The sequence below is a fragment of the Natrialba hulunbeirensis JCM 10989 genome (assembly GCF_000337575.1).
GTDB lineage: Archaea > Halobacteriota > Halobacteria > Halobacteriales > Natrialbaceae > Natrialba > Natrialba hulunbeirensis.
This window is the reverse complement of sequence record NZ_AOIM01000014.1, coordinates 1-57,671: the sequence shown is the minus strand read 5'-3', so window position 1 is coordinate 57,671 and position 57,671 is coordinate 1. Positions and strand designations below refer to the sequence as shown.

General features: G+C 60.7%; 49 protein-coding genes and 2 pseudogenes (1 of these 51 running past the window's edge). 28 read left to right on the top strand and 23 right to left on the bottom strand.

What is annotated here, in order from left to right; translation table 11 throughout:
• Together C483_RS05080 and C483_RS05075 are read left to right on the top strand one after the other, a co-directional pair.
• Window positions 1-629, top strand: partial view of a hypothetical protein gene (locus tag C483_RS05080; RefSeq protein WP_006652285.1) — the 3' portion only. 82 nt of this gene lie to the left of the window's left edge; the window shows 629 of its 711 coding nt (coding positions 83-711); its start codon lies off the left edge, out of view; it ends in the stop codon at window positions 627-629.
• 153 nt (window positions 630-782) lie between these two features.
• A complete protein-coding gene (locus tag C483_RS05075; RefSeq protein WP_006652284.1) occupies window positions 783-1,211 on the top strand; it encodes a hypothetical protein in 429 nt (142 codons plus the stop codon).
• Between the two features lie 520 nt (window positions 1,212-1,731).
• On the opposite strand, the gene C483_RS05065 is transcribed toward C483_RS05075, so the two are convergent.
• Complete coding sequence (locus C483_RS05065) at window positions 1,732-1,941, bottom strand: ribbon-helix-helix domain-containing protein (RefSeq protein ID WP_004216700.1); 210 nt, start codon at window positions 1,939-1,941, stop codon at window positions 1,732-1,734.
• Between the two features lie 150 nt (window positions 1,942-2,091).
• Here C483_RS05065 and C483_RS05060 point away from each other — a divergent pair, with 150 nt between their 5' ends.
• Complete coding sequence (locus C483_RS05060) at window positions 2,092-2,421, top strand: DUF5789 family protein (protein ID WP_006652282.1); 330 nt, start codon at window positions 2,092-2,094, stop codon at window positions 2,419-2,421.
• Window positions 2,422-2,525: 104 nt separating this feature from the next.
• Here C483_RS05060 and aglJ read toward each other — a convergent pair whose 3' ends face one another.
• From aglJ to C483_RS05045, 3 genes are all read right to left on the bottom strand, one after another.
• Window positions 2,526-3,602 carry an S-layer glycoprotein N-glycosyltransferase AglJ gene (gene aglJ / locus C483_RS05055; protein WP_006652281.1) on the bottom strand — a complete coding sequence of 359 codons (1,077 nt, stop codon included), beginning with the start codon at window positions 3,600-3,602 and terminating at the stop codon, window positions 2,526-2,528.
• A gap of 141 nt (window positions 3,603-3,743) precedes the next feature.
• Window positions 3,744-5,069 carry a UDP-glucose 6-dehydrogenase AglM gene (gene aglM / locus C483_RS05050; RefSeq protein ID WP_006652280.1) on the bottom strand — a complete coding sequence of 442 codons (1,326 nt, stop codon included), beginning with the start codon at window positions 5,067-5,069 and terminating at the stop codon, window positions 3,744-3,746.
• 67 nt (window positions 5,070-5,136) lie between these two features.
• A complete protein-coding gene (locus tag C483_RS05045; RefSeq protein ID WP_006652279.1) occupies window positions 5,137-6,516 on the bottom strand; it encodes a Cdc6/Cdc18 family protein in 1,380 nt (459 codons plus the stop codon).
• 493 nt (window positions 6,517-7,009) lie between these two features.
• Here C483_RS05045 and C483_RS19855 point away from each other — a divergent pair, with 493 nt between their 5' ends.
• The gene (locus C483_RS19855) at window positions 7,010-7,297 is read left to right on the top strand and encodes a hypothetical protein (RefSeq protein WP_152419826.1); all 288 of its coding nucleotides are present in this window, start codon (window positions 7,010-7,012) and stop codon (window positions 7,295-7,297) included.
• 394 nt (window positions 7,298-7,691) lie between these two features.
• Here C483_RS19855 and aglF read toward each other — a convergent pair whose 3' ends face one another.
• Complete coding sequence (gene aglF / locus C483_RS05040) at window positions 7,692-8,429, bottom strand: UTP--glucose-1-phosphate uridylyltransferase AglF (RefSeq protein WP_006652278.1); 738 nt, start codon at window positions 8,427-8,429, stop codon at window positions 7,692-7,694.
• A gap of 200 nt (window positions 8,430-8,629) precedes the next feature.
• On the opposite strand from aglF, the gene C483_RS05035 reads away from it, so the two are divergent.
• Both C483_RS05035 and glmS read left to right on the top strand, forming a co-directional pair.
• Window positions 8,630-9,805, top strand: a complete 1,176-nt coding sequence (locus C483_RS05035; RefSeq protein WP_006652277.1) for a sugar phosphate nucleotidyltransferase — start codon at window positions 8,630-8,632, stop codon at window positions 9,803-9,805.
• A gap of 2 nt (window positions 9,806-9,807) precedes the next feature.
• Window positions 9,808-11,622: a glutamine--fructose-6-phosphate transaminase (isomerizing) gene (glmS, locus tag C483_RS05030; RefSeq protein ID WP_006652276.1), complete on the top strand. Its 1,815-nt coding sequence runs from the start codon at window positions 9,808-9,810 to the stop codon at window positions 11,620-11,622.
• Between the two features lie 9 nt (window positions 11,623-11,631).
• On the opposite strand, the gene C483_RS05025 is transcribed toward glmS, so the two are convergent.
• Together C483_RS05025 and C483_RS19380 are read right to left on the bottom strand one after the other, a co-directional pair.
• Complete coding sequence (locus tag C483_RS05025) at window positions 11,632-13,080, bottom strand: lipopolysaccharide biosynthesis protein (protein WP_049912437.1); 1,449 nt, start codon at window positions 13,078-13,080, stop codon at window positions 11,632-11,634.
• A 74-nt stretch (window positions 13,081-13,154) separates the two neighbouring features.
• A complete protein-coding gene (locus C483_RS19380) occupies window positions 13,155-13,826 on the bottom strand; it encodes a chromosome partitioning protein ParB (RefSeq protein WP_241431474.1) in 672 nt (223 codons plus the stop codon).
• A 311-nt stretch (window positions 13,827-14,137) separates the two neighbouring features.
• Here C483_RS19380 and C483_RS05020 point away from each other — a divergent pair.
• A pseudogene (locus C483_RS05020) lies at window positions 14,138-14,859 on the top strand (IS5 family transposase); the annotation flags it as partial.
• A 310-nt stretch (window positions 14,860-15,169) separates the two neighbouring features.
• Here the strand turns inward: C483_RS05020 and C483_RS19375 are convergent.
• Window positions 15,170-16,645, bottom strand: coding sequence for a sulfatase-like hydrolase/transferase (locus C483_RS19375; protein ID WP_006652273.1), 1,476 nt, complete (start codon window positions 16,643-16,645; stop codon window positions 15,170-15,172).
• 344 nt (window positions 16,646-16,989) lie between these two features.
• On the opposite strand from C483_RS19375, the gene C483_RS19850 reads away from it, so the two are divergent.
• Together C483_RS19850 and C483_RS05010 are read left to right on the top strand one after the other, a co-directional pair.
• Complete coding sequence (locus tag C483_RS19850) at window positions 16,990-18,117, top strand: agl cluster protein AglQ (protein WP_152419825.1); 1,128 nt, start codon at window positions 16,990-16,992, stop codon at window positions 18,115-18,117.
• The gene (locus C483_RS05010) at window positions 18,114-19,025 is read left to right on the top strand and encodes a glycosyltransferase (protein ID WP_006652271.1); all 912 of its coding nucleotides are present in this window, start codon (window positions 18,114-18,116) and stop codon (window positions 19,023-19,025) included. Before C483_RS19850 ends, C483_RS05010 begins: the two co-directional genes overlap by 4 nt.
• Window positions 19,026-19,030: 5 nt before the next feature.
• On the opposite strand, the gene aglG is transcribed toward C483_RS05010, so the two are convergent.
• A complete protein-coding gene (gene aglG, locus C483_RS05005; RefSeq protein ID WP_049912457.1) occupies window positions 19,031-19,972 on the bottom strand; it encodes a glucosyl-dolichyl phosphate glucuronosyltransferase in 942 nt (313 codons plus the stop codon).
• 180 nt (window positions 19,973-20,152) lie between these two features.
• On the opposite strand from aglG, the gene C483_RS05000 reads away from it, so the two are divergent.
• Entirely contained in the window at window positions 20,153-23,050 is a 2,898-nt protein-coding gene (locus C483_RS05000; RefSeq protein WP_006652269.1) for an oligosaccharyl transferase, archaeosortase A system-associated, read from the top strand.
• Between the two features lie 278 nt (window positions 23,051-23,328).
• The gene (locus C483_RS21055; RefSeq protein WP_275039988.1) at window positions 23,329-23,463 is read left to right on the top strand and encodes a DUF7503 family protein; all 135 of its coding nucleotides are present in this window, start codon (window positions 23,329-23,331) and stop codon (window positions 23,461-23,463) included.
• Window positions 23,464-23,539: 76 nt separating this feature from the next.
• On the opposite strand, the gene C483_RS04995 is transcribed toward C483_RS21055, so the two are convergent.
• The 6 genes and pseudogenes from C483_RS04995 to glpA all read right to left on the bottom strand — a co-directional run bounded on the left by C483_RS04995 (window position 23,540) and on the right by glpA (window position 32,062).
• A complete protein-coding gene (locus C483_RS04995) occupies window positions 23,540-25,120 on the bottom strand; it encodes a hypothetical protein (RefSeq protein WP_083860401.1) in 1,581 nt (526 codons plus the stop codon).
• A 214-nt stretch (window positions 25,121-25,334) separates the two neighbouring features.
• Window positions 25,335-25,910 (bottom strand): annotated as a pseudogene (locus C483_RS20765) (hypothetical protein); the annotation flags it as partial.
• An 83-nt stretch (window positions 25,911-25,993) separates the two neighbouring features.
• Complete coding sequence (locus C483_RS20760) at window positions 25,994-27,517, bottom strand: Cdc6/Cdc18 family protein (protein ID WP_006652267.1); 1,524 nt, start codon at window positions 27,515-27,517, stop codon at window positions 25,994-25,996.
• Window positions 27,517-28,947 carry an anaerobic glycerol-3-phosphate dehydrogenase subunit C gene (locus tag C483_RS04985; RefSeq protein ID WP_006652266.1) on the bottom strand — a complete coding sequence of 477 codons (1,431 nt, stop codon included), beginning with the start codon at window positions 28,945-28,947 and terminating at the stop codon, window positions 27,517-27,519. Before C483_RS04985 ends, C483_RS20760 begins: the two co-directional genes overlap by 1 nt.
• Window positions 28,948-29,047: 100 nt before the next feature.
• Window positions 29,048-30,391 (bottom strand): glycerol-3-phosphate dehydrogenase subunit GlpB, encoded by a 1,344-nt coding sequence (gene glpB, locus C483_RS04980; protein WP_006652265.1) that lies wholly within the window; start codon window positions 30,389-30,391, stop codon window positions 29,048-29,050.
• Entirely contained in the window at window positions 30,392-32,062 is a 1,671-nt protein-coding gene (glpA, locus tag C483_RS04975; protein WP_006652264.1) for an anaerobic glycerol-3-phosphate dehydrogenase subunit GlpA, read from the bottom strand.
• Between the two features lie 301 nt (window positions 32,063-32,363).
• Between glpA and glpK the strand changes: the two genes are divergently transcribed.
• Together glpK and C483_RS04965 are read left to right on the top strand one after the other, a co-directional pair.
• Entirely contained in the window at window positions 32,364-33,947 is a 1,584-nt protein-coding gene (glpK, locus tag C483_RS04970; RefSeq protein ID WP_006652263.1) for a glycerol kinase GlpK, read from the top strand.
• The gene (locus C483_RS04965; protein WP_006652262.1) at window positions 33,944-35,065 is read left to right on the top strand and encodes a hypothetical protein; all 1,122 of its coding nucleotides are present in this window, start codon (window positions 33,944-33,946) and stop codon (window positions 35,063-35,065) included. Before glpK ends, C483_RS04965 begins: the two co-directional genes overlap by 4 nt.
• A 90-nt stretch (window positions 35,066-35,155) precedes the next feature.
• Here C483_RS04965 and C483_RS04960 read toward each other — a convergent pair whose 3' ends face one another.
• Both C483_RS04960 and C483_RS04955 read right to left on the bottom strand, forming a co-directional pair.
• Window positions 35,156-35,860: an SDR family oxidoreductase gene (locus tag C483_RS04960; protein ID WP_006652261.1), complete on the bottom strand. Its 705-nt coding sequence runs from the start codon at window positions 35,858-35,860 to the stop codon at window positions 35,156-35,158.
• 145 nt (window positions 35,861-36,005) lie between these two features.
• The gene (locus tag C483_RS04955; protein WP_006652260.1) at window positions 36,006-39,245 is read right to left on the bottom strand and encodes a methyl-accepting chemotaxis protein; all 3,240 of its coding nucleotides are present in this window, start codon (window positions 39,243-39,245) and stop codon (window positions 36,006-36,008) included.
• A gap of 279 nt (window positions 39,246-39,524) precedes the next feature.
• On the opposite strand from C483_RS04955, the gene C483_RS04950 reads away from it, so the two are divergent.
• The 6 genes from C483_RS04950 to ribB all read left to right on the top strand — a co-directional run bounded on the left by C483_RS04950 (window position 39,525) and on the right by ribB (window position 44,445).
• A complete protein-coding gene (locus C483_RS04950; protein ID WP_006652259.1) occupies window positions 39,525-40,196 on the top strand; it encodes an HAD-IIB family hydrolase in 672 nt (223 codons plus the stop codon).
• 104 nt (window positions 40,197-40,300) lie between these two features.
• A complete protein-coding gene (locus tag C483_RS04945) occupies window positions 40,301-40,627 on the top strand; it encodes a hypothetical protein (protein ID WP_006652258.1) in 327 nt (108 codons plus the stop codon).
• 81 nt (window positions 40,628-40,708) lie between these two features.
• Window positions 40,709-41,767: a 4-demethylwyosine synthase TYW1 gene (gene twy1 / locus C483_RS04940; protein WP_006652257.1), complete on the top strand. Its 1,059-nt coding sequence runs from the start codon at window positions 40,709-40,711 to the stop codon at window positions 41,765-41,767.
• A gap of 195 nt (window positions 41,768-41,962) precedes the next feature.
• The gene (locus tag C483_RS04935; RefSeq protein ID WP_006652256.1) at window positions 41,963-42,856 is read left to right on the top strand and encodes a hypothetical protein; all 894 of its coding nucleotides are present in this window, start codon (window positions 41,963-41,965) and stop codon (window positions 42,854-42,856) included.
• A gap of 159 nt (window positions 42,857-43,015) precedes the next feature.
• Window positions 43,016-43,723: a DUF120 domain-containing protein gene (locus tag C483_RS04930; RefSeq protein ID WP_006652255.1), complete on the top strand. Its 708-nt coding sequence runs from the start codon at window positions 43,016-43,018 to the stop codon at window positions 43,721-43,723.
• Window positions 43,720-44,445 (top strand): 3,4-dihydroxy-2-butanone-4-phosphate synthase, encoded by a 726-nt coding sequence (gene ribB, locus C483_RS04925; RefSeq protein WP_006652254.1) that lies wholly within the window; start codon window positions 43,720-43,722, stop codon window positions 44,443-44,445. Before C483_RS04930 ends, ribB begins: the two co-directional genes overlap by 4 nt.
• Before the next feature lie 30 nt (window positions 44,446-44,475).
• Here the strand turns inward: ribB and C483_RS04920 are convergent, their stop codons facing one another.
• Window positions 44,476-44,802 carry a DUF7471 family protein gene (locus C483_RS04920; RefSeq protein ID WP_049912456.1) on the bottom strand — a complete coding sequence of 109 codons (327 nt, stop codon included), beginning with the start codon at window positions 44,800-44,802 and terminating at the stop codon, window positions 44,476-44,478.
• Between the two features lie 176 nt (window positions 44,803-44,978).
• Here C483_RS04920 and C483_RS21050 point away from each other — a divergent pair, with 176 nt between their 5' ends.
• The 5 genes from C483_RS21050 to C483_RS04900 all read left to right on the top strand — a co-directional run bounded on the left by C483_RS21050 (window position 44,979) and on the right by C483_RS04900 (window position 50,220).
• Window positions 44,979-45,101 (top strand): hypothetical protein, encoded by a 123-nt coding sequence (locus C483_RS21050; protein ID WP_275039987.1) that lies wholly within the window; start codon window positions 44,979-44,981, stop codon window positions 45,099-45,101.
• Between the two features lie 75 nt (window positions 45,102-45,176).
• On the top strand, window positions 45,177-45,701 hold the full coding sequence (locus C483_RS04915; RefSeq protein ID WP_006652251.1) for a winged helix-turn-helix transcriptional regulator: 525 nt from the start codon (window positions 45,177-45,179) through the stop codon (window positions 45,699-45,701).
• A gap of 92 nt (window positions 45,702-45,793) precedes the next feature.
• A complete protein-coding gene (locus C483_RS04910) occupies window positions 45,794-47,044 on the top strand; it encodes a YncE family protein (protein ID WP_006652250.1) in 1,251 nt (416 codons plus the stop codon).
• Window positions 47,045-47,047: 3 nt separating this feature from the next.
• Complete coding sequence (locus tag C483_RS04905) at window positions 47,048-49,177, top strand: copper resistance CopC/CopD family protein (protein ID WP_006652249.1); 2,130 nt, start codon at window positions 47,048-47,050, stop codon at window positions 49,175-49,177.
• Between the two features lie 113 nt (window positions 49,178-49,290).
• Window positions 49,291-50,220, top strand: coding sequence for a branched-chain amino acid transaminase (locus C483_RS04900; RefSeq protein WP_006652248.1), 930 nt, complete (start codon window positions 49,291-49,293; stop codon window positions 50,218-50,220).
• A 193-nt stretch (window positions 50,221-50,413) separates the two neighbouring features.
• Here C483_RS04900 and C483_RS04895 read toward each other — a convergent pair whose 3' ends face one another.
• Entirely contained in the window at window positions 50,414-51,097 is a 684-nt protein-coding gene (locus C483_RS04895; RefSeq protein ID WP_006652247.1) for a DUF502 domain-containing protein, read from the bottom strand.
• Window positions 51,098-51,156: 59 nt separating this feature from the next.
• Window positions 51,157-52,044, bottom strand: a complete 888-nt coding sequence (locus tag C483_RS04890) for a proline dehydrogenase family protein (RefSeq protein WP_006652246.1) — start codon at window positions 52,042-52,044, stop codon at window positions 51,157-51,159.
• Between the two features lie 203 nt (window positions 52,045-52,247).
• Between C483_RS04890 and C483_RS04885 the strand changes: the two genes are divergently transcribed.
• Together C483_RS04885 and C483_RS04880 are read left to right on the top strand one after the other, a co-directional pair.
• Window positions 52,248-53,267 carry a D-2-hydroxyacid dehydrogenase gene (locus tag C483_RS04885; RefSeq protein WP_006652245.1) on the top strand — a complete coding sequence of 340 codons (1,020 nt, stop codon included), beginning with the start codon at window positions 52,248-52,250 and terminating at the stop codon, window positions 53,265-53,267.
• A 97-nt stretch (window positions 53,268-53,364) separates the two neighbouring features.
• Window positions 53,365-53,910 (top strand): CDP-2,3-bis-(O-geranylgeranyl)-sn-glycerol synthase, encoded by a 546-nt coding sequence (locus C483_RS04880; RefSeq protein ID WP_049912455.1) that lies wholly within the window; start codon window positions 53,365-53,367, stop codon window positions 53,908-53,910.
• 126 nt (window positions 53,911-54,036) lie between these two features.
• Here the strand turns inward: C483_RS04880 and C483_RS04875 are convergent, their stop codons facing one another.
• Together C483_RS04875 and C483_RS04870 are read right to left on the bottom strand one after the other, a co-directional pair.
• On the bottom strand, window positions 54,037-54,567 hold the full coding sequence (locus C483_RS04875) for a response regulator (RefSeq protein WP_006652243.1): 531 nt from the start codon (window positions 54,565-54,567) through the stop codon (window positions 54,037-54,039).
• Between the two features lie 206 nt (window positions 54,568-54,773).
• Window positions 54,774-55,730 carry an alpha/beta hydrolase gene (locus C483_RS04870; RefSeq protein ID WP_006652242.1) on the bottom strand — a complete coding sequence of 319 codons (957 nt, stop codon included), beginning with the start codon at window positions 55,728-55,730 and terminating at the stop codon, window positions 54,774-54,776.
• Between the two features lie 109 nt (window positions 55,731-55,839).
• Here C483_RS04870 and pyrE point away from each other — a divergent pair, with 109 nt between their 5' ends.
• The gene (gene pyrE, locus C483_RS04865) at window positions 55,840-56,379 is read left to right on the top strand and encodes an orotate phosphoribosyltransferase (RefSeq protein ID WP_006652241.1); all 540 of its coding nucleotides are present in this window, start codon (window positions 55,840-55,842) and stop codon (window positions 56,377-56,379) included.
• Window positions 56,380-56,602: 223 nt separating this feature from the next.
• On the opposite strand, the gene C483_RS04860 is transcribed toward pyrE, so the two are convergent.
• The gene (locus tag C483_RS04860) at window positions 56,603-56,932 is read right to left on the bottom strand and encodes a DUF7322 domain-containing protein (RefSeq protein WP_049912435.1); all 330 of its coding nucleotides are present in this window, start codon (window positions 56,930-56,932) and stop codon (window positions 56,603-56,605) included.
• A gap of 372 nt (window positions 56,933-57,304) precedes the next feature.
• Between C483_RS04860 and C483_RS04855 the strand changes: the two genes are divergently transcribed.
• On the top strand, window positions 57,305-57,671 hold a 367-nt coding region (locus tag C483_RS04855; protein ID WP_006652239.1), incomplete at its 3' end, for a TGS domain-containing protein.

Below are 57,671 nucleotides of genomic sequence, written 5' to 3'. Positions count from 1 at the left end.
CCGACGAGCGCATGCAACGAGTGAGCCACGCCCTCGTCGCCGACGGTGATCGAACTCGGAGCACGTCGGGACAGGATGTCTGGGTCTTCGACCCGGTCGACGTGGAGGGACTCGACCAGTTGCTCGCCGAGTACGGCGAGGTCGCCGGTGTCGTCGTCCTGCTAGATCGGCACACGCGCGATGCGGAAGCGATCGCAAACCGTCACGACGTGCCGGTTTACCTGCCGACAGCGTACGAGGGTGTGTCGGAGGAGATCGACGCTCCTGTCGCACGCTTCTCTAGTGAACTCTCCGATACCGGCTTCGAGGCCCATACGGTGGTCGACAACCGATTCTGGCAGGAGGTCGCGATCTACGATCCCGAACGCGGGACCTTGCTCGTCCCCGAAGCGGTCGGCACGGTCTCGTACTTCCTCGCCGGCGACGAACGCCTCGGTGTTCACCCGATGCTCAGGCCCGTCCCGCCGACGGATGCCCTGAGCGGCTTCGCCCCCGAGCGCGTCCTCGTCGGTCACGGCGCAGGAGTCACCGAGTCCGCAGCGGTTGCACTCGAGGAAGCATTGTTGAACGCCCGGCGTGGAGCACCGCGGGTGTATGCCGGTGCAGTGTGGCGGTTACTCCCGGTGTAGCGCGACGGGCGCCCGACAGTTGCTCGTCGGGGGTTTTGCGCTGGACTTGGGTTTGAACCTGAGTCTGGGTCTGCGCCTGCGCCTGGACTCGGGTCTGGTCTGGGTTTTCCGGGGGGTACATCTAACTACGCGCTCCGCGTAGGGGCCGCCGACATGGTGTACATCACCCGCGCACTCGTCGATGTCCTGCTCGACCTCGCCAGCGATGCCGATCCGGATCGCGTGACCACTGGCGTATCAGTAACGCCCGCGGGTGAACTCGCCGGCGGCGGTGCAGGTACGATCCCGCCCGACACGCCGGTCTTTACCGACTTTTACCTGCCAGATCCCGGGAATGCGATCAACGCTGTCTTTGGCGTTGATCTCTCGACACCTGCACGCCAGGCCCAGGGTCGGTTCGTTTCGCATCCGCTACGTGAACTCGAGGTGACAAAGCGCGACGACCTCGCGCAGGTGATCTTCGTCGCGGTACCGCCGTGGTCGGACGACGAGGATTCCTTCGGTGCGTTCGACCGGTCTGGAAATCGCAAGCCGCTCGAGATTATCGACGCCGAGCCCCCGGAGCAGTCGCTGTCCGGTTAACCACAGGGACCGACCGCAGGAATTGATGGGCAAAGATGCAAACGCGTCCATCGAGGGCATGCGCAAGGCGGTGGCTCTCGTTTCGAACAATACCCATACTCCGCAAAATAGGCGATTTCTGGCCGCGGTGGTGAGAGCGATACCAGCGGAAGCGACAGCAACGACAGCGCCAGCGACGACGACCATCAGCCGCTGGACAGCAATCTCACTCCCCACTGCCGACAACGTCAGCCGCCACTCGGCACGCCGCCGGCGATAATTCGGTCGATGATACCTCGACGCCCCGTCTCGCCGCGTTCGTCCTCCTCGTTACGGTCTGACGATGGGAAGCTCGGAACGTGTGGCATAATTCGGTCGACCTCCGTGTGGGAGTACTGTCTCGAGTCAGAAAATAGCATTGCCGACTGCATTTGTCTCCTTCCCCCTCACCATCCCTTACGACCCTTCATCACCCTCTGCTCTCCGCTCTCCGCTTTCTACTTTCTGCTCTCTGCTCTCCATTCCTCGTTGCTCGCAAGGGCTACTCGAGATACCCGAGCCCACGAAGCTGTTCGGTGATCTCCTCGAACTCCGCCTCCGTGAGTTCGCCCTGTTTCTGGTGCTGGATGACGATGCTTCGCAGCAGGAATCGGACGAGGTCGCTCGTGCTCTGAAAGCTCGTCCCTTCGATGGTTTCGTCGACTCGGTTGGCGAGATCCTTCGGGATCGAAACCGTCGTGTACTCGGTCATAGTCGATACTCCGTCGCGGGCGTCAAATGCGTATCGCCACCGAGAGATGTCTCCGGTTTCTGCATTCGGAACCGTGGCGCATCCAATTCAGCCCTGAAAACCGCACGGACTCCGTAGCGGTTTTTATATTTCGGCAGTCTATCGCATGGTATGGGAGTCCGGCCACCATCGAGCGGAGACGACGACGACCCGGAGAGTGTCGAGTTCGGAATCGCCGCCGTTGATGCGCACCTCCGAACTGCTGACCTCTCGTTTCCGGCAACGAAAGACGACGTCGCAGCAGAGCTCGGCCACGAACGCATTCCGTACGACGTCCACGGCAATGACGTTGCACTGGGCGAGATGCTCGACGAGGTTGAGGCGCGCGAGTTTCGCTCGAGACAGCAGTTACTGAACGAGTTGCACCAGCCGTTCGAAGAGTATCGCAAGGAGCATTCGGGTGGGATGTTTCAGCAGGTTCGGTCGATGCTGCCGTTCTGAGCTTCTGGATCTCTGAGTCTCTGTTCTTGCACGCTCTCGGCGGTTGAACACGATACGTATCGGACAGCTCTGTCCGGGAGAAGAGAGATGAGACCGTCGCTCGATTACTCGTCGTGCTGTTCGCCGCCGTCGTCTTCGTACTCGAACGCGCGATCCGTCTCTGTGGCCGGACGCTGATCGCGTGCGTTCCGCGTAATCTGCTCGAGTCGCCGCCGCTGCTCGCGATGCAGGGTCACGAGCATGTCCGAGAGGACGCCGAACATGAGGAGCTGGACGCCGAGCAAGATGGCGGCCGCGGAAACGAGTGCGAGAATCTCGTGGCCAACGCCGTACTGGAGCCAGCGCCAGAGCACGTAGGTCGCGATTGCGCCACCGGCCGCGATTCCGCCGACGCCGAGGCTCCCGAAATAAAACAGCGGGTTGTTCGTCTTCGCCAGCGAGTACAGCGCGAGGATGATCGTCCCGCCGTCTTTGACCGGGTGGAGGTTCGTCTCCGACTCCTCCGGTCGAGCGCTGTAACTGACCGGAACGACTGTCGTCTCGACGCCGTGTTTCACACACTCGACGGCGAGTTCGGTCTCGATCGTAAAGCCGTCCGAGTCGAGTGAGAGTCGGTTGAACGAGTCGACGGTAAACGCCCGGTAGCCAGAGAGGATGTCGTCGTACGCTGCGCCGTGGATGAACCGGAACGAGCGGTTGATAAGGCGGTTCCCGACGCCGTTCAGCGCCTTCATCGCGTCGTCGTCCATGTCGGCAAAGCGGTTGCCGATGACGTGCTCGTAGCCACGGGAGAGCGGTTCGAGCATCGTCTCTGCGTCTGCCGGATCGTACGTGCCGTCACCGTCGAGCATCAAAACGTAGGGCACATCGATGTAGGACACTGCCTCGCGGACCGCCTGCCCCTTCCCCTGGCCGGACTGGGTTAGCACCTGTGCGCCGTGTTCGCTGGCAATTTCTCGCGTCCCGTCTGTGGATCCGCCGTCGATGACGACGACGTTCCCGTAGCCGAGGTCCTGAAAGTCGTCGATTACGTCACCGATCGTCGCCGCCTCGTCGAGGGTCGGAATGAGGATACAAACGTCCTCTACCGAAATCTCGCGCCGCTCGTCGGTCATGGCGAGCACGCCTCCGGTCTCGGAGGCAGGATCGACCGACTGTGCACGAGTTCCGTCATACTCCATCGCCCGTCACTCGTTGGGCGGTATGCAAAAGGATACTGATACGCTGGTTGCCACGCTGTCACGGGCTATCGACATGGCACCACCACGCTACGTCGACTTCTGTCACGCCGCTCGTTCACGGTCCCGGCAGTACCGACCTCGCTACCAGGTCAACCCCTCGTATACGTCGAGGTCGCGCTCATCAATCTCGATCCGCCGGCCGTCAACGACAACTCGCTGAGCCATCCCATCGAACGACAGCTCGTCGAACTCCGGCCAATCGGTTGCGACGACCGCGCCGTCCGCGTTGGAGAGGGCATCGTCTGGTGACGAGGCGAACTCGAGTGCCCCGTCGAATCGCGTCTCCCCGTACTCCGCTCGAACGTTGTCCATTGCGACCGGATCGTAGGCGACGACACTCGCGCCGCGCGTTTGTAGTTCGTCGATCACGTCGAGCGCGCGAGACTTGCGGATGTCATCGGTGCCGGGCTTGAACGAGAGTCCCAGAACAGCGATCCGCGCAGAATCAAGTGAAACGTGGTCTTCGAGCAGCGAGACCAGCCGGGTCGGCTGCTCGTCGTTGACCGAGACGACGGCGTCAAGCAGGTCGGGGTCGTAGCCCTGCTCGCGAGCGCCGGCCCGGAGCGCGGCGACGTCTTTGGGGAAACAGGAGCCACCCCAGCCCAGTCCCGAGCGCATGAACCGGGCCGAGATGCGGTCGTCGAGACCGACCGCCTCGAGGACCTCGTAGGCGTCTGCGCCGTACTCCTTGGCGATGTTGCCGAGTTCGTTCACCAGCGAGACCTTCGACGCGAGGAAGGCGTTGTTGGCGTACTTGATGAGCTCGGCCTCGCGAACGTCGGTTTCGACGAGATCCGTTTCCTCGCGGTCGAGGATCGGTGCGTAGAGGTCGCGAAGCGTCCCAGCGGCGGCGTCGCTCGTCGCACCGACGACGACCTTGTCGGGCTCGAGAAAGTCCTGTACGGCGGTTCCCATCCGCAGGAACTCGGGGTTCATCGCGAGGTCGACTCCCTCGCCGATGGCGGTGCCGGACTCGCGCTCGAGGATGGGGCCGACGACGTCTTCGGTGGTTCCGGGGAGGACGGTGCTCTTGACGACGACGAGGTGGTCGTCCTCGTCTGATTGCTCTGCGAGTGCGCGGCCGAGTGACTCCGAGCCGGCGCGCATCGGCGCGAGGTCGAGACTGCCGTCCTCGGCCTGGGGTGTCGGGAGACAGAGGAACGTGACGTCGGTCTCGCACACGTCGGCGTAGTCGGTCGTCGCGCGCAGGTTTCCACTCGCGTCAGGGCCGGCGTGCTCGTCGATCCGTTCTGCCAGCCCGGACTCGTGGATCGGGGCCTCGCCGGCGTTGATCGTCTCGACGATCTCCTCGTCGATTTCGACGTTGACGACCTCGTGGCCGAGATCCGCGAGGCAGGCGGCGACCGTCGTTCCGACGTAGCCGCTGCCAATGATAGAGACGTGCATACTGGTAGTCGTACACGAGCAGACGAGCGACTGCGATTAGTCGTTTTTGGATCGGGGACCGTGAGGGTCAGCCGCCGATGATCGTCTCCATCTGCCGGCGCATCCGTGCATCAATTGGGATCTTCGCACAGCGCTCGTCGAGGCCGATCGTCTGCAAGATGAGACTCGAGTCGTCGAGCAACGAGAGCTGGAGGTAGGTCCCTTCCCGGTAGCCGTCGCTCGTCCGCTTCATATCGATGATTTTCAGCGTCTCGTACTCGCGCAACTGGTCCGTGATTCGCTTCTTCCCGAGAACGTTCGCGTCGATCGCCTCGGCGAATGCCCGGTAGACGCGGTACATCTCCGTCGCCTTGAACGCCGACCGGTCCGTAAACTCGTCCATCGTCGCGAGCGCGGCAATCGCGATCTTCGCCTGCGTCGGGCAGCCACGGATCAGATCCTGAATACGCGTGACTTCGGCGTCGTCGTTCGCCACCCGAACGTGCTCCTCGTGGACGCGGTCGGCGTCGTTGTCACGCGCAACCTCGCCGGCGAGCCGAAAGAGGTCGATCGCCCGACGAGCGTCGCCGTGTTCCTGGGCGGAGAACGCAGAGCACAGCGGGATCACGTCCTCCGAGAGCACGTCCTCCCGATACGCGTCGCGGCGGCGAGTCAGAATATCGCCGAGCTGGTTCGCATCGTAGGCTGGAAAAACGATCTCGTCCGGCGAGAACGAACTTTCGACGCGAGTGTCGAGCCGATCGCCGTACTTGAGGTCGTTGCTGATGCCGATGACCGTGATACTCGCGTCGACGTCGTTCTCCTCGCCGGCCCGGGAGAGTTGCATCAGGAGTTTACTGTCGTCGGCGTCTTCGGGCGGTACGTTCTGGACATCGTCCGGGGGTGCGAGCCGGTCAATTTCGTCTAACACGACGATGATCGCATCGTACAGTTCGTCGATGACCTGCCACAGGCGGTCGTAGTACGCTCCCGTTGCAATACCCGAGTGTGGAATCGTAATCCCGGTTTCCTCTGGCTCGTTGAGTCGCTTTGCGAGGTGGATCACGGTCTGAACTTCTGACCGGCGCTGGGCACAGTCGATGACCGCGCGGCCGATCCGGACGTCGTTTTCCTCACCGCGCTCGACGACTTCACGGCTGACGTAGCGGGTGACGAGCGTCTTTCCTGAACCGGATTTTCCGAGCAGGAGTGTCCCTTTCCCAGTCCCGCCGGAGATCGTCGGCTTCAGTCGCCGCGCGACGGTTTCGATCTGGTTGTTCCGCCCGACGATCTTGTTCTGGTCGGGCACGTGATCGATCCGCAGCAGATCCTCGTTCGCGAAGATGCGATCTTCCTCGTCGAGAACCGCCAGCGGATCGTCGCGAGATTCGGAGCGAGAGTGAGCAACCGCCCCGTGCTCGGCCGCGAACTCGCCGAGCGTTGCTCCCTCCTCCGTCGACAATGTCATACACCGTCTTTCAAATGAATTCGGTTTAGTTCTTTCTTTCTCACCTGTCACCGGTCGGGACGGACTCGAGTACCACCCTCGCAGTGGACGATCAACACGAGGCGATACAACGGACGAACGCGGCCGATATGACGAGACAGACACCGGGTTTCAAATGAATTCGTGTCTCAGTGTGGTGCTGGCTCCGCTGGTGGTTGGTAGCGGAGAGGGGCCCACACCGGATTTCAGATGATTTCGTAACTGGGGTGTGGGGTGGTGGGGAGATGAGGTGGTGGGGGACTCGAGTAGTGGCGACGAAGATGGGACACCCACACCGGATTTCAGATGTAATTGTCAGGAGGGTATGGATGGGGTAAGAGGAGGTAGGAAGTGGAGCAGTGGTCGAGCAATAGGGCTGGTGGAGTGGCAAAAACAGTGGAACGGCGATGACGAAACAGTGGAGTGAGGGTGATCAAACAGTGGCGTGAGGGTGACGACACAGCGGAGAGACGATATGAGAGTACTGGCGGGAGAGGAGAGGTTTGGTGGTGGGGGTAGCGATGCTGGTGATGCGGGTCACGATGATGGTGGTGAAGGTAGCGATATGAACGGTCTGGTGGACTGGAAGTCTGGATTGCGGGTCTGGACTGCCGTGCTTGTTGCCGAGTGCCTGATCGAGGTGGGAATCGTCTGGAGAACAGTTCATCGGCGGCCACCGAATTCATCTGAAACCCGGTGTCCCAACTGGGTATGCCCGCCGCATCAATTCGAGGAGAACGCTACTGGAAACATAAATGGGTAGTTCATCAAAACGTTCGGTATCAGTATTCACGTTCGATCATCTGTCTCGTCTTTCTACTACACTAGTAGTAGTACTAGATAACCTATACAGTAATAGTTATAATAAACGATCAAGGCTGTCGATAGCTTATCGATAGCATATCGGCTCTCAAACGTCTTTACACCCAATATTCGGCATTTGAGTCCAACTACACCTCCATCCCCATCTCACACCCCACCCCTCACATCTCCACCATTTCATCTGAAATCCGGTGTGGGGGTGTCGATAGCCGCCAATCACGTACTGTCTAACTTGGCACAAGGCCCCCACAATGGAGTTCCCTCCGCACGTCAGAACCTTCGCTGTTGTTCGACTACTTTCAGGGAGAACAGATCGCTACGCTACTCGAGTACAGTCACTCAGTCTGGCTGGCCACTGGCGAGTTCCCCTGGAGACGTTCCGTTGCGGTCTCCTGGTCTTCTGGATAGCCAACGTCGATACGCCAGCCGTCCATGCGAATTGCGTCGATCGTTCGACCGGATTGGATGAGCAGGTCGATCGCGTCGGGGAGTTCATACTCGCCGCGGTCGCTGGGCTGGACGAGGTGACAGGCGTGGAAGATAGCGGGCGTGAACGTATAGAAGCCGGTCATCACGAGGTTTGATGGGGGTTCATCGGGCTTCTCGACGACCTCGACGATCTCGCCGTACTCGTTCGTATCGAGGACGCCGTAGCGCGAGGCCTCCTCGTAGGGGACTTCTTCGACGAGGAACGCTGCGTCGGCTCGCTCCTCCTGCTGGCGGTTGACCACGTCGCCGAGATTCCCTCGGAAGATGTTGTCCCCGAGCATGAGCATGAAGTCGTCCTCGATGTGTGGTTCGGCCTGCAGGATAGCGTGAGCCAGCCCCAGCTGTTCGCGCTGGTGGGCGTAGGTGATGGGAACGTCCTCGTACTCGTCGCCGTAGCGTTCGATGATCTGCTCTTTCTGGTAGCCGACGACGACGATGAACTCCGTCGCGCCGATCTCGAGGAGGTTGTCGAAGACGTCCTCGATGAGCGGCGTTCCGTCGACTTCGACGAGGACCTTTGGTTTGTCCTCGGTCAGGGGCCGAAGGCGGGTTCCCTTGCCCGCGGCCAGTACGACTGCTTGCATATGGATAGTGGTCCGATCCAAGTCCTATATGTCTTCGGGCATCGTGATTGTTCAGTTTTATCGGGCATCCGTTGTGTCGGGGTGGCAACCCGGAGACCAGTCTCCACTCACGAGACAGACCGGTACAGATCTCGTTCGTGACCTGTCACCCTGAGCCTGCCTACCAGCAGCTATTCAAGGATACTCGGGCAAGAGCACCTATGAGCGAAGAGACCGTGCCGGCCGTCGTACTCGCGGCCGGTGAGGGTCGTCGGCTCGATCCGCTGACGAACCGGCGACCGAAACCTATGGTTCCGGTCGCGAACCGACCGATACTTGATTACGTCGTCTCGGCACTCGCAGGTGCCGGTATCGACCGCATCGTGCTCGTCGTCGGCTACCGCCAGGAACGGATCAGGAACTATTTCGGCGACGGCGACGACTGGAACGTCGACATCGAGTACGTCGTCCAGGACACACAACTCGGGACCGCCCACGCGGTCTTGCAGGCCGAGCAGGCCGTTGACGGCCCGTTCCTCGTGCTCAACGGCGACCGGATCGTCGACCCCTCACTCGTCTCGCAGGTCCGAGACGCAATCGCGACGGAAACGGATCGCCCCGTCCTCTCAGTCACCCGGTCGGCCCATGCCAGCGACTACGGCGTCGTCTCCATCGAGGGCGACCGTGTCACCGAAATCACCGAAAAGCCGACCGCCCCCGCCCGCTCGGAACTGATCAACGCAGGCGTCTACGGCTTCTCGAACGACATCTTCGATGCGATTCGGGAAACGCCAACCGAGGCGGGCGAACTCGCAATCACGACGACACTCGAGACAATCCTCGCTGACCGGCCCGCAAGCGCTGTTCGGGAACACGACATCTGGCTCGACGTCTCCTATCTGTGGGACCTGCTCAGCGTCAACGCGGCGATTCTTGGCGACGACGAGTTCGAAACCACGCAGGAGTCGACACTCGAGGGCGCAGTCGCGACGGACACGGCGATCGGGACCGATGTCTCACTGGGAGCCAACGCGACCGTCGGCGGCAGCACCGCACTCGGCGACAACGTCACGATTCAGCCGAACGCAGTCGTCTCGAACGCGGTCGTCTTCCCCGACGCAGTGATCGAATCCGGTGCCGTCGTCCGCGACGCGATCGTCGCAAGTAACGCCAGGATCGGCGCAAACACGACGATCGCAGGCGGCTCTAGCACCGTCGTCGTCGACGGCGAGGTCCACGAGGACGTCGACTTCGGCGGCGCGATCGGCGATAACGCCACCCTCGGCGGCGGCGTCACCGTCGATCCCGGAACCGTTCTCGGCGACGACGCCGTCGTCGACGCCGGCGCGCACGTCACCGGTCGCATCGAACCCGATGCGGTCGTCAGGAGGGGGTAATCATGTGTGGAATCGTCGGCTACGTCGGTGACGGTCCCGTCGGATCGATCGTCCACAGCGGCCTCGAGAATCTCGACTACCGCGGCTACGACTCGGCAGGCATCGCGCTCGTCGACCGCGGCTCCGACGACCTGGCCATCACCAAACGTGAGGGCGAGGTCAGCGGCCTCGACGTGCCGTCCGTCTCGAGTGCAACCTGTGGCATCGGCCACACGCGCTGGTCGACCCACGGCCCGCCGACCGATACGAACGCCCACCCGCACACGGGCATGACGGGCGACGTCGCCGTCGTCCACAACGGCATCGTCGAGAACTACGCGGCTCTCAAGGACGAGCTCAGTGCAGACGGCCACGAGTTCACGAGCGACACCGACACCGAGGTCGTCCCCCACCTACTCGAGCAACGACTTGAGGCGGGCCACGATCTCCAGTCGGCACTCGAGTCCGTCGTCGACGAACTCGAGGGTAGTTACGCGATCGCCGCCGTCGAGGCTGGTTCGGACCGTATCGTCGCGACGCGCCACGAGAGTCCGCTGGTCGTCGGCCACGGCGACGGAACTGCCTTCCTCGCCAGCGACGTCACCGCGTTCTTAGAGCACACGCGCGATGTCACGTATCTGCAAGACGGCGACGTCGTCGTTCTGGAGGACGGCACAGTGACGATCACACAGGATGGAACGCCCGTCGACCGCCCCATCGAAACCGTCGACTGGGACGCCGACGCCGCCGAAAAGGGCGGTTACGACCACTACATGCTCAAGGAAATCCACGAACAGCCCACTGCGCTCCGGCAGGCGCTCTCGGGGCGGGTGAACCTCGACGACGGAACTGCCGACCTCGATCTCGAATTCCCGCCCGGATTTCTGGAGTCACTCGAGGAGATCCAGTTGATCGCCTGTGGCACCTCGTACTACGCCGCCCAGTACGCGGCGGGGCTACTCGAGCGCGTCGCCGACGTGCGTGCGTCGGCCCAGCTCGCCAGTGAGTACACGTTCAACGGCGGCCGCGATCCCTGGCGGACGCTTACCGTCGCCGTCACCCAGAGCGGCGAAACGGCCGATACGCTCAGCGCGCTGCGTCGCGCTAGTGGCGCTGGCGTACGCACACTCGCGGTGACGAATACGCTCGGCAGCACGGTCACGCGGGAAGCCGACGACAGCCTCTTTATCCGTGCAGGCCCAGAAATCGGCGTCGCCGCGACCAAGACGTTCGCCTCGCAGGTGACGACCCTCGCGCTCCTCTCGCTCTTCATCGGCCGAGAACGCGGGACGCTCTCGGCGGCCGACGCTCGAAGTGCACTCGCAGACCTTCGCGGCCTTCCCGGCGCGGTCCAGCAGGTCCTCGACGAAGCCGACACAGTCCGCGAGGCGGCCGAAACCTACGTCGACGCCTCGGCGTACTTCTTCGTCGGCCGGACCTACGGCTATCCGGTTGCACTCGAGGGCTCGCTCAAACTGAAGGAAATTGCCTACGACCACGCGGAGGGATTCGCTGCGGGCGAGTTGAAACATGGTCCACTTGCGCTCGTGACCGACGAGACGCCAGTCCTCGCCGTCCTGACCGAGGGGACGCGCCCGGCGGAGACGCTCAACAACGTCGCCGAAGCACAGACTCGTGGCTCGCCCGCGATCGGTATCGTCGACGGAACCGTCGAAACGAACGCACTGGATGTTTCGTTCGAGGTTCCCTCACTCGGAACCGCGACGCCACTCGTGGCGAACGTCTACCTGCAACTGTTCGCGTACTACATTGCGGATCTGCAGGGTCGGCCGATCGACAAGCCGCGGAATCTGGCGAAGAGCGTCACTGTTGAATGAGCTGACGTGTTACCCTTGTTTTGGCAGCAGTGGTACTTCGAACGGGAGGTTGTTCGTTACTGTCGTTCGGAACGAACTCGAGATTCCAAACAGTGTTCCGAAGTAGACCATTGCACCGATGCTCACCAGGATGCCGACGAATGCAGTGTTGTACTCGGCGAGCCAATGCGTCTCTCCCAGTTGACGGCTACCATAGACGATGAGCCCCATCCCAACTGCTGCAGCCCACTGGCGGCTGATCTCGGACAGTGGAACCGTGATTGGGACGTTTGATCTGACGTAGTAGTAGGCGACCACGAGTCCAACTGCAGCAGACAGTGCTGTTGCAACGGCCGCACCAACCCAACCGAACTGCCAGATGAGTACGACGTTGAGGACGACGTTTGTAACGATGAAGACACCGTTTGCCCGAAACGCGAGATCAGGTCTGTCGATCGCATTGAGCGTATTCAGCAACTGTTTGTTGTAGGTATAGACGAGCAACGCGACGATGAGAACTGTAAGCACCTCTGTCCCGGCGACAAACGGTTCGCCGTAGACCAGTAGCAGTCGATCACCGATGACCAGTGCACCGACGAGCCCTGGAATCAGAATCAGTCCTGCATAGGAGAGTGCATCTCTCGTGAGCCCGGCGACTGCACTTGAGTCCTTCTCCGCGGAGACCTTACTCATCTCGGGGAAGAGCGTGCTACTTATTGCATCACCGAAGATGTCCAGAAACTTGCTGAGCGACCAGACGACGGAGTAGATGCCGATCAGGCCCTGGGTAACGAAGAAGCCGAGCACAGCAATATCGACGGTATCGAACGTCTTGCTGCGCATCTTTCCGAGCCAGGCGAATTTGGCGTACTCGAAGAGACTGACGACGTGTTCCTTCCGTGGGAGTGCGGGTCGAAGGCCGAGAATCCAGATGCCGATCGTCGCCGTGATAATGTACGCAATCGCGTATCCCCAGAGCATTCCTGCGAGTTCGAAGCCGATCACGACGAGCGCAACTTGCACAATGGCACGCGTAATTTGCTTCCCACTCGAGAGAACTGCGTAGACGTGCACGAGATGGTTCCCTTTGAGCGACGCGTTGATGAATTCCTTATAGAGGGTAACAAACAGGAGGAGAACGACGAACTCGGCAACTGGCACGCCGACGTATGCGTTCACCTGTTCGCGAAAGACGACGACGAGGACAGCAACCACGGTCATCATTGCCGCCATTACTGTGAGGCCAGCGCCGACGAATTCCTCCGCTTCTTCGCCTTCGCTGATCCGTTTGGTAATTGCTCCAGAGAACCCGACCTGACCACCAATCGCGAACCACGTAACAAGCGTTATAACGAGCGCGTACTGTCCGAGGATGTCTTCGCCGAGGACTCGGGCGAAGTAGACTGTTGCGAGAAAACCTAGTGAGGCACCGAGGAATTTAGATACAAAATATATAATTGATGTCTGTCCCAATCGCATACAAATAACTCACTCTATCTAATTCGGTTGTCAGGGTCCGGTGATATAGTAGATTGTTGTCTGAGGTAGAACTTTTATTCATCGCTTTGTTCAGTCACCCAACTATCTGGAACGGTCTCAGCAATATCTGGGTGGTTAATGTTGCTTTTTGCGCGTTCAGATAGTTCTTCTTTTGAGTTAGCGTTCATGACTTCTTCACGTAGATTTTGCCATTCGGAGTGGCGAACAACAATACGAACGGGGATTTCGTCAAGTTCAAGCACATGAGAAATCGCAAGCCGATGGTTTCCATCAATGAATAGGAAGTCGCCGTTACGACTGATAGCTACCGCTATATCGGTCTTTGATCGATCAAATGAACCGCTCAGAACGATAGATTTGACGCTCCTGCCCTGCAATTCGGATTGTGATTTGAAACCAGACTCTTGAATAGAAGCATACAGATCTTCGATGCTCTTCGCTCGTTGTTCAATATCATTGATTGTTCGACAACCGTTCCAGTACACTTCCCCTTCACTGACGCGTTCTATAGCTGTAGAATATATCTCTGTGTTTTCCCAAGCAACATCATTTTGGAACCGATCAACAACGCTACGATATTTTATGAGTTCATTGAGTGATTTGTTCGACTGATCCCAGTTTCCAGACCGAACCTCACCGATGTGTTTCCATCGATCAATATTCCCTGGCGCAGTGCTCTGTATCTTCTTAGGATTCACTTTTATAACTGTGAAGGGTTCTGCCATTCGCTGGTGAAAGTGTAGATGTTGTTTATAAAAATATATTATATAATAGCTTATACCTTGATAATTCAATCCTATGATCCTCAGTACTGTACTGAAAAAGGATAGAATACCTTCATTTCGGAGAATGTAAAACCCATCCCGGAATAAAGATTGGATAGTTGTGAGTAATTGCATTGGGGCCATGGTGATATAATCCGGTTACGATTGCAACCCATTGATGATTTCCTTTCTGTGGGCTCTGGTGAATCGAATAACTACGTAGACTTTAACCGATAGAACTAGGGTGTTAAAACAGGGGGATCCTATCGATTATGTCAAATTTTCATTCATTCGCTGGGAATGCCGTGATGTTGGCTAAAAGTGCTGTTGGTAGTTGAGCCGAAACCGCCGCCCCCAAACGATGGTGGCGGATTCGTCGACTACGCCGTCGTTTCGTTGCATTGTCTGCGGGTATACTTAGAGAAACCCTACCGTGAAGCGTTTGATTCTCTGAGTGAGATGCCAGAAATATTGGCGGTAATTAGCCTTAAGAATGTCAATTTCCTTGATCACTCGGCGCTAGTGAAATCGTTTGGCAAGACTAAGATGCCGGTCTGGTGAGTGCTGCTACGCCTGTCGGCGAACTGCATGAGCCATCTGGTCATGCAGAGATAGACGCGACGTTTTTGACCGTGAAAACGCCAACAAATACTATTTCTGATGGACGAATTACCACGTGTGCACACGCTCAAGACAACGGCTCTTGTCGATGTGAAGTCACAAACTGTTCTCGACGTTCAATACATGACCGAGAAACGTTGCGACACCCAACTCGGCTGGCAACTCGTCCGCCACAACACGGGTGAGTTACACAATCTCGCCGCCGACAAAGGCTACAACTGGCAGTAATTTCGAGATAAGCTGAGAAAAGAAGGCGTGAGACCGCTAATCAGGCATCGTGAATTACATCCCATTGATCACGCGCACAACGCACGGATTGATGGGTACTCTCTACGGGCAGAGAGCGTTATCTGGGATCGTCTTCTCGGTGATCTAGCGCACGTTCGGCGATACCGCGCGTGTGCGATCCTGATATTAAGAGTTCCGTAAGTTCTTCTATCGTTTATTCGACCTGTTCTTCGTTGACCACTACATCAGCTTCCAAAGCAACAATTCAATCAAAAGCAGCACGCCCTGACACCCGCTATAGTAACAACTGCAACTATTTACACACTGATCGCACAGCAGTCGTGTGATCAGGTGTGCATTGACTTGCAGTGGCTACTATAGAATGTCCGGATTATGCTCGCCCTCACAAACAAACCTGAACGCACTTGTGGAACAGAAAATAATTTTGGCTCATACTATACATACCCCAAACTCTCTAAGTGCTCCAGTGTTCTATTGTTGATCCGGTCCTGATGCGATGAAACTCCCAAATCGGAATAGCGATCAAATACGTCTGTAACAACCTCGTGAGCATTATCCTGATCGATGACTGTCGCGGTGTGTGCATCTTTAATCTCAACCGTGACAGCATTATCATCCCATTTTAAATATTTCTTAACACTTCCGGTTTCGTTTTTGTACACTGCCTGAATTTCTCCTCCATAGGGGTCAATATCATCGCAGAACTTCCCCGCCCGTTGAGCATTTTTCTTCTTGTGGTCAATTGTTGATGCGGATGCTACAACTGGCCTATCTGGAACAAACTCGTTACCGTCCCATTCCCCTTCCACAGCAGCCTTAACTGCCTCTGGAAAACAACGAAGTGTCGCTGCGTCAGAGACTTCGCGTCCATACGACTGGTTAGGATACGAGACGATTAGTGGAACATGGAGAAGAGATTCATGCAACCCCACAATATGTCCCGCAATGGGAAAATCAGGGCGGACACGACTATATTCGCCAAACCCCTCACCGTGATCAGATGTTATGACAAGGAGCGTCTCGTCAAGAATCTCACGTTCTTCAAGTTCTGTGACAAGGTCTTCGAGATACGAATCCACTTGCCTAATTGTGCCGTCGTAGATATTTTCAAAAGCATTCCAATCCTCCCAGGAGACTTGTTCACCGTATACTTTCCACGAAGTAGGATCAAGATCTGCCTGTTTCTGTTGCAGTTCTTTTCCCCCCCAGAGGTCATACTCTTTTGCAGGGTAAAACGGCAAATGTGTGTCCATTAGATTGAGACAAGCCGCCCATGGCCCGTTCTGTGAATCAATCCATGAATAAAATGGATTTAGGAAGCGATCTGCCGAATGGTCAAGTTGTTGTTCCAATCTGGATGATGAGAGAGAAAGGCTAAGTTGTTTTGCAGCGCCATTTGCTAGTCCTCTAATTGGGCGATCACTCCTAAGACAGTGCGTCAGGAAATCAATATACTTTGACCGCTTGTTATTATTTTCAAGGTATTCTGGACTATTGAAGAAGATATCGGGGTCGTCTGCCTTTGGAAATAGTCGGCCCCGGCGGCCTACAACATGATCAAAGCAGGATTTGAGCGATTTGTCGCCTGTGAGATTGACATTATCTGAGAAAACACCAGTCGTATATCCGTGTTCTTCACTGAGTGTATGCCAAATCGTACTAGTGGGATCTAGCTGGTGGGTAAGAAGATCATGTGCACCGTGTTCTTTAACCTCCATGCCAGTGAATATACTTGCATGACTAGGGTAACTGGTCATCCCTGGTGCGCGGGCTTGTGTGTATAATGTTGCGTTCTCAGAGAATTGGTCTAAGAAGGGTGTTGTCTTCCGTTCGTAATCATGTAAACTCGTGTTTTTTGCTCTTGTACTGTCTAAAACCACAAGTAGAATATTTGGAGCAGCACTCGTCATTAGGGATACAACTCAAATAGTGGGGTAAGTAACTTGTGAATTGTTAATTTACAACTCTCAAGCAAAGGTGATTATGATATTGTAGAAGGTGGCGATTCGTCCACACTAATAGTTCAATATAGGACATATTAATAATAACAAATATATTTATTTATGCATTTTATATAGAATAATGCTCTGGTTGATGATGTATTATACGACTATTCCGCACTCTCCCACACATCTTGCCAAGTGATGTAGATATTATTATGATTTTTAACCCCCATCTCATTCTCTGTTAGGACTCCTTCAAAATACAGATTAAAGATCATACTCTACTTTATATTCATATCCGATCAATACACATGGATTTGTCATCACACATTGCCAAAACGGCAAACACTCATCGCTCAGAAATACGAGACGATGGGTCAATTTCTCCCGGACACAACGGATTGTACGGCGACAAAGAGACGCCCGTACGGAACACTTCGCATTGGCTTCTCACTTTTTCTTCCCTGTACCAACAAACAGGCAATAATTCGTTCCGTAACGCAGCCGAGCAAACAAGTTCATACCTTCTCGGCCAAGATGCGCGGCCCGAGGGATGGACGTTTCACCACCGGACAGAAGATGGGAAGGACGCCTGTAACGGTCTCATCGGACAGGCCTGGACGATCGAAGCGTTAGCAGTCGCTGCGGACGCACTCGCTGATCGAGAACTCGCTCAGCTTGCCGAGAACGTTTTTCTCATGCATCCACAGGACAAGCGAACGGGAATCTGGAAACGCGTGGAAATCGACGGACGGACACTGCCGTTCGATGCAACGTTCAACCACCAGATTTGGTTCGCTGCAGCGGGTGGCATATTGGCTAATCTCTCTTGGACAAGTTCACAGATTGATGATCAGGTTCGGAGATTTCTCGATGAACTGGAACAGAATCTCCGGCTTTATCAATCGGGACTTGTGTTCCACCCGCTTAAACCGACGAACTCGCTTCGACGGTTACTGCACCTTGCAAGGGTTGACGAGCGTAACCGTATTGGTGTGACATTCGGGACGAGCAGTATTCCGCTACCATCACGGAAACAACAACTTCGGTGGAAGGCCATTGGGTACCATGCATTCAACCTGTATGCGTTCGCACTGTTGAAGCAACAATATCCTGACCACTCATTCTGGAGTTCTGAAAAGTGTACTCGTAGTCTGAACTACATTACATCGTCAGCATATCGGGAAAAGGTGTGGGAAAACGAATATGGGCCGGCGTACAACCCCGTTGGATTTGAGGTACCCTTTGCGATGGAAGTCTTCGACATCGGTTCAGCAGACGAGCGACGATGGTGGATCACGAAACAGTTCAATCGTCACTACAACATGGATACAAATCGAATGGATCGAAATACCCCAGATGCTGAAACCCTCACAGCAAGACTGTATCAGGCTACCCGGCTTAACGACATAGCACTCCCGAATTTTGATCCAACATGAGTGAGCAACAGACAGCAAAGCTCTCGATTATCGTCCCCGTGTACAACGATCCTGCTGGCGCTAGTGGAACGATCGAATCTCTCCTTCCACAACTTGGGGGGGATGCTACACTAACTGTCGTCGATAATAATTCGAACGACGATACACCACATGTTGTCGCGGAATGCATTACAGAGAGCGATCAGGCTACACTCTGTTTTGAACAGGAGAGACAGTCCTCCTACGCCGCCCGAAATACTGGAACCCAAGAAACCGATAGTGAAATCCTAGCCTTCGTTGACGCCGATATGACCGTCCCTGACGACTGGTTAGAATCCGCACTCCACGAGTTCGAAACCACCAATGCGGATTATATGGGCTGTAACGTTGAACTCACGCTTCCAGACAACCCCACGCTGGCAGCCCGACACGATCATCACACTGGGTTCCCGATCGAACAGTATCTCGAGTACCAGCAGTTCGTGCCGACATGCTGTCTGTTCGTTCGCCGCCACGTGTTCGAGGACGTGGGTCTCTTCGATCACCGCCTGACATCCGGTGGGGACAAAGAGTTCGGCAATCGGGTGCACGAAGCTGGCTACAAGATGCACTTCGCCGAGGACGTGACGATGTCCCACCCTACTCGGAACTCACTGCGTGCACTGATCAAAAAGGATCGTCGAGTCGGTCGTGGACTCTGTCAACTCCAGCAGTACTATCCAGAGCGATACGGAGAGCCAGGCATTCCACCGCGACCGTCAGGGATTAAATCTCCCGATCGGGATCTTCCGACGAGCGACCGCGCGGCCTTCAGTGCCCTCTCGACGTTTCTTACGGGTGTTCGTGGTCTTGGGTACTATCGCGAGTATCTCGAGTACGTCCGCGGCTCAAACAATGAAGCGAACAGCGGGCCACCCACACTCGAGTAGAGCCGCTACGTAGCCGCACCGACGAGTTTGTCATCCGATTGGATGAGTCCGTACAGATAGCCGAAGCCGACTGCCGCGGTAAAGATGAAAATCGTGACGAGTTGTTTCGCCTTCGGGCTCGATGGATTCCGAATTAGTTCTCGCACTCTAGAGGGGACGAACTCGAGCATGAGCTGTTTCAGATAGTCGTTTTTGTCCCCTGCGGCTTCGGGCAGGAGGAGATCCATAATTCGTTTCGAGTAGCCCTGCCAGAACGAGCGAAAGACCAGCCAGCGGAACTCTCCGCGATAGTCGAACAGCTTGTGGTTTACGACGGCATCAGTGTTGTAGATGACGCCCTTCCCGTATTTGTTGTTCATTCGGATGCAGACCGGGGCTTCGTGGGCCTGGATGTGTCGGTCGCCCTTGCGACCGGTGTTCTCGTCGTAGCCGCCGACGTTCAGGAAGACGTTCCGGCGGAACGAGATGTTAGAGCCGTACGTGTTTCGGAGTTCCTCCATGTGCTTGCCCATCCCGCGTTCGTCACAGCCGACGAGCCAGTAGAACTCCTCGGGGAAGAAATCGGGTTTGTCGGTCACCCAGTCGGGTTTGGCGTGTCCGCCGACGGCGATGGCGTCGGTTTCGTCGTAGACGCGCGCGAGTTCATCGATCCAGTCGGGTTCGGCGACGGCATCGTCGTCGATGAACGCGACGACGTCGCCGGTCGCGAGTTCGGCACCACGAGTTCGACTGTAGGAGATGCCCTGATTCTCGTCGTTACAGTAGCATTCGACACCGTCGAGGTCTCCGTAGTCGTCTATAACGCGCTCGAAGACGGTCTCGTTGCCGTCTACAACGATGACGACCTCGAGCGGGTCGTAGGTTTGTTCGAGAACGCTATCGACGCACTCGGAGAAGACGTCGTAGCGTTCCATCGCGTACGTACAGATGACGACGGAGACCTTCATCGTCCGCAGCATTGCTGTGAGTGGCGAATAAGCCTTTTCCTTCGATGGAGTACGATGCAGTCCGTTCCAGAATGGCGGTCTACTCATCCCCATCAACAGTAGTCTCCCTGTGCGACCGGTCATCAAAACACGACGTGTATATAACAAGACTTATTCCCGGCTTGGGTCTGGTGCAACCTAATGAGTACCAACACCGAACACGTCGAAGAGGAGGAGACGAACCCCTCCATCCTCGAGACGTGGGACGACTGGTATCACATCCCCGTGATCGGGGCTGTGATACTGTTCATGCTCTGGGTTCGGCTGCAGTCTTACAGTGCGTTTACCACCGAGGACGGAACGCCGAGCCTCGCTGCAGTCGACTCGTGGTATCACTGGCGAACGATCGAGTGGACGGCAGAGAACTACCCGTACACGATGCCGTACGAGATTTGGACCGGGTTCCCGACTGGGCGGTATGTTGGCCAGTTCGGAACGCTGTTCGACCAGCTCATCGTCACCGTCGCGATGATCGTCGGCCTCGGTGATCCATCGACGGAGACACTGTACACGGTCTCGCTGATCGCTGTTCCCGTGATGGCTGCCCTCGTTGCGATTCCGGTGTTCTACATCGGCCGCCGACTCGGCGGAACGCTCGGCGGAGTCGTTTCGATTCTGCTCCTCGCGCTCGTCCCAGGCCAGTTCCTCACTCGAACGACGGTCGGACAACTCCAGCACCACGTCGCTGAAGTGCTGTTTATGGCGATTGCCATCCTGGCACTGATGGTGGCGCTGCGCGCTGCAGAACGCGAACAACCGATCTACGAACTCCTCGTCGACAAGGACTGGGACACGCTTCGCGAACCGACGATCTACAGCGCCCTTGCCGGGCTCGCGCTATCGCTGTATATCTGGGTCTGGCCGCCAGGAGTCGTGCTGATCGGTATCCTCGCGATCTTCTTCACCGTCCAGCTCTCTCTCGACTACGTCAGAAACATTTCGCCGGACCACGTCGCATTCGTCGGTGCGACCAGTCTCGGCATCACAGCGCTCGTGACGGCGTTGCTGATCGAAGACCCCGGAACGAGCGTGACGAGCTTTAGCTACCTCCAGCCGCTGAGCGCCGCACTCGTCGCCGGTGGCTGTGTGTTTATGGCCTGGTTCGCGCGCCAGTGGAACGGACTCGATGTCGACCGACGATTCTATCCAGCAGCGATCGGTGGCTTACTCGCTGTCACGTTCGGTGTGATGTGGGTGGTCCTTCCTGACCTATTCGGTACGATCGTGGACAACGCGACGCGACGTGTGCTCCCGTTCGGTGAGACTGCTACGGACCTCACCATCCAGGAAGCACAACCACCTGGTGACTTCACCAGCTTCATGTTCGACGAGTTCGGCGCAGCGTTCTATACGATGCTCGCCGGTCTCGGCCTGCTAATTGCGCGGCCGTTCCTCGGCCGCGAGTACCGCACCGAGTACACCCTCATCATCGTCTGGTCGCTGTTCCTGATGAGTATGGCAGCGACCCAGATCCGATTCTCCTACTATCTCGTTCTCGCAGTCGCAGTCACGAACGCCGTCTTCGTGGCCGATGTCGTCCGACTGTTCGACTTCGATATTCGAAGTGGCGTCAATTCGATTCGACAGATCGAGACGTACCAGGTTATCGTCCTGTTTATGGTCGCACTGCTGCTGTTTGCTCCCCTGCTCCCACCGATCGCACAGGCAGGAAACACTGCATGGGAACAGGGAAGCTACGCACAGCCACACGACGATGCGACGACCTGGGAGGGATCGAACCACTGGCTCGCAGAGAACACGCCCGAACCTGGCAACTGGGGCGGCGCTGATAACGCCAGTGAAATCGAGTACTTCGGCAGCTACGACTACCCGGAGGACGGTAACTTCGACTATCCGGTTGGAAGCTACGGCGTCATGTCGTGGTGGGACTATGGTCACCTGCTAACGACGCAAGCAGAACGGATCCCCCACTCAAACCCGTTCCAGCAGAACGCTCGCTCCTCCTCGGCGTTCCTGACGGCTGAATCTGAGGAGCGCGCAGAGCTGATCCTCGATGCGATTGCGACGGGTGAGTCAGTCGATGATCACTCGAACGAGGAACTTGAGCAGCTCATTGCGAATGCCGACCAGACTGACGAGGAGATCCGGTACGTGATGATCGACGACGCAATGGCGAGCGGAAAGTTCTCCGCCATCACGACCTGGTCCGAACCTGGCCATAGCCACTATACCACGCCGGAAGACCACGACGGGACCGAACAGATCGACCGTGACGAGGTTGCTGAGGTGTTCAACGACGTTCCGTACGACGATACGGTCCTCTCGTCGCTGTACTTCAACAACGCAGTCGGGATGGAGAACTACCGGCTCGTCCACGAAAACGAGGAGCACGAGACGCAGTTCATGAGTTACGCGATCATCAATTCTGATACCGATCAGGTGCTGACCGCGGAGGACGGAACGCCGCAAGTTCGCCTCAACCAGGACCTGTCGAGTCAGCACACGCTCCTCGAACTGCAGCAGATCCAGCAGCATCCAAATCTCGAGTATGAGGAGATCGGACAGCGTGAGACCGCCTCGGTGAAAACCTACGAGCGCGTCGACGGCGCAACCCTTAGCGGAACCATCGATGACGAGAACGTCTCTGCAGGCGATGTCGTTACTGCGACGCTCGAACTCGAGACCAACACTGGGACCACGTTCAACTACACCCAGCAGGGTGAAGTCGACGAGAACGGTGCGTTCGAGTTGACGGTCCCGTACGCGACGGACGACGAACTCGGCGTCGAAGACGGCTACACGGACAGTGCCGTCCAGGCGCTTGACGACGAGTACGACCTCTCGTTCACGATGGCCGACGGCGAGGAATTCACCGTGTACCAGGGAGCACAAGAAATTCCAGAGTCCGCTGTCATCGACGGTGAGACGATCGACGTCGAACTCGAGGAGGTCGAGACTGAGGACGAGGATCCAGCGGACGACGATGAAGACGAGGCAGCCGACGACGGTGAGGAGGCCGGCGATGACACCGTTGCAGACGAGGAAGCAGCAGACGACGAGACGGACGACGACGTCTAACGCCCTTTCCGCACGTAGCTGCCCGTTGCGTTCGCTGATCGACCGAATTTTTCGGATGCTGTTTTAGGTGGTTCGTTCCCCACTCCTACCCACACCGCACTTCTGATGTCTTAGCGCCAGTCAGACCGGCCTTCCTCGTGTTTCCCCTCACTCATTTGTGTTCTGCTCACGGGATGGCTTGACATGCTCTGTTCAGTACCATGTCACTTATTTCTGTAACATTGCATATGAAAGTATAAGATATATTTATTTCCATTGGTGGTAACCATAGGAGTGTAATGTCCGTAACTGACAGCATGAAGGATTACCTTGCCCAGCACCCACGAATGATCGGCGCACTGTTCACCCTGTGCATCCTGCTCAGCCAGGCTGGAACGGTTGTTGCAGGGACCAGTTCGCAGGTTGGTCCATAGACTACATACCATCAGTAAGGGTTTCTTATAAAACGTCTCAATTGGTTACCGCTGAGTGAGGCGTATAGATGTGCCGTTATAGCTCGAAGGTCCCGACTCCGTCGTTCCAGTAGAGTGTCCCATTCATAAGAACTGGTAGTTCGTTCCACGATAAATACTCCTTGACGGAGTGTTCGTCAATGCTTGAAAACGGTGTATATCCGGGGCTAAGGTGCCAGTCTGCTATTGAAGGACAATTCGATTCTGTCGCCGTTCCTAATTTGAACTCCTTTGTTGAGTATGATTGGACAGCAAAATCATACATCTGTGTCTCACATGAGTCAAGTCTGACGACAGCAGGCGCACCACCATCCGACTGTGCAATATCAGCAGACCCATCACCAACGATCAGGTACTGCTCCCCAAGTGCCGTATTCTGGCGAGCAATCTCGAGTGCACCCCGAAGCGGGAAGCCCCGGTTGAGCAGGCGAGCCATCGTCTCACCCGCTTCGACAGCATCTCCGTTGGCAACATCACCGTACGTGCTGACACCGCCGAACGCGCCGCGGCGGATCATCGCGAGTCCCTGTTGATAGGAGCGACAGGCGTTCAGGAAGAAGACGCCAACGTCGACCGACTCGAGTGTCCGGATGTCTAGCTCACCGTCGGGACAACGCAGTCCGTCTTCGGTTGCGTGGCCGATGTAATGGACGAAATCGTACCCGCCTTCGGTGAGGAGTGTTGCGAGTTGGTCGCTGTCGACGCCGAACTCGGAGTCGATCCTGAACGGGAGTTCGTCTCGATTGCCGTAGGTCTCATCGAGCAGATCGTGCTCGTCGAGCATGCGGACGTCGTTGCAGACGAGGAGGATTTCGATCGATTCGTTTCGCGTGTCACGGTTTAGCTGATTTCGGTAGGCCTCGATGGTCGCCTTCGAGGCGTTCTGGGGGACGTTGTTGCCGAACCAGGCGTGTTCGACGGACTCGTCAGTGACGGTGGGGATGACGAACGCGGATTCATCCGGTGGACCGGCTGGTGATGGTGGCGGTGATGGAGCGGGTGATCGATCGATTGTGTCAGGTGGTGGCTCGCTCGTCGAGCGAACGAGTCGGGCATCTGCTGCGGGCGCAGCCGGTGGCTCGGCCGGTGTCTCTCCGCGCGATGGACGGACAATACCCAGTTCGTTGACGATGAACGGCAACAGCTCGATACTCTCCGGTTCCGGCGGGATGTGCGCAGTCAGGGGCCATCGGGGCGCGTGCGTCTCGATGAGGTCGAACGGCACGTCGAGATACCGCGCTAACCGATCGGAGAGGGATTCGTCGTAGGTGGTCTCGAGAGCAAACGGCAGTTCGTCTTCGAGTTCGGATCGCTCGAGGAGGTCGTACTGGAAGATTCCCTCCGTTCTGGTGAGACAGTCGAGGAAGAAAAACCGCTTGAGCAAGTTCGCAATCTCGTCACCAAACGTCTCGTCGCTCGGGAGTGGGTACTCGAACGCTGGCGTCCGAAGTGCGGGTTCGGTTCCAGGCCGAATCTGGGCATCGAGAAAGAACGCGAGCGGGGCGGCCTGAAAGAGCGCGAGGTAGCGCTCTGGGACGGTTATCGTGATGCCCTCGCCTGGTGTTTCGGTGGTGATTTCGGCGTCGGTGCCGGTATTGGTGCCGATACCGGTGCCGATATCGGTATCGGTGCCGGTCTCGACATCAACATTGGCGCTGGCGTTAGTATCGGACCTGTGCCCGCGATCACCAGCAGCTGTTGCCCTCGTTGGGTTTCCTGCTGGTGTGTTTTCACTCGTAACTGCTGTCTCGTCGGCCGGCAGCGAGCCGGTGTCTGAAACAGCCCGTATTCTCGCCGGTTTCGGGACCGATGTTCGACTTCCTGACTGCGTCCGGGATTTCGAGCGTCTCACCGAGTTCGATCAACGGCGGGTGACCACGCAGTGTTGGCCACGTTCGTTCCGGGGACGTGGTCTTCAACGCAGAGGGGAACGCAGAGAGCGCTGCCGCCATCGATTCGAGATCCGGCGGTGTCGTAATCGTTCCCGCCGGCTGGTCGTGCAGCGAGCGCGCACCGATCGTCACTGTGGTCTCGCACTCGAGTTCGATTCGGACGGCGGTGAGTCCGATGTCGACCGTCCCTGCGGTATCGATCCGACAGTAGAGTTTGATCGGGCCGCTGAGTCCGACAAACTGCGGGCGGTCCTCGAGTGTGGTGCGTTCGCCGACGCCGACGTTCGCCTCGGTTCGACCCGTTTCGTCGTGGATGGTTACGGAGTAAGGTTGATCGAACCGAATTTCGTCGGTCGCTATTGTGCAGGTTTTGTTGACTGGAAATCGGAAGTTCTGGGGATCGACCGGGGTGGGGGAGACGGTCTCCGGTGTGCCGACGCGGAGATGCCGCTGCTCGATCGAATCGTGGAACTCGAGCCCTGACGGATCGGTGACTGCCGCGAACTCAATCGTCATGTCTTCTCCGGAATATCCATCTCATTCATGCCGATTGTTAAAAAGAGTACTATCGGTCGAGAGGGGGTGGTCTGTTCAGTGTGCTAGGGCGGTTCGTTCGTGCTGGTGTTCGTGTTTGTGTCTGCGTCCGGTTCCGTGTTTGTGTCTATGTCTGTGTTTGTGTCCGTGTTCGAGCTTGTGTCCGTGTCCGGTTCCGTGTTTGTGTCTATGTCCGTGTCCGTTTCTGTGTCCGTATTCGTCTCTGTGTCCATGTCGGTGTCCGGTACCGCATTCAGATCCGTGTCTCCGTCTCCCGCCCCACCCATGCTGGTCGCTGTTTCCGCCGTTGCTGACGTGAGTGCGCCAAAGACCAGCGTCGGGAAGCGAGGCTCGACTGTGCTCGGACGGCGACCGCTGCCACTCGTCGGGAGTGGAACGCGTTCGATGACGCCCCGGTCTGCGAGTTCGTAGAGGAACCGCTTGACCGTGCCGTTGGTGAGCGTCGAGCGCTCGGCAATGGCACTCGCGACTTCTCGAATAGGACGGTCGTCGGTGTCGACATCGACGAGGTGGCCAAGCACTTGCTGGCGCGTCTCAGAGAGTGCAAGCGCACGGTCGACGTGGACGCCGTCCGCAGGGACCGCGCCCCGCGCCGCCTCGAGATGGGAGGCATCGATACGTGTTGCGTCGGTCGCGGTGGCACAGCAGGCCGCTCCGAACAGTGCGGCGAGCGCATCGTGGGCGTTGCCGTCGGCCCAGATGGCGAGTTCGCGCACCGATTCGTGGTCGAGGACGCCCGCGGCGAGGCCGGTCGAGGCGCGGTCGGTGATGACATCGACGAGTTCGTGATGGCGGTAGGCCGGAACAGTGACGACCGATCCCGCTGGCTGTGTGCTATCGTCCCCGGTCGCTGTCCGGCTTTCGACGGCCTCGGTCCCGGTCCCGGTTCCGGTTCCGGTTCCGTCTTCATCCCGGTCCGCATCGCCGTCCACATCGCCATCAGCCTCGACGTGAGCGGGCGCCCACTTCTCGGGTGTCGACTGGCCGACCGCTATCGTCGCGACACTGTCACTGACCGGCTCGAGGAGTTCTCTGGCCCGTTCGTACCGAAGCGTTTCGGGTTCGTCGTGGTGGTCGATGGCGACGACAGCCCGACGGTCGTGGCGCGCGAGGCGCGCAGTCAGTCGCTCTCGGAGGTCATCCGTTCCAATCCCACTCTCGGGCACTGGCTCTGCCGAAATCACGGAGAGAACGGCCTGGTAGAACGCGAAGGCGCTCTCAACGCGGCGACCGTCGACGTAGACGAACCAGGTCACCGGACCGGTGCTGCCCGCACGCGTCGTCGTTGCAATCGATCGGCTCGATTCGCCGAGTCGGTCGTTGAGCGCATCGAACAGCGCGGTAACGATCGCGGACGTCCCCGAACCCGGCGGGCCGACGACGGCAACCGGCTCCGGCAACTTGCCGTCGAAGACAGGCTCGAGTTCGTCCAGCAACTGCTCCAGCACGGGACCGCGGCCGATCGGCTCCGGGCGGTGGACGACTGGACTCAGATGGTCGCGATCGACCACCACCGTTCGCCCCTGGTGTGCCGATCGTCGTCGTGCGATGCGCTCTTGTAAATTCATTAGATCGACTCCGTCGCTGTCGTGGTTCCCGCGTCTGTGTCCGAGCCACTCCCGGCCCCGTTCTCGGCTCCGTCACCACCGAGAGCCGCCTCGAGTACCTCGAGTGTGTGCTTGATCTCGTAGCCGGTGCCGTGTTCCATCTGCATCGAACAGGTTGGACACTCCGTCAGGCCGGTTTCGGCCTCGGCTTCGTCCATGTGTTCGAACATCTCCTCGCCGATCTTCATCGACGTCTCGTAGTTCTCTTCTTTCCACCCGTAGGTACCCGAGATGCCCGAACAGGAGTCGCCCACGTCGTGTGCGTCGATGCCGTCGATCGCGTCCATGACTTCGATCGTCTGTCCATCGAGTCCCTGGTTACGTGAATGACACGGTGCGTGATACGCCATATCATCGAACTCGTCGCCGACAGCGGTGTTCTCGAGTGCACCCGTCAAATCCTCGTGGACGCGGAGGTACTCGACGGCGTCCCAGGTGTTCGCGGCGACGGTCTCGGTGTCCTCGAAGTCGAACAGTTCGGGGTACTCCTGGCGGATCGACATCGAACAGGAGCTACACGATGCGATGACGTCGGCTCCGTCCTCGATGGCGGCGGCGAGTTCGCGGACGTTCGTCTCGGCTGCGCGACGGGCGTCCTCGAGCATGCCGTTGGCGAACATCGGCGTACCGGAGCAGGACTGTTCGGGGACCATGACCTCGTAGCCGAAGTGTTCGTAGACGTGCACGAGCGCCTTTGCAACCTCGGGGGTGTTGTAGTTCGAATAGCAGCCGTGGAAGTAGGCGATGCGCTTGTCCTCGTTCTCGACCTTCGCCCCGCCCCTGTCCGTCCACCACTCGCGGAACGTCTCGGTCGCAAATTCGGGGAACTCGCGCTCGCTCGTGATCCCCAGGGTCTTCTCGCCGAGCCACTTCGTGACCGAGAGCCCCATCACGACGTTCGCCGTGCGCGGGAACATCGATGCCAGCGGCGCGAGTCGCCGGTAGTTCGCGAGCATCCGGTTTCGAAGGTACTCACGCGAGAGTTTGCTCATGTTCTCCTCGACGTACTCCGCCCGCGCCGTGTTGTGCATCTGCGAGAGCGGGACACTCGAGGGACAGGCACTATCGCAGCGCATGCAGTTCGAACACTTCATCACCGACTCGTCGATGTCGTGGTCGTCTTGTCGCTTCAGACGCCACTGCTCGGGCCCCTGGAACTTCGGCCCGGGGAACTCGTCGTCGACCTCGGCGACGGGACAGTTCGTGTCGCAGGTCGAGCACTTGTAACAGCTGTCCGCGCCCGGCCGGAGGTCCATCTCTTCGGCTTCGGGGAAGACCTGGACGGGTTCGAACTCGTCGTTATCATCGTCGCCGTCGCCTCCACCCGCACCGCCAGTGCTCGGTTGCTCGCTCGGTACGCCGTCGTCGATCGGCCGCTGTGCATCACTCATAGCTCAGAGAGATCGGTGTCGCGTGTCGTCTGGGGTGGTACTCGAGTCCGATTCGCGGGTAGTCGGTGTGAAAGCCGAACGGGAGGGGACGAAGACAGCATCACTGACACCCCTCCCCGGCGCGCGTGCCGGCGACGTAGCCCGTCGCGAGCGAGACGCCAGCGCCGGACTTCTCGGCCGCGTAGTCGTAGCCGCCCAGCACGGCACCCGCGGCTCGCAGGTTCGAAAACTCGGGGTCGTCGTCCGAATTCAGCGGTCGGAGGTCCTCATCTGGGACCACGCCAAAGCGGGCGTAGGGCTGTTCGCCGAAGACGTCGTCGACGAACCAGTCGTAGCGATCCGTCGCGTGCGGAACGTAGCAGTCGAACAGCGGTTCGGTCACTCGCTTGCGGTTCGATTCGATCCCTTTCCCGACCAGTCCGCCCGTCGCGAGGACGTACTGGTCGGCCTCGTGTGGAATCTGGGCGCCGTTGCGGTCAACGACGACGTGGTCGATGGCAGCCGTTTCGGACTCGCCTGCCGTCGAATTGGCCCCCATCGAATCGACCGCCACCGTCTCGTAGTCGACCACCGGCACACCCGAGGTCACGCGAACGCCGGCCGACTCGAGTGCATCGTACAGCAACTCCTCGAGTCGGAGGCCGGGCAAACTCGGCGGCCCCATCGGGACTTCGAAGACGTCCGCCCCGAGCGTGTCCGAGAGCGCCTCCCGGACAGCGGCGGGGTGGTCGTCGCCCAGAATCGCGGGGAAGCCGACGCGCGACTCGCCGTCGAGATGTGGGTTCACGGTCGCGGCGAGGGCCTCGCGAGCGCCGGTCTCGCCGGTCAGTGTCTCGACACGCTCGTCGTGATCGAGCAGATGTGCGTACCGCGTCACCTTCGCGTCGTCCCGGCCGATGCCGGGGAATGAGAGTGTCACACCGCGCGCGTCGAACGGTGCGCCCGCCGCCTCGAGATGGGCCGCAGCGAGCGGGGCGTCGAAATCGGGCAACGTCTCGAAGCCAACGAGCAGGGTGTCGCGGTCGTCGCTCGCCACCCCTTCGGCCGTCGAGACTGGATACCGTGCGGTCGGCTTGACCGTGCCGCCGTGGGTCGGGACGAGCGCGTTCCTGTCGGTGTGTGCGCCCGCGTAGGCGTCGCCGGCAACCTCGTCGAAGAAGGCGAGCGCCTCCCGGACGGCGTCGACCCCGACGCGCTGGTAGGGGTGGCTCTCGGGGAGGGACTCGAGTGCGGTGAACGGATCGGCGATGGGCTGTTGCTGATCGTCAGTGTTGCCCGGCGCGTACCCCAGAACGTCGATCAGTCCGCTCGCGTGGCGGAGGGTGCTCTGTCTGTACGTTACAAGCCGGATACGCGCGTCTTCGGCCGCGTCCGAGGCGGCGAGCGCGGCGGTCACACCGGCGAGGCCGCCACCGATCACGAGCACGTCGTCGGTGATTGCCATCTAGGCACCTCCGTCGAATTGTGCGTAGTCGACCTGTGTCGACCCGTTGGCAGGGTCGTTGTCGCGGTTCATCGTCGTCGCGTGGAGCGCGTAGTTCAACATCGCCTGCGAGAGCTGTTCGCCCCAGAGGGCGTGGCGTTCGCCCTTCCAGCGCTCTTCGAAGAGTTCGTCGAGCGCCTCGCGGACGGTCTCCTCGTCGTAGCGCGGGTGGAGTTCGGTCGCCATGTTCTGACAGCAGAAGCCACCCTGACAGTTGCCCATGGAGGCGCGGGTGCGGATGCGGACGGCGTTTAGATCCGAGCCGGACTGGTCGATGGCGTCCTGTACTTCGGCGCGCGTGACGCCCTCGCACTCGCAGACGACGGGATTTGGTTCGTCCGTCTCCAGCACGTCCGCGGCGCGGTTGCCGAGGCGCTGGTTGCTGCGGCGGGCGATCGGTGAGCGAAGGCCGAAGTCGTCCATACCCTCCTCCAGCACCGAGATATTCTCGCTGCCGGGCAGGGGGTCCTCGGCGGTCGTACAGGTCGCGCTGACGCCGAGTTTTGCACAGACGTGGTCCGAAATCTCCTCTGCCATCGCGCGGTAGGTGGTGAACTTCCCGCCGACGATGCTCGACATGCCGCTGACGCCGTCGCGCTCGTCGTGGTCGAGCAGGAAGAAATCTCGTGTGATGTCGGTCGGGTCCTGCGTCCCGGTTCCGGGTGGCTCGTACAGCGGGCGGACACCCCAGAACGATCTGATCGTGCGGGCCTCCTCGACGATGGGGACGAGCTCGGCGAGGGTATCGATCATCATGTCGACCTCCCACTGCTCCTCGGGGTAGTCGTCCGGATCTGCGACCTCTTCGTCCGTGGTGCCCAGAATGGCGGTCGTCTCGTGGGGAACGATGATGTCCGCGTCGCCCTTCGGCCGACAGCGATTGATCACGGTGTCGACCTGCCGGACGTTCATGATAGTCATGACGCCCTTCGAGGGACGGACGGCCACGTCGAGATCGGCCATCGCGCCGATCTGGCCGGCCCACGCGCCCGTCGCGTTGACGACGTACTCGGCGGTGATCTCCTCGGTGGTGCCCGGGGATTTGTGCGTGCGCTTTCCAGGTCCGGAGTCGTGGCGGATCTCGACACCGTAGATGTCGTCGCCGTCGCGCAGGAGGTCGATCACCTCGGCGTGGGTCTCGACGCGCGCGCCGTGGCGTTCGGCGTCCAGCGCGTTCGCAACGCAGAGGCGGAACGGATCGACCGCGCCGTCCGGGACCTGAATCGCGCGCGAGACATCGTCGGCGAGATACGGCTCGACCTTGCGGGCTTCTCGCCCCGAGAGCACCGTCGCGGGAATGCCACAGTCGCGACAGCCCTCGAGTTTCTCTCGGAAGTACTCGTCCGAGTCCTCGGGGCGCTGGACGAACAGGCCGCCGGTCTCCTCGACGCAGTGGCTCGCGATCTCCCGGAGAATCTCGTTTTCCTCGATACACTCCGTCGCACTGGCCTGATCGGAGACGGCGTAGCGGCCGCCGCTGTGTAAGAGGCCGTGCATCCGGCCAGTCGTTCCATCCGTGAGGTTCCCCCGCTCGACGAGCGTGACGTCGACACCGCGCATCGCCAGGTCGCGGGCGATACCACAGCCGGTCGAACCGCCGCCGAGGACGAGGACCGCCGTATCATGTGCCATCCCTTCGTTCGACACAGTCGATCGCCGCGACCTTTATTTTATCGACGCCAGGAAAGCGCCCATAACGAACAGCGATCCTGTGAACACGGGACACAGCAACTCGTGACAGTGGTTCAACTATGCCCATTGCTATAAATCTCCCTGTATCGGCCCGCTCTGCTGCCCTGGGGACTGTTTCCAGTAATTAAGATTTGTTGATACACTACGAATTCGGTAACATTTATAATGATCGTCGTGACTGTTTATCAATAGCACGTAACCGACGGTAAACTCGGTACGTGACCGATCCGGGGTGACCACAGTGACAGACACAACATACGTCGGCGCAGTTGACCAGGGAACGACCGGCACCCGTTTCATCGTCTTCAATCACGATGGGCAGGTCGTCGCGAACGCATACGAAACACACGAGCAGTTCTATCCCGAACCCGGCTGGGTCGAACACGACCCGATGGAGATCTGGGAGAACACGAAGGCAGTCATCACGCAGGCACTCGGCCAGGCCGGTATCAGCCCCGAGCAACTCGAGACGATCGGCGTCACCAACCAGCGCGAGACCACCGTGCTGTGGAACGCCGACTCGGGCAAGCCGGTCCACAACGCCATCGTCTGGCAGGACCGCCGGACCACCGAGCGCATCGAGGAACTCGAGGCAAACGGCACGATTGAGACCGTCCGCGAGAAGACTGGCCTTGAACCCGACGCCTACTTCTCGGCGACCAAGGCCGAGTGGCTACTCGAGGAAGCCGATCCGATCAAGATGGAGCGCGCCCGTCCGGCGGACATCCGCGATCGCGCGGCGGACGGCGACGTCCTCTTCGGGACGATCGATAGCTGGCTGATCTACAACCTCACGGGCGAGCACATCACCGAGGTGACGAACGCCTCGCGGACGATGCTGTACAACATCCACGACCTCGAGTGGGACGACGACCTCCTCGAGGAGTTCTCGATTCCCGAGGCGATGCTCCCCGAGGTTCGGCCCTCCAGCGACGACGAGACCTACGGCACCACCGACCCCGAGGGCTTCCTCGAGGCCGAGATCCCCGTTGCGGGTGCACTCGGCGACCAGCAGGCCGCCCTGTTCGGTCAGACCTGCTTTGACGCCGGCGACGCCAAGAACACCTACGGCACGGGCTCGTTCTTCCTGATGAACACCGGCAACGAGGCCGTCAAGAGCGACCACGGGCTGCTGACGACGATCGGCTTCCAGCGCTCCGGCGAGCCAGTCCAGTACGCACTCGAGGGCTCCATCTTCGTCACCGGCGCGGCCATCGAGTGGCTGGAGGACATGTCGCTGATCGACAACCCCTCCGAGACGGCTGAACTCGCCCGCAGCGTCGACACGACCGACGGCGTCTACGTCGTCCCTGCCTTCACCGGCCTCGGCGCGCCCCACTGGGATCAGCGCGCCCGCGGCACCATCGTCGGGATGACCCGCGGTACTCGCAAGGGCCACGTCGTCCGTGCGACACTCGAGTCCATCGCGTACCAGACTCGGGATGTCGCGGAAGCGATGGAGGCCGATTCGGGAATCGAGATGCGGTCGCTGAAGGTCGATGGCGGCGCGGTCAAGAACAACTTCCTCTGTCAGCTGCAGTCGGACATCATCGGTTCGGAGATCGTTCGCCCGGTCGTCGACGAGACGACGGCGCTCGGCTCGGCCTACGCGGCCGGCCTCGCGGTCGGCTACTGGGACGACGTCGACAGCCTGCGCGATAACTGGCAGGTCGACCGGACCTTCGATCCGACGATGGACGCCGAGACGGCGGATGCGCGCTACGAGCGCTGGCTCGATGCGGTCGACCGATCGCTCGACTGGGCGCGGGACGGTTCTGAGACGGGAGCCGACAGTGACGCGAGCGACAGCGGTGACGGTGCATGATAGAGCAACTGCTCGACGTCGCCGAAATGATCGCCGCTTTCGCGGGCGGTGCGTTCGGCGCTGCACTCGGGCCGCTGCCGGCGTTCATCTTCACCGGCTTCATGGTGATCGCCGGGGAGGCGGCGGTGCTCGTTGACCCAGAGGCCGCTGCGATCACCGATCAGATCGCGTTCGGACCGCCGTTCTCGCCCGCAATCTCGTTCGCCGGCGGTGTGGCCGCGACGGCCTACGCTGCACGGAAGGGCTACCTCGACACCGACTACGACTATCACGAGGCGAAGAACATCGCCTACGCGCTCGGGACGAAGCCCGACGTGCTCGCCGTGGGTGGTGCGTTCGGTATCCTCGGCTACTGGCTCGTCGTCGTCTCCGAGGGGCTGGGGATGCCTTACGACCCAATTGCGATGGGTGTCGTGCTCTCCGCGCTGTTCCACCGGCTGATTCTCGGCTACAGCATCATCGGGAAGGTCCGCGGGTCGGGTATCCTCGACATGACGCCGTTCGAGCGCGAGGAGCGCCGGACGGCGACTGACGGTGGCCAGAGCCAGGCTCGCGCAGACGGCGAACCCCAGGCTGTTACGGACGCGTCGGCGACCCAGGCCCCAGCCCAGCAGGCTCGATTCACCGTCGAACCGTGGCTCCCGCATCAGTACCACTGGAGTCACGTCGCCATGATCGGCCTCGTCGCGGGTATCCTCGGCGCGTACGTCGGCATCGCGTCCGGCAGCGCCTTCCTCGGCTTCGGGATCAGCGCGGCCTCGCTGGTCTTCCTCAACTGCGGCGTCGAGAAGGTGCCGGTGACCCACCATATCACGTTGCCGGCGGCGACCGCCGCACTTGCCGTCTCGCTCCCTGCCGAGGCAGCAGATGGCGCGCCAGTCGCCTACGACAGCGCCGCACTGCTCGCGAACACGGGACTCGAGGTCGCACTGATCGTCGGCCTCGTCTTCGGGATCATCTGCGCGCTCTTCGGTGAACTCTTCCAGCGGACCTTCTACGCCCACGGCGACACCCACGTCGACCCACCCGCCGCGGCGATCGTCTTCGGGACGTTCCTGGTGGCGCTACTCTACGTTGCAGGGGTCTTCCCGACGACGGTCTGGGTCCCGTGGTTCTGATCCGTTGGCCGCAGCTGTAGCCGCTTTTTCCACCCTGTTGGTTGTTGGCTCTTTGCTTCTCGCACTCGAGCGGCGACTGCTCGACACCGCTTACACGGACGCTGTCAATCCACCATCGACGCGGATGTTCTGTCCAGTCAGATAGCTTGCCGCGGGCGAGAGCAGGTACGCGACCGCGTCCGCGATCTCTGTCGTCTTTGCCGGTCGCTCCATCGGGATCTGGGCTGCGGTCTCCTCGTCGACGTCGTAACTGTCGACGAATCCGGGCTGGACCGTGTTCATCCGGATTCCCGCCGAGGCATACCGGTCGGCGTAGAGTTTGGTGAAACTCCCGAGGCCAGCCCGAAGTACCGACGAGACGGGGAACGCACTCGAGGGTTCGAACGCCGAGAACGTGGAGATATTCACGATCGACCCGTGGCCCTGCGCGTCCATGATCGGTGTGACGAGTCGGGCCATCCGAACGGTGTTCAACAGCACGAGATCGAGTCCCTCGTGCCACTCCTCGTCCGAAATGTCGAGAAGGCCGCCGGACGGCGGGTGGCCGGTGTTGTTTACCACGGCGTCGATACGCCCGTATCGGTCGTGTGTCGCCTCCACGAGGGCTGCCAGGTCGTCGGGGTCCGTCACCGAGCCTTCGAAGCCATCCCCGCCGAGGTCGTTCGCCACCTCGACGGCGCTCCCCGACCGTGACAACAACACCGGCGTGTAGCCATCCGCAGCGAGTTTCCGGGCACACGCTTCGCCGATACCGCTTCCTGCCGCAGTCACGATTGCAACTTTCGTTTCAGCCATACAACCGCTACCAGAGCTGCGGTCATAAAGTCACTCGCAGCCGACACGTACTGCCACAGCACACGCGCTCTCGCAGCACACCGCGGAAAACAGTCACTCGAGAACTTTCGGGTAAACTCCGGCACCAACCGGAGGGTGAGTTCAGCTACGTACTCGAGTCGGTGGTGTCTGCCTCGTCGAGTTGGGTTTCGTCTGCGTCTGTCTCTCCATCGACTTCAGCTTCGGTTGCTTCGCCGTCTGCTTCGGTCGCAGCGTTCTGGTCTGTGTTGGCTGTGTTGGCTGTGTTGGGTGTGCCGTCCGTGTCGTCTACGCCACCTTCGTTGTCTGCGTTACCTGCGTCGTCTGCGCCACCCTCGTCGTCGGAGTCGGCACTAGACTGGGTATCGTTGTCCACACCGTCTTCGTCATCGCTCTCACTTTCACTTTCACTCTCACTCTCACTATCGTCCTCTGCCTGCCGTTCGTCGTCGATGATGTCTACGGCCTGATCCGACTCCTCGCTCTCAGTGTCGTCCTCATCGCCGCCTTCGGCGTTGTCTGCAGGTTCTGCGCCGTCGATTTCGCTGTCACCGTCACCACCCTCATCACCTCCATCACTCTCCTCGTCGTCTTCGAGTCCGGACTCGAGTGCACTCGGTTCCGACTCGTTCTCGCCGGCGGGGAGTGCGTGAGGGTCGTCATCATCGTCGTCGGCTGCAGTTTCACCTGCTGACGTGCTGCCTTCGCCAGCGGTCGCCGCGGTCGATTGCGCTTGTTCCGCCGCCGCAACTTCGCCCTCCTCACCCTCTCCGCTTTCCTCGTCCACACGGCTCTCCCGACTCTCCTCGAGTGCATTCGATTCGGCAGCGTCGACCGGCAGCGTTTCGGATTCGTCTGGGTCGACGTACTCGAGTTCGGTGCCGGGCTGGTCGTCGTCGGTGCTGTCGTCGGTATCGTTGTCGGTGTCGCCCCTCTCGTTAGTCGTAACCGCATCACCCGCTCCGAGGTCCCCAGCGGTTCCGTCGATATCGGTCGTAAACGCCGCGAGCGACTCTTGCAGCGTTACCGACTGCTCGGAGAGGTCGTCAGCGTTCTCACTCACGGTCGAAATGGCGGCCGTTTGCTGCTCGACGGCGGCGGCGACGTCGCTCGCCTCGCTCGCCGTCTCGGTACTGATTTCGGTCACGTCGTCGACCATCGTGACCAGCTCCTGCGTCGAGGTGGCGATGCCGTCGGTCGCGTCGCTGATCTCCTGAACACCGTGGTCGGCTTCAGTTACTTCGGCTTCGATTTCGCGGAACGCCGTCGCGGACTGTTCGACCGTTTCGGTGCCCGAAACGACGTGTTCGCGCATTGCTTCCATCTCGTTGACCGTCTCGTCGGTCTGGGACTGGACGGTGTCGATGAGCTGGTCGATTTCCGCGGCGGACTCCTTGGTCTCCTCTGCGAGCTGTTTGACCTCGTTGGCGACGACGGCGAAGCCGTTTCCGGCGCGGCTACTGCCGCCGTTTCGGCCGCCGTCGCTGGCACTAGCGTTGCTGGCGTGTGCCGCCTCAATAGAGGCGTTCAACGCCAGAATGTTCGTCTGGTCCGCGATATCCGTGATGACATCGATGATCTCGTCGATTTCCGCCATCGACTCGTCGAGGTCACGGATTGCCTCGAGTGTCGCCTCGGTTCGCTCCTCGATATCTTCCATCTCGCTGACGAGGTTGCCGGCCGACTCGCGGCCGTCGTTGGCCCGTTCGGCCGCGTGCTGTGACGTTTCTGCGAGCGTGTCGGCGGTCGCTGCGATCTCCTCGATGTTCGCGGAGATTCCCTGCACCTCGCCGGAGATGGTCTCCATGCGCTCGTGTTGCTGGTCCGCGTAGCCCGTAATCTGCTGGACGGACTCGCTGACCGTCTCGCTCGTGGACTCGAGTTCGGTCGCGCGAGCCTGCACGTCGTCGGTCGCCGCGGAGACGTCGCCGGCGAACGTCGAGACGCTGCCGACGGTGCGCTCGAGGTCGTCCACCATCTCGTTGAACGTGACAGCAATCTCGGCCATCGGCTCGCTTTCGGTGTCCGGATCGAGGCGCTGGGTCAGGTCGCCGTCGGCGCAGGTTTGCATGACGGCGCAGTACTCGGTTGCGGTCTGTTCGAGCTGCTCGTTCATCTCCTGGGCGTCCTGGCGGGCGCGTTCTGCGCGTTCTTTCGCCACTTCTGCCTCTTCGCGAGCCTCGTCGGCCTGCTCTCTGGCCTGTTCTGACTCCTCGCGGGCCTGCTCTGCTTGTGTCCGCGCCTGCTCGGACTCCTCGATCTGGTCGACCAGCGAGATGCGCATGTCGTCGATCGAGTTGTAAAGGCCGCCGATTTCGTCGATGCGATCGGATTCGACGGCGGTGTCGTACTCGCCGTCTTCGATCGCCGCTGCGCTGCCCGAGAGATCGCTGAGCGACCGGGCCGTGTTCCGTCCCAGAACGGTACCGAACACACCGATGACGGCGACGCCGACGAACGTGATCAAGAGGCCGAACTGGGTTGCGGTATTGGCAAAGCCGAGCGCATCTGCCTCCGTCGTGTGCACGAGCACGGTCCAGTCCTCGCTCGTCGTGTAGTATCCGACGACGTAGCCGTCGGGATCGAAATTATACGGCTCGCTCTGGAGGGTTTCGCTCGGCGCACCATCGACGCGGAGCGAACCACGGTTCTCGAGTTGGGCTGCCTCGAGGACGCCGCTTTGATCCTCGTACGTGGAGAGGAACGACAGCGTTTCCTCGTTCCCTTCGCCGTCGTTGCCCAGATAGGCGTCGTCACCGACGATCTCTCCGTCTTCGTTGACGATCGTCACGACGGTCCCCGAATCCGCGGCGGAGACCATTTCAGTCGAGCGTTCGGAGAGGTCGAAGGTGAACACGAGCGCTCCCTCACCGTCGTCGACACCGACGTAGTACGAAATGACCGGGTGTGCATCCGACGAGAGTCCAAGCTGATCGGGCATCATGTACGGCTCCGTCTGCTGGACCAGGTTCGTCGAGATATCGCCGTCGAGATCCGCAGTGTCGGGGAACTCGAGTGCTTCTAGATTGTCGGCGTCGGAGCCGATGCTCGTGATGATGTCACCGGACTCGGTATCGACGTAGAGCGCGTTCATGCGCTCTTCGGGCATGTCGTAGTAGATCTCCTGGAGATAGTCGTCGACTTGCTCCGGGTCACCGCTGTCGGTTACGGGAGCGTCTGCCGTCGCAGCGACGAGGTTGTGATTCTGTTCGAGCCAATTTTCCATGGCGATCCCTTCCTGATAGGCTGCGTCCTGGCGTTCGTCGAGGGCGGTTTCCTCGACGTTTTCCGAGAGCAGCGTCGTCGAAACGAGCCCGAGGCCACCGATCGTGAGCCCGAGAACGAGGAAGACAACACCAAACTTCAATGCGTAACTTCGTCTGATGAACGACGGTATGAGACGTCGTCCCTTCCACACCATAGGTGCTAACGCCCAGCACTGCTCTTAGTTCTTATCGCCACACAGGTCATGTCGGGGATAGTATAACTAGTCCCACAGCTGTATCAATTGGTACAACCGTTGTGAATTACTGATGGTGTGTCCTCAGTTCTCGACCGCCCGAGACGACGGTCGAATCGGTGCAGTCCGATTGCAATTGGCGACGACAGTCAGATGGTTTTAGGTACTGGTCCCCTAGCTGCGTGTATGTCCACGCCACCGCTGATTCTCGATATCGATGGGACGCTGACCCGACCCGACGGCTGGGGTATCGACCCGCGCGTGTTCGATCCGCTTCGGGAGTGGGACGCGCCGGTCGTGCTCGCCACCGGGAAGGCCTTCCCCTATCCGATCGCGCTCTGTCACTTTATCGGCGTTCCAGAACTGGTCGTTGCCGAAAACGGCGGCATCGTCTACACTGGTGAGGACGTTCACGTCACGGCCGACGCCGACGCTGCACGAACGGTCGCTACGGAGTACCGCGCCGCCGGCTACGACCTCGGCTGGGGTGACGGCGACACGGTCAACCGCTGGCGTGAGACGGAAGTTGCCGTCAGTCGCGACCAGCCCCTGGAGCCGTTGCGCGAACTTGCCGCCGCGGCCGGACTCGAGGTGATCGACACCGGCTACGCCTACCACGTGAAGGACACCGACCAGAACAAAGGCGACGGCGTCGAGATCATTGCGGACCATGTCGGATTCGCCCTCGCGGACTCCGTTGCGATCGGCGACTCGATCAACGACGTCTCGACGTTCGAGGCCGTCGGCCGCAGTTTTGCCGTCTCGAACGCCGACGACGCGGCACGAGCGACAGCCGACGAGGTGCTCACTGAAGCACACGCCGACGGGACGCTGTCGGTGCTCGAGCGAATTCGATAACCGCATGTTCGAACGGATTCGGTGAGGGCCTCTGTGAGGCAGGCGTGTCAGCAGCAGCCGACGCCACGCAGAACGCTTTTGCGTGTCCCGGCGAAGAGCCACGTATGGATGCAGTCGACGCGGCGATCGTGCTGTTCGGCGTCGTCGGAACGGTGCTGATATACGTCTATGTCGGTCGCGATGCGGTGCGAAACGACGTTTCACGCTCACAACTCTGGGCTGCAGTCGCGGCGGTCCCCTTCCTGCTTGGCGTCGGTCTTCATCTGTTCGCGTCGGTTCCGACGACGGGTGTCATCATGACGGCGAACACTGGACTCGTCCTGTACACGTTCGAGCGCGAAATTGCGAACGAGGAGGACGAACCGGCCGAACCGGGAGAGTTGCCGCCCGGTCCGAACGTTGGCAGTAGCTCCGAGGAACGTACGGAGTAGCCCACTGTATCCCGGTATCCTTCTGAATTCAACGCGCGACACCACACGTCTTTTAGTGGCTCCTATCCAAGCGAGAGCAACATGAGCGATTCCGCCGACGCAGGCGTCGACGGCGAGGTGGGGGCCGATGCCGACGCCGATGCCGATTCAGGGACAGACGGTGGTAACCGCGACGGTGGACCCGCACAGGTCTCGAGTCCGAACTACCACAGCGAGAATCACACCGCCGCCCAGACCTGTGGCTGGACGGCGAACGCCCTGCGCGGTGAGGGCCGGTGCTACAAGAACATCTACTACGGCATCGAGTCCCACCGCTGCATCCAGATGACGCCGGTCGTCAAGTGCAACGAGCGCTGTGTCTTCTGCTGGCGTGACCACCAGGGCCACGCCTACGAGATGGACGGCGTCGAGTGGGACGACCCCGAAGCTGTCGTGGACGCCTCGATCGACCTGCAGAAGCGGCTCCTGTCGGGCTTCGGCGGGAACGACGAGGTCCCACGGGAGGTCTTCGACGAGGCGATGGAACCTCGACACGTCGCCATCTCTCTCGACGGCGAACCGACGCTGTATCCCTACCTCCCGGAACTACTCGAGGCGTTCCACGACCGAGACATCACCACGTTCCTCGTCTCGAACGGCACCCGTCCCGAGGTGCTTCGTGAGTGTGACCCCACCCAGCTGTACGTCAGCGTCGACGCCCCCGAACGACACACGTTCGATCAGGTCGTCAAGGCCGTCGAGGACGACGCCTGGGATCGCCTCCTCGAGACGATGGACGTCCTGCGGGAGAAAGAGGAGACCCGAACGGTCTTGCGGACGACGCTGGTCAAAGGCGAGAACATGCACCACCCCGACTGGTACGCCGGCTTCTACCAGCAGGCAGATCCCGATTTCATCGAACTCAAGGCGTACATGCACGTCGGCCACTCCCAGGGCCGACTCGACCGCTCGTCGATGCCCGACCACGAGGAGGTCGTCGAGTTCGCCGAATCCGTCGCCGACTACATGCCCGAGTTCACCGAGTGCAAGGGCGTCCCCTCCTCTCGCGTCGCGCTCCTTTCGAAGACCAGCGATACGTGGGTCCCGAAGCTAAAGAAGGGAAGCGAGTTCTGGGCGCGCGATCCAGTCACGGGCGACTGAATCGCGACTACCTCCGACTGGATCAGCACGAACTCGTGACTGCATCGCGGCTCCAATCTGGGTACTCCAGCCGGTCGTACTCGAAGCGAACCGAAGCAAGACGAAGCAAAACAGCCCGAAATCCTGGTCCTCGATGGCTCCAAATCGGCAATATCGGCAATAATCCTTACAACCGCACACACAGAACGTCCGGCAGTGACGCTTCGATCGTTTTTCGACTCGCTCGAGACAGCCAGCCGGTCGCTTGCTGTCGTCGCTGCGGATGACCGTGCCGAGCGCGGGCCGTTGACTGACCTCCTTGCGGATTCCGTCGACAGTCCGCACGTCGAAGTGACGGCCGCTAACCGATCGATAGTCGCGGGAGCCGACCGGCGTCTCGACGATGTCCTCGACGCACACGACACTGTCGTCGTTGCACTCGAAGATGGTGAACCGATCGCGGCCTCGCCGATGGACGACCTGTACGATGCGATTCTCGCGATCAACTCCGACCTGTTCATGACTGGGAGCCGCGGACTCGGCTCGATCGAACTCCCGGCTGTGCTGGCTGCACTCGAGAACACCCGGCTCGAGCTGCGGGGGTATCCCCGCTCGCACAAGGAGAAGCTGCTGTTAATCTTGCTCTCGCGCTACATCGAGCAACTCGCCTGGTCGAACGGGAGTGGCATCCTCCGGAGTTCGTTCCAGTATCTCTCTCGGATCGAAGACGAAGTCGGAACCCGTGCCGTATACGACCAACTCGGGCGAACGGACGTCGATGTTCACGTCTACGGCGTCGGTGGTTCCGACCCGCCTGCAATCGAGGCCACCGTCCACACCGGCCGGAGTCGACTGTATCGAACCGCTTGGTTCGTCGTCTATCGTCCCGACAACGAGGGACCGACTGACCAGCATCCACACGAGGACGTACCAGGTGCCAGCCGGAGTGCTTTCACTCCGCTGCGTCGATCCGATGGGGACTCGAGTACTGTCCCTCGTAGCGCGGCGCTGGTCTGTCTCGAAACCGGCGATCGCGTCTGGGAGGGATTCTTCACGTTCGACTCGGACCGCGTCGCCGCAATCGAAGACACTGTTGCAACGGAGCTGTGAGCACGCTGTCAGACGTACCGCCGGTATCGGAGGGCTTTTCCACGGTCACGCGAAGACGACGATAACGAAGAGCGAATAAACGCTCGCGAACTCCGTAGCAGTTTTGATACGCATACCACATTCGGTACGCTTTTGACTGGTGCTGACAAAGCCTCGTCTATGTCAACGACAGCGGAATCTGCCGTCGGCCACGACGAACTCGCCGTCCTGAAGCTTCTCGCACTCGAGGGCGGACTCGCGGGCGACGTCAAAATCTCCTGTTCTCACCTCGCAGACCGCCTCGATGCCTCCAACCAGACCGCTTCCCGACGCCTCCAGCGCCTCGAAAGCGCTGCCCTCCTCGAACGCGATACCGTCAGCGATGGCCAGTGGGTCGCCATCACCGACGACGGCGAGCGCGCACTCCACGCCGAGTACGAGGACTACCGCCGCATCTTCGAGGCAGACTCCGAGGTCGAACTCGAGGGCACCGTCACCAGCGGCATGGGCGAGGGCCGCCACTACATCTCGCTGCCCGGCTACCAGCGCCAGTTCGAGGACCGCCTCGGCTACGAGCCGTTCCCCGGCACGCTCAACGTCGAACTTCGAGACGAGAGTGTCCGCCGCCGGAGCGCCGTCTCCTCGCTCGATCCCGTCCCGATCGACGGCTGGGAGGACGACGATCGCACCTACGGTCCTGCCGTCTGCTACTCGGCGACAGTCGAGACCGCAGACGGGCAGACCTACGAGACCGCCCACACCATCGCCCCGGAACGAACCCACCACGACGAGGACCAACTCGAGGTCATCGCCCCCGAGAAGCTCCGGGACGCACTCGAGTTGGCCGACGACGACCACGTCACGATTTCGGTGGGTGATCGCGAATGACGGGCCAGCACGCGGGGACGACGTCAAGTGAGGCGAGCGGGTCGGGCGATGCGAACGCGAGTCTCGACACCGCCGGTGACGCCTCGGTGGACGACGCGCTGGCGGCGTTGCAGGCCGGCGAGCCGATTCTCGTCCACGATGCGGCAGACCGCGAGGGCGAGACCGACCTCATCTATCACGCTGATTTCGTCACGTCCGACGCCGTCACTCGGCTCCGGAACGATGCTGGCGGACTGGTCTGTGTCGCACTCGGGCACGAGACGGCCGAGGCGTTCGACCTGCCGTTCTACGGCGAGGAGGTCGACCATCCCGCGACCGCCGACCACCAGCTCGGCTACGACGAGCGCTCGTCGTTCTCGCTGACGGTCAACCACCGCGACACCTACACCGGCATTACGGACAACGACCGCTCGACGACGATTCAGGCGCTCGGCGAGGCTGCAGCAGATCCCGACGCGACCGCGTTCGCCGACGAGTTCCGGGTTCCGGGTCACGTCCACCTGCTGAAGGGCGCACCGGAGCTGCTGGCACAGCGCGAGGGACACACGGAACTCGGCCTCGCGCTCGCCGATGCGGCCGACCTCTCGCCTGCGGTCGTCGTCTGTGAGATGTTAGACGACGAGTCGGGAGAGGCGCTTTCGCCGACAGATGCGCGCGCGTACGCCGCCGACCACGAGTTCGCGTATCTCGAGGGACGCGAAGTCATCGACCGACTCGCCTGAGAACGGGTTCAGCGGGAATACGACGGTCTCTTACTCGGCCGCCGCTGTTCCGCTCCGATAGACGGCGTACAGGACGAGGACAGCAATCGCGAAGTCGCTGCTGTGTTCGACGAGATGGTGTACCGTCATCGGGACGAGGCCGAACACGGTTCCGAGTCCGACTAGCGACCGCGCGACGAGCAATCCGAGCACGATCGTGATCAACAGATAGCGGGTCGTTCGCCGCCGCGAGTAGGCCACGATTGCCGCGCCAAAGAGGATCGTCGTGCCGGCGACCGCGAGGAAAATTACGGCGAGTAACACGGGCGCGAACTCGGGTGCGAGCCACTCGACCTCGAACGGATTCGTATGGTTCATCGACACGAAGCTACGTGCGATGGTCCGGAACGAACCGACGTATGTGCTTCGATCGTCGCTTTTCCGGCGACAGAGCGAACCGCCGCCGCTGACCGGCGACGCGCTCGGCCCCACAACACCCACGGTTCGGATTTCGGACCGTTCCCGACGATCGGGAACGAGCAAAACGCGTTATGGTGATCGCACCCATAGGCGCTGCTACCCAACTCGTAGTCGACTACAACTACAACTACGATCACGGCTACGACTACGACCACGGCCACGACTACGATCACGGCTACGACCACGACCACAACTGATCTCCCCAACGCAACTGTGTCCCCCACTCCCCGATCCACCGCCAATCTCCAACAGACACACCACTCTCTCACACTATGACGACAACCCGACGCCAGATTCGAACCCACGTACAGGACAACGCCGGCATCCACTTCAACGAACTCGTCCGCGAATCCGAGTTCGCCCCTGGCCAGGTCCAGTACCACATCCGACAACTCCTCGCCGCAGACGAACTCGTCCGCAGCGAGTTCTACGGCCGAACCCACTACTATCCTCCCGAGTACGATGAGTGGCAACGCGCCACCCTCGCACTCTTCCGGCGTGAAACCGCCCGTACCATCGTCGTCCACCTCATCGAACACGAACCCACAACTCCGGGCGCGGTCGCTGACACGCTCGGCATTGCACGGAGTACACTCGAGTACCACCTCGACCGACTCGTCGAACAGGGCGTCGTCGAGAAGTCCTACGACGAGCGCAATCGGGTGACGCTTCGACTCGCCAATGCGGAGGAAACGGGACGATTGTTGTCGACGGTCGAGCCGACGGTGCCGGATCGGCTGGTCGACCGGTTTACGCGGCTGGTGGATGGATTGCTCGACGAGTCGGGAGATCGGTAGCGTTCGTCGCCGCGTTCGGGATTCGAGAACTGAACCACGTTTTCGACAGCCGTACCATAACCACGAATAATACGGGGTGTGGAGAGTCGGGTATGGAACCCTCCACAGATCGACGACGGTTCGTGCAGGCAATGGGCGGCGGGTTTGTGGTTGCGCTCGCCGGCTGTCTGAGTGACGACGATGAAAACGGTGAGGAGAACGGTGGAGATGGGGCGGGGAACGGTGACGACGGGAACGGTAACGGCGACGGCAATGGTGATGGCAGCGACGGGGTCGTTTACGCCTTCGCGCCGAATACAATCGCGATCATCGACCCCGAGGACGGCGAACTCGTCGACGAAATCACGGACGGGATCGACGACGAAGGATGGGGAGATCCGCGAATCACTGCGGACTACAGCGAGATCTACGTCATTCGAGAGTCACCCTCGCAGGTGCTCGTCATTGACACCGACGGCCGCGAGATCGTCGACGAAGTCGACATCGGTCCGGGACCAACGCACATGTATCACCCGAACGACGACGAGATGTGGGTTCATGCCGACGACGAAGGCATGTTCTACGTCATCGACACAGACGCTCACGAGGTCACGGAAATCGTCGAGTCGGGCCTCGAGAACGAGGGTCACGGCAAACTGCTCTACCACGAGGACCTCGGCTCGATGGGGTACGCGACGAACGTGAACGACCCCGGCGCACCGGTGATCGACCTCGAAAACTACGAGCGAAGCGATTTCATCGAATTCGACGACGAGGAGCAGGGCACCCACTACAAGGCGTACAGCCCCGAAACGGGGCTCGCGTACTTCGAATACGGAGACGAGACTGTCGTCGTGGACACCGAGGACGACGACATCGTCGACACACTCGCGTTCTCGGGCGGAATGTACCTCTCGCCCGACGAGCAGGTGCTCGGCTTCCTCGACGGGGATAGCATCCGATTCATCGACGCGACCAGTGAGGACAGCGAGGAACTCGGTGCCGTCGACGTCGGTGAGGGCCCCGACGCGCTCCGCTATTACGAAGCCGACGACGGCACGCTCTACGCCGCAACCGCTCACACCCATACCGACGAGGCGTCGATCATCGACGTCGACGAACTCGACGTCGTCGAGACGGTCGACGTCGGCGACATCGTCCGCCCCGAGGGCGCTCACCACTTCCACCGCTCCGGCGTCGCCGGCGGCGAGTACTTCGTTACGCCCGCCGACGAGGACGGCATCGTCGCGATCGTGGATATGGACGCACAGGAACTCGTCGACCACGTCGAGGTCGAGGAGGGCGTCGACACGGTCCAGTACGTCGGTGACTCGGGCGTCGGCTACTCCAGTCGACTCCGCTAACCGATGCGTGCGAGATCGTCGCCCGCTGGACACGGCTTGCCCGCTCGCCGGTCGCTCCTCGCGGCGATACTCGCGTGTCTCGTCGTCGCGACCCTCGCAATCGGGCTCGTTGCGACGCCAGCCGCGGCCCACGCCTATCTGAGCGAATCAAATCCGGCGAACGGTGAGCAGGTCGACGAGGTGCCCGAGGAGGTCTCCCTCTCCTTCTCGGGTGACGGTGTCGTTAACGCCGACATCACCGTCGAAGGGCCGGACGGTGAGATCGTCTCGGCCGCACCCGAAATCGATTCTGACGACACGCAGGTTGTCCGTGTGCCAATCGAAGACGCCGAGGCCGACGCCAGCGCCGATACCGACGCTGACACTGACGGTGCGGATGGCATGTACACCGTCGATTGGGAGGTCCTCGCTGACGACGGCCACACCACCTCGGGCTCGTTCTTCTTCGCCGTCGGCGACGAACCGCTCGACCGCGACGCCGTTCTCGAGGGGTACGAAGACGACGAGACCGACGAATCGATCCCGCCGGTCGAGGCGGGCGCGAAAGCGCTGTTGCTCGTCGGCGTCGTCGGCCTAATCGGCATTCCGGCGATCACAACCCTCGCTGTCGGTCCCGTCTTCGCTCGCACGGAGCGACGAGAGGCGATCGACAGCCGTCTCAGCCGACTGCTCGTGGGTGGTGCACTACTCACGCTCGTCGGCGCATTCGCGCTCGGACTCGCCCGGAGCACGGCACTGGGACCACTCTCCGTCGAGACGATCTCCCAATTCGCGGAGACCCCACTCGGTCAGGCCTGGCTCGTCCAGTCCGCCCTCAGCCTCGTGTTGGTCGGGATCACGGTGGCGATGTCTCGTGGACGCCCGCCCCGTCGCACGTCGCTCGTCGGCACGTTCGTCACGGCGCTCGCCATCGCGGGAACGATCGCCTGGACCAGTCACTCAGCGACTGCGATCGACCGACTGCAGGGGGCAGCCGTCGATTTCGTCCATCTCGTTGGGGCCGGGCTCTGGGCAGGTGGACTGGTCGTCCTCGCGTTCGTCGTCGTTCCACACGTTCGCGCGGCCGACACCGACAACCGATCCGCGCTCCTCGCACGCACGATCCGTCGGTACTCGATCCTTGCGCTCGTCGGCGTCACACTCGTCGTGGCGACGGGATTCGTCCTCGCCTCGTGGCACGTCCCGACCGCCGACGGTCTCACGGACACCGTCTACGGTCTCACACTGGTCGCGAAACTGGTCCTCATCGCCGCCGCACTCGCACTCGGCGGTGTCACCCGGTTCGTCCTCCTGGGTCGACTCGAGTCGGCCGACGAAACCACACCGGCCGGTGATGCACGACCGGCGAGCACGGACGGTGGAGTCGACCGGGACGACGACTTCGCAACGGGCACCCGAATTGCTCGCGCCGTCCGACTCGAGGTTGCACTCGTGATCGTCGTCGTGCTCCTCTCGGGGGTGCTTACGTCCGCGCCGACGGCCGCGGTCGCGGGCGTCGACGACGATGTCACCGAGGCGACGATCGAGTACGAGTACGACGACGTACTCGTCGAGGTGACGGCGCTCCCGGCCGCCGACGCGACGCCCGAGTCGTTCACACTCGAGGCGGACGAACCGATCGTCTTCGAGGTTACATTCCTCGACGACGGAGAGCCGATCGAGTCGGACCAATCTGTCCGGCTGCTTGCAAGCAGTGAGGAGGGGACGGAGATCGAAGTCGAACTTGAGGCCCACGACGATGGCACGTACGCGACGGTTCAACCCCTTCCTGACGAGGGTCACTGGGATCTTCGCGTGACCGGCGCTCCCGACGGATCGTATGTGAGTGAATGGATCGATGCAACTGCCGTTTCGGCTGACGGTCACGGCGATCACGCGGATCCTGATCATGACGAGCACGCTCACGATCCTGACGACGACCACGACCACGACCACGAGCACGCTCACGATGAGCACGCAGACCACGCACACGACGATCACGCGGATCACGAAGATCACACACACGGCGAGCACAACGACCACGACTCGAGTCCCGACAGCGCCTTCGCGACGCTGTTACAGTTCGGGGCCGTCGCCATCGCTGTCGTCGGTTTCGTTGCCGTCGCAATCGAGGCAACCCGCTTCCGGGACTAACTCCGACCGGCTGCAGCCGTGATCCGCCCGCTCTCGCCGCGAGACTCACCACAGGCAGGGCTTGCCTCGGAAATCGCGAACACTTAGTACGGTGGCTTGCAACACACTTCATCATGGGATTCGACGACATGGACGTCGACACGATCTGGATGGACGGTGAATTCGTCGACTGGGACGATGCGCAGATCCACGTCCTCACACACGGCCTCCACTACGGCAGCGGCATCTTCGAAGGCGCACGCTGTTACGACACCGAAAACGGCCCCGCAATCTTCCGCTGGGAGGAACACCTCGACCGTCTCTTCCAGTCCGCACAGCCCTACGAGATGGAGATCGACCACTCGCGCGAGGAGCTGACCGAGGCGACACTCGAACTCATCCGCCGACAGGACCTCTCCTCGTGTTACATTCGTCCAGTGGCTTTCTACGGCTACAACTCACTCGGCGTCAGTCCCGACGACTGTCCGACCCGCACCGCCATCGCCGCCTGGCCCTGGGGGACCTATCTCGGGGAGGAGGCACTCGAGAAGGGCATCGATGTGATGGTCTCTTCCTGGCGCAAGCACGCCTCGAGTCAGGTGCCGACGAACGCCAAGACGACGGGGCTGTACGCCAACAGTCTGCTCGCGGGCGAGGAGGCACGCCGGAACGGCTACGCCGAAGCGCTCGTTCTCAACAAGGAGGGTAACGTCGCCGAGGGGCCGGGCGAGAATATCTTCCTCGTTCGTGACGGCGAGATCTTTACGCCGGGGCTTTCGGAGTCGATTCTCGACGGCATCACCCGCAACACGGTGATTACGCTCGCCGAGGATCTGGGCTATACGGTTCACGACAATGTCTCCATCTCGCGGGGCGAGCTCAACACGGCCGACGAACTGTTCTTCACCGGCTCTGCGGCAGAGGTGACACCGATTCGGAAGATCGACAACGTCGTTATCGGTGATGGCTCGCGCGGTCCAGTGACCGAGGATATTCAGTCGCGGTTCTTCGATGTCGTCGAGCGGACGACCGACGAGTACGACGAGTGGTTCCAGTACGTTTGAGGGAGCCACGCTTCGTTTGCTGACGTCTGTACCCAACTTTCGAACGGCTCAGAGACTCATTTCCGTCTCCACTCACATCCCCACAAGCGGGGTTGCTGCGGTCGATCCACTCTTCGGAACTCCTGCTCGAAGTGGCTGGCGTACTGGATGGGGCTGACTCCACAGCAAGAACGGACGGTAGGAGAAAGAACGCTCAGTCGTCGTCGGGTCGTGTCTTCTTCGCGCTGCTCTCGTCGATCACGTCGATCGGAACGCCCGCATCCATACCGCGCGTTCGGTCCGCATCACCGAAGCCCGCGCTCAACACCCGGGTCAGCGCATCCTCGACGTCCTCATCTAGCTCGGTAATGCGCTCTGAGTGGACCTCGATGACGAATCCAGTCGTAATGTTCGGCGACGTTGGGAGGAACAGCACCTCTCTGCCGTCTTCGGTGACTTTCCCCGTCTTGAACGCCGTCATTCGAAGGCCGTCCCACACCTCGAGTTTGACGGGCGTCTGCAGCGATTCCTGCTCACCGAAGGCGGTTTCGGCGGCCATCTTCGACGCGTTGTAGACGACGCGCATGACGGGTACCCGATTGGCGACGTTGTCGACGAGGCGCTCGACCAGACTGCCGACCGTCGTCCGCATGAGATAGCCGACAGAGAACGTCAGAATCGTGAGGACGGTCAGTGCGACGACAACACGAAGGAACTGTGCGAGCTGCTCGCGTGTCTGCTCGCCGGCAATCAACGGCTCGAGTGCCTCCGCCTCGAGAATGAGGCCGGGCGTAATGCCGGCGATGAGGCCGTAGAGCCAGTAGATGACGTAGAGCGTAATGAGGACGGGCCCGAGAACGATCAGGCCGCTCGCAAAGTCCCGCTTCCACGAAGCCATGTCGTTTCCCTCTCACTACGGGCTAATGAGCCCTTCCCTTTATTTCCCGCTTGCACTTGTTACCGGCCAATGATCGCACGCAGCGCGAACCAGAGGTTCTCCTTTCGCTCCATGACGCGCCGATAGAAGTACGACTTCCAGCGCCCGCCGTAGGGGACGTACTGCCAGACCTCGTGCTCCTCGGCGAGGTCGTACTGTGCGTCCTCTCGTACACCCATCAGCATCTGAATCTCGAACTCCGTCCCGTACTCCTCGTGCAACTCGATCGCCCGCTCGATCATCGCCGGATCGTGACTGCCGACCGCGACGCCATCCTCGAAGTGTTCGAAGGCGTACTCGAGTAACGCTTCGTATTCGTCGTTGACCCGCTGGGTGTTCGTGTAGGCCACGTCGGCTGGCTCGTCGTAGGCGCCCTTGACGAAGCGGACCTTGCCGGGAACGTCGGCGAGTCGTTCGATGTCCTCTCGCGTACGTTTGAGGTTCGCCTGGACGCAGACGCCGACGCCGCCGTCGGCCCACGGGTCCGACGAGGATTGCTGGTCGTCAGCACCCTCATCGCCGTAGTATTCGCGGGCGAGTTCCTCGTAGGCGTCGAGAGTCGCATCGGTCGTCGTGTGGTCTTCCATGTCGACCCAGACGAAGACGCCGCGGTCGGCCGCCGTGGCGACGATGTCCTCGAGTTCCTCGCGGAAGACATCTTCACCCAGGTCGAGGCCGAGCTGCGAGGGTTTAACGGAGATGCAGGCGTCGAGATTGGCGTTTGCGATGTCTTCGACGAGTGATCGGTACTCCGCGGCGTCGTCGCTTGCGGGTGCGCGCTCGTCGTAGTGTTCGCCGAGCAGATTGACAATTACGTTCACATTCCGCTGGTTGACGGTTCGAACGTGATCGAGGGCCTCGGCGGGAGACTCCCCGGCGACGAACCGGTTTGCGATCGGCGGGATCATACTGATGACCTCGTCGGCCAGTCATAAGGAGTTTAATATCTCGCGCGGACTGCTTCTCTCTGCGTCTGAATACTCACCAATCAGTGAACGAATGGGCGCTGCTGCGTCGGATTCGTGACGAACCCATCATCTCCCAGCCAACGGCACCACCATCGTGCCCGGTCACAACCGGTAAGAGCACCCTCTCACTACTCCCGTCCAGCATGGACGCTCCCGATATCGTCGTCCTCCGTGAAGGAACGGAGGGACTCTCGATGGACTCGTACGCCGACCGACTGCGCGAGCGACTTCCGAACCACACCGTCGCGCTCGCTCGAACACCTGCAGACGAACGCGACCTCGTCCCACAGGCTCGCGTCGTGACCGGGATCAGCATCGACGAAGACCTGTTAGCGCGCGCCGACCAACTCGAGTTGTTCGCCTGTGTCTTCGCGGGCACTGACCATCTTCCGGCAGCGGCGTTCCGTGAGCACGGCGTCACCGTAACGAACGCGGGCGGGATTCACGCGCCCGGTATCGCCGAGCAGGCCATCGGCAACATGCTGGTGTTTGCGCGGAATCTTCACGAAGGATGGCGACGCAAGCAGCAAAACGAGTGGCGACACTTCCAGTCTCACGAGTTTACCGACAGCACTGTCACGGTCGTCGGTCTCGGTTCGATCGGCCAGGAACTCGTCACGCGACTCGAGGGCTTCGGCGTCGAAACCATCGGTGTCAGGTACACGCCGTCGAAGGGCGGACCGACTGACGAGATCATCGGCTTTGACGACGCAGCGATCCACGACGCGTTCGCCCGCAGCGACTACATCGTGCTCGCCTGCCCGCTGAACGACCTGACCCGCGGCCTCGTCGGCGAGGCGGAACTCGCGACGCTGCCGCCGAACGCAGTCGTCGTTAACGTCGCTCGTGGCGGGATCGTCGATACCGATGCGCTCGTGTCTGCGCTGCAGTCGAACGCGATCCGCGGTGCGGCGCTGGATGTGACCGAACCCGAACCGCTGCCGGCAGAGCACCCGCTGTGGGACCTCGAGAACTGTCTCATCACGCCGCATACGGGCGGCCACACGCCGAAGCACTGGGATCGGCTTGCGACTATCGTTGCGGACAACGTCCGGACGCTCGAAACCGCTGGTGAGGACAGTACGTTCGAAGCGACAGCAGGAGAACAGGCTGACGCGGCTCCCGAACTCGAGAACGTCGTCGTTCGTCCCGATTCGTCCTAACGTCTACCGATCCTCGTGTTTCGTGTGTAACACGACCGTCTCCGAGGACGAGACCGAATCACTGCCGGTTAAGGCATCTCAGCGCATCGCGGCGAACATGGCAGTACTCGAGACAGTCGTGATCGCGTTCTGGGCGATGTTGCCGGCGTACGTTCCGAACAACGCGGCGGTGCTCGGCGGCGGGGGCCGACCGATCGACGGCGGGCGGACGCTTGGCGACGCGCGGTTGCTTGGCGACGGCAAGACCTGGCGCGGGACGGCGGCGGGAATCACGGCGGGACTCGTCCTCGCGGGCGTGTTGACCGTTTTCGCCGACGACGTGAGCAGCGTGCTCGGCTTTGCCGTGCCGGCGTTCGAGCCACTCGCAGCGCTCGGACTCGCCGCCGGTGCGATGCTCGGCGACGTGCTCGCCTCGTTCTTGAAGCGCCGAACGGGCCGTCAGCGCGGTGCGATGTTCCCCGGCCTCGACCAGCTCGACTTCGTCGTCGTCTCGCTTCCGCTGACGGCGCTACTCGCGACGGAGTGGTTCTTCACGTGGTTTACGTGGGACGTCATCCTCGTCGTCGTCGTGCTGACGCCGATTCTCCACGTGACGACGAACATGATCGCGTACAAACTCGGCTTGAAGAACGAGCCCTGGTAACGGCCGCTGAAGAACGAGCCCTGGTAACGGCCGCTGAAGAACGAATCCTGGTAACGGCCGGTCACCGAGCCGATCGCGTCTCGAGAAATCAAGAACCGCAGACAGCAGCGAACCCAGCGCACCCGCTTACGACGGTGTCGGCGGCAACACCGCTTCGTCCATCCAGAACGACTCGACGGCTTCTCCAAGTGAGGCAAACTCGCTCGGCCCGTTCGGCTTCGTGAGGTAGGCGTTCGCGCACAGATCGTAGCTTCTTGCGATATCCTCCGTCGCCTCCGAACTCGTCAGCACGAGAACCGGCAACGATGCAAGGTCGGGATCGTCTCGGACCTCCTCGAGTACCTCGAAGCCGCTCGTACGGGGCAGATTCAGATCGAGTAGGACGAGATCGATATCTGGAGTCGAGTTCGAGGGCGAGTCCGAATCCGAATCCGGGTCCGAGTCTGTGCGTGAACCCGATGCCGACTCAGTCCCAGTCGACACCTGTTCTCGCAGGAACGACAGTGCCTCGTCGCCGTCGCGGACGGTGTGAAACGTCGTCTCGATATCGACGGTCCGGAACGCTTCCTGTGCGAGTCGCACGTCTCCTGGGTTGTCCTCAACCAGCAGGATGTGTACCGACTCGTTCGTCGATGGAGAGAGTGGTTGGGTACTCATGGGCTACTAGTACAAAACCGGACTAGTCGGATAAGGCTGTGTACAAATAGCCTTGGTATGCGGATCGTTGCCGGCAAGTACCAGATAGTATCAAATCCTGTCTAACTAGCCTGGGGATGATCGGTCTGGGTACGACTTGTTGTAATTATGTGGGCGCGATCCAATCCTCGCCGAACCGATCGGAACCGCCCTAGTTCGAGTTGCGGTTACGACTCGAGTGCCCCCTGCAGATCGCGGCTCACATCGTCGTAGGCGTCGTGAGCGCGGTCGATCGCCATCGGCTCCTGAATCATGCTGAAAAAGCCGTGAATCAGGTCGTCGTAGTTGTAGTGAGTGGTCTCCACACCGGCGTCGGCGAGCCGGTCTGCGTAGGCAGCCCCGTCGTCTCGCAACGGATCGAACCCCGCGGTGACGACCGTCGCCGGCGGCAGTCCCGAGAGGTCGTTCGCGAGCCGTGGCATTGCGTAGATGTTCCCTCGATCGATCGGTCGCTCGAAGTAGTGGCCCTCGAACCAGTCCATGTCGTCAGTCGTCAGGAAGTAGCCCTCGGCGTTCTCCTCGTAGGCGTCCGTCCCCTCGACGGGCCCCGTTACCGGATAGAGCAGAAGCTGATAGGCGACGGACGGACCATCCTGATCGCGACTGCAAAGCGCCGTCGCCGCCGCGAGGTTCCCGCCAGCGCTGTCGCCCGCGAGCACGAGTCGCTCCGGGTCCGCGTCGAGCCGCCGTGCCGCGTCGGCGGCCCACTCGAGTGCGGCGTAGCAATCTTGCAGACCGGCGGGAAACGGGTGTTCGGGTGCGAGGCGGTAGTCGACGCTGACGACGGGGTATCCGGATTCGCTCGCGAGTTTTCGGCAAGTGCCGTCGTGCGTGTCGATACTGCCGATGACCCAGCCGCCGCCGTGGAAGTAGAGGATGAGCGGCTGTTCGTCCCGCTCGTCTGCCGGCCGTGGTTCGTAGATACGAATCGGAACTTCGCCGTTCGGTCCATCGATGTCGCGATCCGAGACGGACTCGAGTTCGATCGTGGGCTCGACGTCTCGTAGCTCGGCCATTAGTTGGCGGGCGGTTTCGACGGAGACTTCATCGAACGACGGTGCGTCGAAGGAGTCATAGAGGTCGAGAACGGCTTGAGCGTCGGGATGGGGTTCGGCTGCGCGCATGGTGTCAGCGGAGCATACAGTGTGTCCCACCAAAAAGATACGCCGGGGTCGTGGATCCGGCGACTCGGTTCCACACCGCTTATTTCGGTTCGTCTCGCCACTTCGAGCAATGACGACCGACACCCAGACCCAATCACTGATCGACGCGCTGCAAGACGCCGATGCCGTCCAGTTCGGCGAGTTCGAACTCGCCCACGGCGGCACCAGCGAGTACTACGTCGACAAGTACCGCTTCGAAACCGACCCCGACTGCCTCGAAACGGTCGCCGAAGCCTTCGCCGAGCGTATCGACCCCGACGACAAACTCGCCGGCGTCGCCCTCGGTGCCGTCCCGCTCGCCGCCGCAACCAGCGTCGTCGCCGGCGCACCCTACGTGATCGCGCGCAAACAGCGCAAGGAGTACGGCACGGCCAACCTGATCGAGGGGGAACTCGAGGAAGGTGAGGAAGTGGTGGTACTCGAGGACATCGTGACGACTGGGACGAGTCTGGTCGACGCGATCGAGTCGCTCCGGGAGGCTGGTGCGACGGTCAACCGTGCGCTGGTGGTCGTCGACCGCGAGGAGGGCGGCCGTGAGAACGTCGAAGACGCGGATGTCGAGATGGAGGCGCTGGTGACGGCGAGTGAGTTGCTCGCCGACCGGGATTGAGCGGGACAGCGGGACAGCGAGAGAGCGGGACAGCGAGAGAGCGGGACAACGAGAGAGCGGGACAACGAGAGAGCGGGACAACGAGAGAGCGGGACAACGAGAGAGCGGGACAGCGAGGGGGACAAGAAGGGAGAGGGCGAGAGAGCAAGAGAGCAAGAGTGTGGACTCCACGAACCATTTGTGAGACCGACGTACTACCAGTGGGCGACGTGTTGCCAACGAGTTACGTGTCCTGTTGGGTCTTGTACCGACGGTAGATCCCCACCGAGAGAATCAGCGCTGCTACTCCAGCGACTGCGAGTGTTCCGCCGACGACCCACTGACCTCGGAACCCGACAAGCATCGCACCAAGGCTCGCTGCGAAGATTCCGCCGTGGACGAGGACCCCGACGGTAACGAACGCCAGCAGCGTCGAGCGATCGATCGACTCGAACGTACCCGCGATGTCATCGTCGGCTTCGCCGTCTCCGGTGGAGCCGTCGCCGAAGGGATCGTCGAGTGGGTCATCCGCAAACGGGTCCTCGAACGGATCGTCGTCGGATGGATCCAACACGTTGATCGGTTGGCGAAGTGGACTCAAAACCGTTCGGTCGTCGTCTCTGTCACTCTGTCCACCCTGGTCTGTTCTGTCTGCCCTGTTTCGCTCCGGACACACATCTGCCAGAGCACCCTCATCACAATGTTTTTATCCTGCACCGGACAAACCGTAGCTACGATGGTAGGTGTCCGCTTTACAGGGGCTTTCGCCCGCTTCTAACCCTCACCTACCGCTCGCTGTGTCGGCCGCGACCCACAGCAGAGCGGCACACGTGTACGCCGCACACGACCGCAAACTCGGACCCGAACACGGTCAGGCGGACGCCGATCCGAACTTCTCGCAGGGACCACTCCAACAGAAGTTCACCAGTCACAACCAGCCAGAGCCATGTCAGAATCAGACCCACAATCAGAGGCAGCGGAACAGCTAACGGTCGTCCTCCCGGACGGCTCCGAACTCCACGTCGACGAGGGCGCAACGGTCGAAGACTGCGCCTACGAAATCGGTCCCGGTCTCGGCCGCGACACCGTCGCCGGCAAACTCGATGGCGACCTCGTCGCCAAGGAGCAACCCGCCTACGACGGCGCCGAACTCGAGATCATCACGGATCAGTCCGAGGAGTACCTCGCCGTCATGCGCCACTCGGCCTCCCATTGCCTCGCACAGGCAGTCGAGCGCCACTACGACGACGTCGACCTCGCCATCGGCCCGCCGACGGACGAGGGCTTCTACCTGTCTCTTATACACATCTCTG

Coding starts and splice junctions, on each gene's coding strand:
- C483_RS20760 (WP_006652267.1), bottom strand. CDS start 27,517: ATGAATTTACAAGAGCGCATCGCACGACGACGATCGGCACACCAGGGG.
- C483_RS04885 (WP_006652245.1), top strand. CDS start 52,248: ATGGACGCTCCCGATATCGTCGTCCTCCGTGAAGGAACGGAGGGACTC.
- C483_RS21055 (WP_275039988.1), top strand. CDS start 23,329: ATGTCCGTAACTGACAGCATGAAGGATTACCTTGCCCAGCACCCACGA.
- C483_RS04950 (WP_006652259.1), top strand. CDS start 39,525: ATGTCCACGCCACCGCTGATTCTCGATATCGATGGGACGCTGACCCGA.
- C483_RS19850 (WP_152419825.1), top strand. CDS start 16,990: ATGGATTTGTCATCACACATTGCCAAAACGGCAAACACTCATCGCTCA.
- glmS (WP_006652276.1), top strand. CDS start 9,808: ATGTGTGGAATCGTCGGCTACGTCGGTGACGGTCCCGTCGGATCGATC.
- C483_RS19380 (WP_241431474.1), bottom strand. CDS start 13,826: ATGGCAGAACCCTTCACAGTTATAAAAGTGAATCCTAAGAAGATACAG.
- C483_RS04900 (WP_006652248.1), top strand. CDS start 49,291: ATGGGATTCGACGACATGGACGTCGACACGATCTGGATGGACGGTGAA.
- C483_RS05060 (WP_006652282.1), top strand. CDS start 2,092: ATGGGAGTCCGGCCACCATCGAGCGGAGACGACGACGACCCGGAGAGT.
- aglF (WP_006652278.1), bottom strand. CDS start 8,429: ATGCAAGCAGTCGTACTGGCCGCGGGCAAGGGAACCCGCCTTCGGCCC.
- C483_RS19375 (WP_006652273.1), bottom strand. CDS start 16,645: ATGACGAGTGCTGCTCCAAATATTCTACTTGTGGTTTTAGACAGTACA.
- C483_RS05045 (WP_006652279.1), bottom strand. CDS start 6,516: ATGACATTGTCGACGGAGGAGGGAGCAACGCTCGGCGAGTTCGCGGCC.
- C483_RS05065 (WP_004216700.1), bottom strand. CDS start 1,941: ATGACCGAGTACACGACGGTTTCGATCCCGAAGGATCTCGCCAACCGA.
- C483_RS04915 (WP_006652251.1), top strand. CDS start 45,177: ATGACGACAACCCGACGCCAGATTCGAACCCACGTACAGGACAACGCC.
- C483_RS05075 (WP_006652284.1), top strand. CDS start 783: ATGGTGTACATCACCCGCGCACTCGTCGATGTCCTGCTCGACCTCGCC.
- C483_RS04945 (WP_006652258.1), top strand. CDS start 40,301: ATGGATGCAGTCGACGCGGCGATCGTGCTGTTCGGCGTCGTCGGAACG.
- twy1 (WP_006652257.1), top strand. CDS start 40,709: ATGAGCGATTCCGCCGACGCAGGCGTCGACGGCGAGGTGGGGGCCGAT.
- C483_RS04930 (WP_006652255.1), top strand. CDS start 43,016: ATGTCAACGACAGCGGAATCTGCCGTCGGCCACGACGAACTCGCCGTC.
- C483_RS05035 (WP_006652277.1), top strand. CDS start 8,630: ATGAGCGAAGAGACCGTGCCGGCCGTCGTACTCGCGGCCGGTGAGGGT.
- C483_RS05025 (WP_049912437.1), bottom strand. CDS start 13,080: ATGCGATTGGGACAGACATCAATTATATATTTTGTATCTAAATTCCTC.
- C483_RS04875 (WP_006652243.1), bottom strand. CDS start 54,567: ATGAGTACCCAACCACTCTCTCCATCGACGAACGAGTCGGTACACATC.
- aglG (WP_049912457.1), bottom strand. CDS start 19,972: ATGAAGGTCTCCGTCGTCATCTGTACGTACGCGATGGAACGCTACGAC.
- C483_RS04960 (WP_006652261.1), bottom strand. CDS start 35,860: ATGGCTGAAACGAAAGTTGCAATCGTGACTGCGGCAGGAAGCGGTATC.
- glpA (WP_006652264.1), bottom strand. CDS start 32,062: ATGGCACATGATACGGCGGTCCTCGTCCTCGGCGGCGGTTCGACCGGC.
- C483_RS04870 (WP_006652242.1), bottom strand. CDS start 55,730: ATGCGCGCAGCCGAACCCCATCCCGACGCTCAAGCCGTTCTCGACCTC.
- glpB (WP_006652265.1), bottom strand. CDS start 30,391: ATGGCAATCACCGACGACGTGCTCGTGATCGGTGGCGGCCTCGCCGGT.
- C483_RS04920 (WP_049912456.1), bottom strand. CDS start 44,802: ATGAACCATACGAATCCGTTCGAGGTCGAGTGGCTCGCACCCGAGTTC.
- C483_RS04880 (WP_049912455.1), top strand. CDS start 53,365: ATGGCAGTACTCGAGACAGTCGTGATCGCGTTCTGGGCGATGTTGCCG.
- C483_RS04905 (WP_006652249.1), top strand. CDS start 47,048: ATGCGTGCGAGATCGTCGCCCGCTGGACACGGCTTGCCCGCTCGCCGG.
- C483_RS04910 (WP_006652250.1), top strand. CDS start 45,794: ATGGAACCCTCCACAGATCGACGACGGTTCGTGCAGGCAATGGGCGGC.
- C483_RS04895 (WP_006652247.1), bottom strand. CDS start 51,097: ATGGCTTCGTGGAAGCGGGACTTTGCGAGCGGCCTGATCGTTCTCGGG.
- C483_RS19855 (WP_152419826.1), top strand. CDS start 7,010: ATGAGAGTACTGGCGGGAGAGGAGAGGTTTGGTGGTGGGGGTAGCGAT.
- C483_RS04965 (WP_006652262.1), top strand. CDS start 33,944: ATGATAGAGCAACTGCTCGACGTCGCCGAAATGATCGCCGCTTTCGCG.
- C483_RS04985 (WP_006652266.1), bottom strand. CDS start 28,947: ATGAGTGATGCACAGCGGCCGATCGACGACGGCGTACCGAGCGAGCAA.
- C483_RS04890 (WP_006652246.1), bottom strand. CDS start 52,044: ATGATCCCGCCGATCGCAAACCGGTTCGTCGCCGGGGAGTCTCCCGCC.
- aglM (WP_006652280.1), bottom strand. CDS start 5,069: ATGCACGTCTCTATCATTGGCAGCGGCTACGTCGGAACGACGGTCGCC.
- aglJ (WP_006652281.1), bottom strand. CDS start 3,602: ATGGAGTATGACGGAACTCGTGCACAGTCGGTCGATCCTGCCTCCGAG.
- pyrE (WP_006652241.1), top strand. CDS start 55,840: ATGACGACCGACACCCAGACCCAATCACTGATCGACGCGCTGCAAGAC.
- ribB (WP_006652254.1), top strand. CDS start 43,720: ATGACGGGCCAGCACGCGGGGACGACGTCAAGTGAGGCGAGCGGGTCG.
- C483_RS05010 (WP_006652271.1), top strand. CDS start 18,114: ATGAGTGAGCAACAGACAGCAAAGCTCTCGATTATCGTCCCCGTGTAC.
- C483_RS05000 (WP_006652269.1), top strand. CDS start 20,153: ATGAGTACCAACACCGAACACGTCGAAGAGGAGGAGACGAACCCCTCC.